Origin of the sequence: Salinibacterium sp. G-O1 (genome assembly GCF_030063305.1) — a bacterium.
GTDB lineage: Bacteria > Actinomycetota > Actinomycetes > Actinomycetales > Microbacteriaceae > Rhodoglobus.
In genome coordinates, this window is record NZ_JASISV010000002.1 from 854,201 (window position 1) to 910,587 (window position 56,387).

The 56,387-nt window shown below is 65.2% G+C and carries 59 protein-coding genes (2 of these 59 running past the window's edge); 18 read left to right on the plus strand and 41 right to left on the minus strand.

The annotated features are described in order from the left end of the window. On the minus strand, nt 1-84 hold the start of the coding sequence (locus QMG83_RS10550) for a DUF8094 domain-containing protein (protein WP_283505317.1). The gene continues 1,665 nt to the left of window position 1, outside the view; only the first 84 of its 1,749 coding nucleotides appear in the window; it begins with the start codon at nt 82-84; its stop codon lies off the left edge, out of view. A gap of 301 nt (nt 85-385) precedes the next feature. On the opposite strand from QMG83_RS10550, the gene QMG83_RS10555 reads away from it, so the two are divergent. Both QMG83_RS10555 and QMG83_RS10560 read left to right on the plus strand, forming a co-directional pair. Further along, nucleotides 386-2,302 carry a coiled-coil domain-containing protein gene (locus tag QMG83_RS10555; protein ID WP_283505318.1) on the plus strand — a complete coding sequence of 639 codons (1,917 nt, stop codon included), beginning with the start codon at nt 386-388 and terminating at the stop codon, nt 2,300-2,302. 32 nt (nt 2,303-2,334) lie between these two features. Next, the gene (locus tag QMG83_RS10560) at nt 2,335-3,396 is read left to right on the plus strand and encodes an AI-2E family transporter (protein ID WP_283505319.1); all 1,062 of its coding nucleotides are present in this window, start codon (nt 2,335-2,337) and stop codon (nt 3,394-3,396) included. An 8-nt stretch (nt 3,397-3,404) separates the two neighbouring features. Here QMG83_RS10560 and QMG83_RS10565 read toward each other — a convergent pair whose 3' ends face one another. The 9 genes from QMG83_RS10565 to rpsB all read right to left on the minus strand — a co-directional run bounded on the left by QMG83_RS10565 (nt 3,405) and on the right by rpsB (nt 10,101). Continuing rightward, a complete protein-coding gene (locus QMG83_RS10565) occupies nt 3,405-4,139 on the minus strand; it encodes an alpha/beta hydrolase (protein WP_283505320.1) in 735 nt (244 codons plus the stop codon). Between the two features lie 11 nt (nt 4,140-4,150). After that, nucleotides 4,151-4,450 (minus strand): Rv1322 family protein, encoded by a 300-nt coding sequence (locus QMG83_RS10570; RefSeq protein ID WP_283505321.1) that lies wholly within the window; start codon nt 4,448-4,450, stop codon nt 4,151-4,153. Nucleotides 4,451-4,512: 62 nt separating this feature from the next. Next, nucleotides 4,513-5,190: an aggregation-promoting factor C-terminal-like domain-containing protein gene (locus QMG83_RS10575; RefSeq protein WP_283505322.1), complete on the minus strand. Its 678-nt coding sequence runs from the start codon at nt 5,188-5,190 to the stop codon at nt 4,513-4,515. A 46-nt stretch (nt 5,191-5,236) separates the two neighbouring features. After that, nucleotides 5,237-5,788 carry a DivIVA domain-containing protein gene (locus tag QMG83_RS10580; RefSeq protein ID WP_283505323.1) on the minus strand — a complete coding sequence of 184 codons (552 nt, stop codon included), beginning with the start codon at nt 5,786-5,788 and terminating at the stop codon, nt 5,237-5,239. A gap of 45 nt (nt 5,789-5,833) precedes the next feature. Beyond that, nucleotides 5,834-6,709, minus strand: coding sequence for a phosphatidate cytidylyltransferase (locus QMG83_RS10585; protein ID WP_283505324.1), 876 nt, complete (start codon nt 6,707-6,709; stop codon nt 5,834-5,836). Beyond that, nucleotides 6,709-7,260: a ribosome recycling factor gene (gene frr, locus QMG83_RS10590; RefSeq protein ID WP_283505325.1), complete on the minus strand. Its 552-nt coding sequence runs from the start codon at nt 7,258-7,260 to the stop codon at nt 6,709-6,711. The genes QMG83_RS10585 and frr overlap by 1 nt, the downstream gene beginning before the upstream one ends. A 72-nt stretch (nt 7,261-7,332) precedes the next feature. Next, nucleotides 7,333-8,046: a UMP kinase gene (gene pyrH / locus QMG83_RS10595; protein WP_283505326.1), complete on the minus strand. Its 714-nt coding sequence runs from the start codon at nt 8,044-8,046 to the stop codon at nt 7,333-7,335. 149 nt (nt 8,047-8,195) lie between these two features. Further along, the gene (gene tsf / locus QMG83_RS10600; protein WP_283505327.1) at nt 8,196-9,023 is read right to left on the minus strand and encodes a translation elongation factor Ts; all 828 of its coding nucleotides are present in this window, start codon (nt 9,021-9,023) and stop codon (nt 8,196-8,198) included. Nucleotides 9,024-9,075: 52 nt separating this feature from the next. Beyond that, nucleotides 9,076-10,101: a 30S ribosomal protein S2 gene (rpsB, locus tag QMG83_RS10605; RefSeq protein WP_283505328.1), complete on the minus strand. Its 1,026-nt coding sequence runs from the start codon at nt 10,099-10,101 to the stop codon at nt 9,076-9,078. Between the two features lie 310 nt (nt 10,102-10,411). On the opposite strand from rpsB, the gene QMG83_RS10610 reads away from it, so the two are divergent. After that, nucleotides 10,412-10,888, plus strand: a complete 477-nt coding sequence (locus QMG83_RS10610) for a M23 family metallopeptidase (protein ID WP_283505329.1) — start codon at nt 10,412-10,414, stop codon at nt 10,886-10,888. Here QMG83_RS10610 and QMG83_RS10615 read toward each other — a convergent pair. Further along, nucleotides 10,840-12,987 carry an MMPL family transporter gene (locus QMG83_RS10615; RefSeq protein WP_283505330.1) on the minus strand — a complete coding sequence of 716 codons (2,148 nt, stop codon included), beginning with the start codon at nt 12,985-12,987 and terminating at the stop codon, nt 10,840-10,842. The two genes, QMG83_RS10610 and QMG83_RS10615, sit on opposite strands and share 49 nt — an antisense overlap. Before the next feature lie 60 nt (nt 12,988-13,047). Here QMG83_RS10615 and QMG83_RS10620 point away from each other — a divergent pair, with 60 nt between their 5' ends. Continuing rightward, nucleotides 13,048-13,509 carry a MarR family winged helix-turn-helix transcriptional regulator gene (locus tag QMG83_RS10620; RefSeq protein ID WP_283505331.1) on the plus strand — a complete coding sequence of 154 codons (462 nt, stop codon included), beginning with the start codon at nt 13,048-13,050 and terminating at the stop codon, nt 13,507-13,509. On the opposite strand, the gene QMG83_RS10625 is transcribed toward QMG83_RS10620, so the two are convergent. From QMG83_RS10625 to rplS, 9 genes are all read right to left on the minus strand, one after another. Further along, entirely contained in the window at nt 13,506-14,414 is a 909-nt protein-coding gene (locus QMG83_RS10625) for a tyrosine recombinase XerC (RefSeq protein ID WP_283505332.1), read from the minus strand. The two genes, QMG83_RS10620 and QMG83_RS10625, sit on opposite strands and share 4 nt — an antisense overlap. After that, entirely contained in the window at nt 14,411-15,346 is a 936-nt protein-coding gene (locus tag QMG83_RS10630) for a phosphodiesterase (RefSeq protein WP_283505333.1), read from the minus strand. Before QMG83_RS10630 ends, QMG83_RS10625 begins: the two co-directional genes overlap by 4 nt. 9 nt (nt 15,347-15,355) lie before the next feature. Then, complete coding sequence (gene dprA / locus QMG83_RS10635) at nt 15,356-16,615, minus strand: DNA-processing protein DprA (RefSeq protein ID WP_283505334.1); 1,260 nt, start codon at nt 16,613-16,615, stop codon at nt 15,356-15,358. 2 nt (nt 16,616-16,617) lie between these two features. Beyond that, nucleotides 16,618-18,153 carry a YifB family Mg chelatase-like AAA ATPase gene (locus QMG83_RS10640; RefSeq protein ID WP_283505563.1) on the minus strand — a complete coding sequence of 512 codons (1,536 nt, stop codon included), beginning with the start codon at nt 18,151-18,153 and terminating at the stop codon, nt 16,618-16,620. A gap of 16 nt (nt 18,154-18,169) precedes the next feature. Further along, nucleotides 18,170-18,526, minus strand: a complete 357-nt coding sequence (locus QMG83_RS10645) for a YraN family protein (protein ID WP_283505335.1) — start codon at nt 18,524-18,526, stop codon at nt 18,170-18,172. 89 nt (nt 18,527-18,615) lie between these two features. Continuing rightward, nucleotides 18,616-18,939 carry a DUF2469 family protein gene (locus tag QMG83_RS10650; protein ID WP_283505336.1) on the minus strand — a complete coding sequence of 108 codons (324 nt, stop codon included), beginning with the start codon at nt 18,937-18,939 and terminating at the stop codon, nt 18,616-18,618. A gap of 12 nt (nt 18,940-18,951) precedes the next feature. Next, nucleotides 18,952-19,620: a ribonuclease HII gene (rnhB, locus tag QMG83_RS10655; protein WP_283505337.1), complete on the minus strand. Its 669-nt coding sequence runs from the start codon at nt 19,618-19,620 to the stop codon at nt 18,952-18,954. Further along, a complete protein-coding gene (gene lepB, locus QMG83_RS10660; RefSeq protein ID WP_283505338.1) occupies nt 19,620-20,378 on the minus strand; it encodes a signal peptidase I in 759 nt (252 codons plus the stop codon). Before lepB ends, rnhB begins: the two co-directional genes overlap by 1 nt. A gap of 94 nt (nt 20,379-20,472) precedes the next feature. Beyond that, nucleotides 20,473-20,820: a 50S ribosomal protein L19 gene (rplS, locus tag QMG83_RS10665; protein ID WP_097061393.1), complete on the minus strand. Its 348-nt coding sequence runs from the start codon at nt 20,818-20,820 to the stop codon at nt 20,473-20,475. A 198-nt stretch (nt 20,821-21,018) separates the two neighbouring features. On the opposite strand from rplS, the gene map reads away from it, so the two are divergent. Continuing rightward, entirely contained in the window at nt 21,019-21,786 is a 768-nt protein-coding gene (gene map, locus QMG83_RS10670) for a type I methionyl aminopeptidase (protein WP_283505339.1), read from the plus strand. A 14-nt stretch (nt 21,787-21,800) separates the two neighbouring features. On the opposite strand, the gene trmD is transcribed toward map, so the two are convergent. From trmD to ffh, 7 genes are all read right to left on the minus strand, one after another. After that, on the minus strand, nt 21,801-22,478 hold the full coding sequence (gene trmD, locus QMG83_RS10675; RefSeq protein ID WP_283505340.1) for a tRNA (guanosine(37)-N1)-methyltransferase TrmD: 678 nt from the start codon (nt 22,476-22,478) through the stop codon (nt 21,801-21,803). A 5-nt stretch (nt 22,479-22,483) separates the two neighbouring features. Further along, nucleotides 22,484-23,098 carry a ribosome maturation factor RimM gene (rimM, locus tag QMG83_RS10680; RefSeq protein WP_283505564.1) on the minus strand — a complete coding sequence of 205 codons (615 nt, stop codon included), beginning with the start codon at nt 23,096-23,098 and terminating at the stop codon, nt 22,484-22,486. A 63-nt stretch (nt 23,099-23,161) separates the two neighbouring features. Beyond that, nucleotides 23,162-23,398 (minus strand): RNA-binding protein, encoded by a 237-nt coding sequence (locus QMG83_RS10685; RefSeq protein WP_199279322.1) that lies wholly within the window; start codon nt 23,396-23,398, stop codon nt 23,162-23,164. 2 nt (nt 23,399-23,400) lie between these two features. Further along, entirely contained in the window at nt 23,401-23,883 is a 483-nt protein-coding gene (rpsP, locus tag QMG83_RS10690) for a 30S ribosomal protein S16 (protein ID WP_283505341.1), read from the minus strand. Between the two features lie 129 nt (nt 23,884-24,012). After that, nucleotides 24,013-24,969 carry a DMT family transporter gene (locus QMG83_RS10695; RefSeq protein WP_283505342.1) on the minus strand — a complete coding sequence of 319 codons (957 nt, stop codon included), beginning with the start codon at nt 24,967-24,969 and terminating at the stop codon, nt 24,013-24,015. An 86-nt stretch (nt 24,970-25,055) separates the two neighbouring features. After that, the gene (locus QMG83_RS10700; RefSeq protein ID WP_283505343.1) at nt 25,056-25,850 is read right to left on the minus strand and encodes an LLM class F420-dependent oxidoreductase; all 795 of its coding nucleotides are present in this window, start codon (nt 25,848-25,850) and stop codon (nt 25,056-25,058) included. Between the two features lie 19 nt (nt 25,851-25,869). Next, complete coding sequence (gene ffh, locus QMG83_RS10705; protein WP_283505344.1) at nt 25,870-27,414, minus strand: signal recognition particle protein; 1,545 nt, start codon at nt 27,412-27,414, stop codon at nt 25,870-25,872. Nucleotides 27,415-27,458: 44 nt separating this feature from the next. Here ffh and QMG83_RS10710 point away from each other — a divergent pair, with 44 nt between their 5' ends. Then, the gene (locus QMG83_RS10710; protein WP_283505345.1) at nt 27,459-28,346 is read left to right on the plus strand and encodes an LLM class flavin-dependent oxidoreductase; all 888 of its coding nucleotides are present in this window, start codon (nt 27,459-27,461) and stop codon (nt 28,344-28,346) included. A 4-nt stretch (nt 28,347-28,350) separates the two neighbouring features. Then, entirely contained in the window at nt 28,351-28,869 is a 519-nt protein-coding gene (locus QMG83_RS10715; RefSeq protein ID WP_283505346.1) for a gamma carbonic anhydrase family protein, read from the plus strand. 44 nt (nt 28,870-28,913) lie between these two features. Here the strand turns inward: QMG83_RS10715 and ftsY are convergent, their stop codons facing one another. After that, entirely contained in the window at nt 28,914-29,783 is an 870-nt protein-coding gene (gene ftsY / locus QMG83_RS10720) for a signal recognition particle-docking protein FtsY (protein WP_283505347.1), read from the minus strand. An 84-nt stretch (nt 29,784-29,867) separates the two neighbouring features. Between ftsY and QMG83_RS10725 the strand changes: the two genes are divergently transcribed. Both QMG83_RS10725 and QMG83_RS10730 read left to right on the plus strand, forming a co-directional pair. Next, nucleotides 29,868-30,683, plus strand: a complete 816-nt coding sequence (locus QMG83_RS10725; RefSeq protein ID WP_283505348.1) for an META domain-containing protein — start codon at nt 29,868-29,870, stop codon at nt 30,681-30,683. A gap of 60 nt (nt 30,684-30,743) precedes the next feature. Beyond that, nucleotides 30,744-31,313: a histidine phosphatase family protein gene (locus tag QMG83_RS10730; RefSeq protein ID WP_283505349.1), complete on the plus strand. Its 570-nt coding sequence runs from the start codon at nt 30,744-30,746 to the stop codon at nt 31,311-31,313. Here the strand turns inward: QMG83_RS10730 and smc are convergent. Continuing rightward, complete coding sequence (gene smc, locus QMG83_RS10735) at nt 31,310-34,918, minus strand: chromosome segregation protein SMC (protein WP_283505350.1); 3,609 nt, start codon at nt 34,916-34,918, stop codon at nt 31,310-31,312. The genes QMG83_RS10730 and smc overlap by 4 nt on opposite strands. Nucleotides 34,919-35,368: 450 nt before the next feature. Here smc and QMG83_RS10740 point away from each other — a divergent pair, with 450 nt between their 5' ends. The 6 genes from QMG83_RS10740 (at nt 35,369) to QMG83_RS10765 (ending at nt 42,731) form a co-directional block, all read left to right on the plus strand. Then, nucleotides 35,369-37,339, plus strand: a complete 1,971-nt coding sequence (locus tag QMG83_RS10740; protein WP_283505565.1) for a beta-galactosidase — start codon at nt 35,369-35,371, stop codon at nt 37,337-37,339. A 123-nt stretch (nt 37,340-37,462) separates the two neighbouring features. Beyond that, entirely contained in the window at nt 37,463-39,940 is a 2,478-nt protein-coding gene (locus tag QMG83_RS10745; RefSeq protein WP_283505351.1) for an OmpL47-type beta-barrel domain-containing protein, read from the plus strand. 192 nt (nt 39,941-40,132) lie between these two features. Then, nucleotides 40,133-41,203: a GNAT family N-acetyltransferase gene (locus tag QMG83_RS10750; protein ID WP_283505352.1), complete on the plus strand. Its 1,071-nt coding sequence runs from the start codon at nt 40,133-40,135 to the stop codon at nt 41,201-41,203. A gap of 35 nt (nt 41,204-41,238) precedes the next feature. Beyond that, nucleotides 41,239-41,706, plus strand: a complete 468-nt coding sequence (locus QMG83_RS10755; RefSeq protein ID WP_283505353.1) for a DUF4279 domain-containing protein — start codon at nt 41,239-41,241, stop codon at nt 41,704-41,706. 215 nt (nt 41,707-41,921) lie between these two features. Then, nucleotides 41,922-42,044: a hypothetical protein gene (locus tag QMG83_RS10760; RefSeq protein WP_283505354.1), complete on the plus strand. Its 123-nt coding sequence runs from the start codon at nt 41,922-41,924 to the stop codon at nt 42,042-42,044. Nucleotides 42,045-42,290: 246 nt separating this feature from the next. Next, nucleotides 42,291-42,731 carry a hypothetical protein gene (locus QMG83_RS10765; protein ID WP_283505355.1) on the plus strand — a complete coding sequence of 147 codons (441 nt, stop codon included), beginning with the start codon at nt 42,291-42,293 and terminating at the stop codon, nt 42,729-42,731. Here the strand turns inward: QMG83_RS10765 and mutM are convergent. From mutM to QMG83_RS10825, 12 genes are all read right to left on the minus strand, one after another. After that, nucleotides 42,728-43,750, minus strand: a complete 1,023-nt coding sequence (gene mutM, locus QMG83_RS10770) for a bifunctional DNA-formamidopyrimidine glycosylase/DNA-(apurinic or apyrimidinic site) lyase (protein ID WP_283505356.1) — start codon at nt 43,748-43,750, stop codon at nt 42,728-42,730. The genes QMG83_RS10765 and mutM overlap by 4 nt on opposite strands. Before the next feature lie 2 nt (nt 43,751-43,752). Next, the gene (rnc, locus tag QMG83_RS10775) at nt 43,753-44,442 is read right to left on the minus strand and encodes a ribonuclease III (protein ID WP_283505357.1); all 690 of its coding nucleotides are present in this window, start codon (nt 44,440-44,442) and stop codon (nt 43,753-43,755) included. A gap of 33 nt (nt 44,443-44,475) precedes the next feature. Then, nucleotides 44,476-44,679, minus strand: coding sequence for a 50S ribosomal protein L32 (gene rpmF / locus QMG83_RS10780; RefSeq protein WP_283505358.1), 204 nt, complete (start codon nt 44,677-44,679; stop codon nt 44,476-44,478). Nucleotides 44,680-44,681: 2 nt separating this feature from the next. Beyond that, complete coding sequence (locus QMG83_RS10785) at nt 44,682-45,233, minus strand: YceD family protein (protein WP_283505359.1); 552 nt, start codon at nt 45,231-45,233, stop codon at nt 44,682-44,684. 68 nt (nt 45,234-45,301) lie between these two features. Further along, nucleotides 45,302-46,615, minus strand: a complete 1,314-nt coding sequence (locus QMG83_RS10790) for an aspartate aminotransferase family protein (RefSeq protein WP_283505566.1) — start codon at nt 46,613-46,615, stop codon at nt 45,302-45,304. Nucleotides 46,616-46,678: 63 nt separating this feature from the next. Next, nucleotides 46,679-47,845, minus strand: a complete 1,167-nt coding sequence (locus QMG83_RS10795; protein ID WP_283505360.1) for an ABC transporter substrate-binding protein — start codon at nt 47,843-47,845, stop codon at nt 46,679-46,681. 47 nt (nt 47,846-47,892) lie between these two features. Then, the gene (locus QMG83_RS10800) at nt 47,893-48,678 is read right to left on the minus strand and encodes an ABC transporter permease (protein ID WP_283505361.1); all 786 of its coding nucleotides are present in this window, start codon (nt 48,676-48,678) and stop codon (nt 47,893-47,895) included. Next, entirely contained in the window at nt 48,675-49,466 is a 792-nt protein-coding gene (locus QMG83_RS10805) for an ABC transporter ATP-binding protein (RefSeq protein WP_283505362.1), read from the minus strand. Before QMG83_RS10805 ends, QMG83_RS10800 begins: the two co-directional genes overlap by 4 nt. Continuing rightward, complete coding sequence (locus tag QMG83_RS10810) at nt 49,463-50,356, minus strand: ABC transporter permease (RefSeq protein WP_283505363.1); 894 nt, start codon at nt 50,354-50,356, stop codon at nt 49,463-49,465. Before QMG83_RS10810 ends, QMG83_RS10805 begins: the two co-directional genes overlap by 4 nt. Next, complete coding sequence (locus QMG83_RS10815) at nt 50,353-51,384, minus strand: TIGR03842 family LLM class F420-dependent oxidoreductase (protein WP_283505364.1); 1,032 nt, start codon at nt 51,382-51,384, stop codon at nt 50,353-50,355. Before QMG83_RS10815 ends, QMG83_RS10810 begins: the two co-directional genes overlap by 4 nt. Nucleotides 51,385-51,397: 13 nt before the next feature. Next, a complete protein-coding gene (hydA, locus tag QMG83_RS10820; RefSeq protein ID WP_283505365.1) occupies nt 51,398-52,816 on the minus strand; it encodes a dihydropyrimidinase in 1,419 nt (472 codons plus the stop codon). Nucleotides 52,817-52,833: 17 nt separating this feature from the next. Next, nucleotides 52,834-53,682 carry a nitrilase-related carbon-nitrogen hydrolase gene (locus QMG83_RS10825; protein WP_283505366.1) on the minus strand — a complete coding sequence of 283 codons (849 nt, stop codon included), beginning with the start codon at nt 53,680-53,682 and terminating at the stop codon, nt 52,834-52,836. Between the two features lie 210 nt (nt 53,683-53,892). Here QMG83_RS10825 and QMG83_RS10830 point away from each other — a divergent pair, with 210 nt between their 5' ends. The 3 genes in view from QMG83_RS10830 to QMG83_RS10840 are tightly spaced (each overlapping or abutting the next) and all read left to right on the plus strand, a layout consistent with a single transcriptional unit that may run on beyond the window. Continuing rightward, a complete protein-coding gene (locus QMG83_RS10830) occupies nt 53,893-54,864 on the plus strand; it encodes a putative F420-0 ABC transporter substrate-binding protein (protein ID WP_283505367.1) in 972 nt (323 codons plus the stop codon). Further along, nucleotides 54,857-55,870 carry a putative F420-0 ABC transporter permease subunit gene (locus QMG83_RS10835; protein ID WP_283505368.1) on the plus strand — a complete coding sequence of 338 codons (1,014 nt, stop codon included), beginning with the start codon at nt 54,857-54,859 and terminating at the stop codon, nt 55,868-55,870. Before QMG83_RS10830 ends, QMG83_RS10835 begins: the two co-directional genes overlap by 8 nt. After that, nucleotides 55,867-56,387: the 5' portion of an ABC transporter ATP-binding protein gene (locus QMG83_RS10840; RefSeq protein WP_283505369.1), read on the plus strand. Its footprint extends 274 nt past the window's final position; the window shows 521 of its 795 coding nt (coding positions 1-521); the start codon lies at nt 55,867-55,869; its stop codon lies off the right edge, out of view. The genes QMG83_RS10835 and QMG83_RS10840 overlap by 4 nt, the downstream gene beginning before the upstream one ends.

Genomic DNA, 56,387 nt, shown 5'->3' on the forward strand with positions numbered 1-56,387 from the left:
GGCAAAGACTGTGCGCTGCGCGATTCCAGCGCCGATCATGACGGCGGCGAGCACAAAACTGATGATGGCGAGAACAAATCGCACGAACTTACTCCTTTCGCACTACCCAGCCAGACATCAGTCCGGACACCCTCCGCCACGGGAAGCGGATGCTCGCACTCGGGGCGAGAGGAGGGGCTCCCCGATGCGGGGAGTAGTAGCAACAAAGACGTTCAAGAATAGCGGATGCGGCCGGGTGCGTCTAACGGTTCGTCTGGGAATCTCCCGCACGTTTCCCGAGTAATTTTGTGATGAATCATCATGTTCTTGCGCGTTCCCCCGCGATTCCGGGCGTAGCGCAACACGCTAAACTCTCACCGTTACCCACACGTTCCAAGGAGATGTCATGGCCGCAGACGACACCACTTTCGGCACAGAACTGCGCGGCTATAAGAAGGAAGAGGTCGACAGGGCTGTTCAGCAGCTGCGTGCCGAGCTCATCAAAGCGAACTCAGGTCGCAGTGACTCAGCCAAAGAGGTCAAGCGCCTCCTTGCAGTCAACGAAGATCTTCAGGCCGAGCTCGACGAGAGCGGAAGCCCGACCTATGCCGGGTTGGGTACCAAGCTCGAGAACACCCTCCGTGTCGCAGAAGAGCAGTCGACCAAGCTGATCAGCCAGGCCGATATCGACGCCGAGAAGCTGCGAACCACCACGGCCTCTGAGGTCGCGAAACTTAAAGCAGACGCACAACTGGAGGTCGCCCGGGCATCAGACGCCGCAGCGGAGGCCGCGAATCTTCTGCTGAGTGAGGCACGGACAGAGGCTGACGCAATGGTCTCCGCTGCGCGAGCAGACGCAGATGCAATGACTCAGGATGCGATGCGCGAGGCCGGCGCCATTCGAGGAGCGGTAGCCACTGAAGCTGCAGAACTTCGCACCACATCAAAGCGTGAGGCGGCGGCGGTGCGCGCGCAGGCCGACCACGAAGCTGCAGAGCTCACCGCGACCGCAAGCCGGGAAGCCGCAGAGGCTCGAGAGCTCGCCGCCCAGCTCTCCCGGGACTCCGAACTGGGGCGCGCAACGTTCGAGAACGAGAACGCCACCCTGCGCGCCGACCTTGCCCGCGACATCGAGCAGGGTCGCACCGACCTGGAGCGAGAGCTTGCGACAGGCAGAGCCGAGCTCGCGGCGGAGATCGCCACGGCGCGCGAGTCGTTCGACCACGAGATTGCCGCCCAGCGCGAGAAGCTCGCCAACGACACCGCTCGCGACCAGGATCAACTGCGGATCGACACCGATTCCGCACAGGCAACTCTTGAGGCCGAGACCCAGGCGGCCCACGCGGCACTGGCGGCCGAGACAGAAGCTGCCCGTGCATCGCTTGATTCCCAGACGGAGGCTGCTCGCGCCGCGCTGGAGTCTGCCACAGCCAACACCAGGGCCACGCTCGAGGCCGAAGCAGCGACAACTCGCGCGGCGTTTGAGACCGAGTCCTCCGCGGCGTGGGCAGCGCTCGAGGCCGAGACGACCACCGCTCGCGCAGCGCTGGAGAGCGACACGACTACGGCGCGAATCGCGCTCGAGGCCGACACGAAGACCGCGCACAACAAACTCGCCAAGAACATGGCGGCGGCGCAGGCTGCACTCGACGCGGACACCGCAGAGAAGCTGGCCAGCCTGCACGCGGAGATCACCGAACAGCGTGCAGCACTCGATGCCGAAATTTCTGAGGCTCGCGCGGCACTCACGCACGACATCGACAAGCAGACGGCCGATCTCGCGCGCGAGATCGAACGTCAGCGTGCCGAGCTTGCGGCCGAGACGGAGACCACCCGTGCCGCACTCGCTCACGAGACCGAGGAAGCACGATCGACTCTGGCCACTCGCACCGAGCAGGACCGCATCGACCACGAACTCGACATGACGGAGCGTCGCGACCGCGCCGAGAAGGAGTTCCTGGCGAAGCACCAGGAGGCGAGCACCCAGACACAGAAGTATCTGGAGGAGGCACAGGCGCAACTCGCCGAGATCATCCGCCAGACCGACACCAAACGCCAACAGGCGAGCACGCTTGACTCGACGTCCAAGTCTGCCGCCAAGAAGACCCGGGATTCTGCGGCCGCGAACGCCAAAGAGGTGCTCGACAACGCCGAGACTCGCGCTGCGGCGATGATCGCCGACGCAGAGAAGCGCAGTTCTGAGCTCGTGTCTGAAGCGGAAGAGCGCCTCGCGAAGATTATGCTCGAACGAGACACGGTGGCCGGTTACCTCGAGAACCTCCGCGGTGTCCTGCAGCAGGCAGAGAAGATGTCTGCTGGCTAGTTCGACCTTTCGCCGACGACTGAAGGACAGCCGTGAAGATCCATAGCCCGTTCCTCTTCGGCCTGCTCGGCGGACTCGGAGTGCTCGTTGCCCTCGGTATTGGCGCAACGATCGGCTCCCTTGCCACGATCCTGACCTACATCGGCGCCGCGTTGTTCCTCGCGCTCGGTCTGGATCCATTGGTCACCTGGCTCGAGAAGCAGAAGTTCCCGAGGCCGTTGGCTATCGCAACAGTCCTCGTGGCCGTGCTCGGGGTGTTCACTGGGCTCGTATTCGCCATCATCCCCGTCATCACGGAGCAGGTTCAGACCGCCGTCGAGGCGACCCCTGACCTGATCACCTCCTTCAACGACGGAACTCTCAGGGCCAACATCGAGCAGGTCGTTCCCTGGTTCGACGTGCAAGGGGCGCTGGATGGCCTTCAGGGCTGGCTGAATACCCTCGACTTCACGAGCATCGGCGGTGGCGTGCTCAGCGTTGGCCTCGGCATTGCCACGGGAGTCACCGGCGCCATCATCGTGCTGATCCTGACCATCTACTTCGTCTCGTCACTCACCGGCCTCAAGCGGGGCCTGTACCAGCTCGTGCCAGCATCAAAGCGGCCCAGCTTCATCGATCTCGCCGAGCAGGTGGCTGCTGCGGTTGGACGCTACGTCATCGGGCAGGGATCACTCGCTCTCGTGAACGGCGTGCTGTCATTCCTTGTGCTCACGCTGATCCTCCCGCTGTTCGGATTCCCGGTGAAGTACTCGGCTCTGCTCGCGTTCATTGCCTTCCTCGGGTCGCTGATTCCGCTCGTCGGAACGGTGTCCGGTTCGATAATCATCACCCTGCTCGTTCTGCTGTTCAACGGCCCGCCGAGCGTGATCGCCGTGGGGATCTACTACCTCGTCTACATGCAGGTCGAGGCGTACATCCTGAATCCCCGGATCATGGCGAGAGCCGTCAAAATTCCCGGCGCGATCGTCGTGATTGCGGCTCTCGCCGGCGGAACCCTGATGGGAATCCTCGGCGCGCTCATCGCCATCCCGGTGGCAGCGGCGATCATGCTGATCATCAACCAGGTGTTCGTGCCGCGGCAAAACGAGCTCTAGGCGCGAACTCAGCCGTTCCAGAGGGTCGGCAGTGGCAGAACCCCGGGGTTGAGGCGTGCGACGACCTCAGACAGCACCCGGTACGTCTGCTCCTCCCCCACCCAGAGGTGCTTGCCGCCGTCGACGGCCACGAGTTCCAGGTGCGGGATTCCCGCGAACGCGACAGCCGCCTCAGTGGGTTTCAGGTAGTCATCGAACTCGGGGATCAGTGCGACCATCGTGGTACCCGAGCCTGCCCACGCCGCCAGGTCGGCCTGGGTGGTCGTGCGCAACGGCGGCGAAAGCAGGATGATGCCATCGACGGGATAGTCGCGGCCGTGGGTAAGCACGACGTCGGTTCCGAATGACCAACCCAGCAGCCACGGATTCGGCAGGCCGCGCTGAATGACGAACGACATCGCCGCGTCAAGATCGTGTCGTTCGTCGATGCCGTGCCCAAACTCGCCCTCCGAGGTGCCTCGAGGCGACGTGACTCCCCTGAAGTTGAACCTGAGCACGGCGATATCGGCCAGGGCCGGCAACCGCGCCGCAGCCTTGCGGAGGATGTGCGAATCCATGAACCCGCCGGCGGTGGGCAATGGATGAAGCGTCAGGAGGGTCGCGACAGGCTCGGCATTGAGCGGCAGCGCAAGCTCGCCCACGAGGGTCAACCCGTCGTCGGTGTGCAGCACGATCTCCTCGCGGCGCGCGGGAAGTTCCACCCCGCCGCGGATCTCGATCGACGCCGCGCCGTTGTCATTCATGGGGTCATCTTTCATGATTTCGTCTTCCAGCAGTGCAGGTGCCAGTGTCTGCGGGCCGCGAGGTCGTTCGCTTCGCCCATGATCCCGTCGGCGCGCCACGTCACGGTGTGCGCGACCCCTGGAGCGATCTCGAGCCCGCATCCCGGGCATAGGTAGGACTTGGTCGCGCCGACCGCCGACAGCGGCTGTACGTTCCAGATCCCGTCGCGCTTGTCTTCGGTGCGCCGCATTCCCGCCAGCGCACGTGACAGGTCTGGCTCGTCGTCTTCTCTGCCCGAACGGCGACCGCGTGGGCGATTGGAACGGGGCATCCCTCCACTGTAGGCGAGGGTAACCTCGTGCGGAATCTGAACCCCACCCGACGCTACCTGCGTCAGTACCAGCCGTTGTTCTCCGAGTGCTCCCACGCGCCACAGGGCGTGCTGTACCGGCTCGTGATGTAGCTGAGGCCCCAGGAGATCTGGGTGGCTGGGTTTGTCGCCCAGTCGGCGCCAGCCGAGGCCATCTTGTCGCCTGGCAGCGACTGCGGGATGCCGTACGCGCCGCTCGACGCGTTGTAGGCGTAGATGTTCCAGCCGGACTCTCTGTTCCAGAGCGCAACGAGACAGCTGTATTGGTCGTCGCCCATGCCCATTGACTGGAGCATGGACTGGGCGATGGCCTGCGCGCTGCCGGGGTCTGGCACGCCCGCCGCGGGAGCGCCCGAGGACGCCGGTGAGGATGCTTCGACCACGACAGGTTCTACGACCACAGGAACCGGATCAGTGATGGAGAAGACATCGCGGCTGGCGACCGTGGTCGGTTCACCGGCGACGATGACCGACTGCAGCTCGACAGTTTGGACAGCGGCGGGAGCCACGATTGTTCCGAAGTTGGAGGCCGATGTCGATGACGCCGAGGGCGGCGCAAGAGTGACGGCGATGAAGGCGAAAATGGCCAGGGACGCGAAGATTGGCAGCGACCACGAGGTGCGAGTGTGGCGTCCTGAAACGTCTCCGCCAGCGCTCTTCAGCTGCGCACGAAGTTCGTCTATCCGAGAATGTCTACCCACGATTATGAAATTTTAGACCAGAAAGCTGGGAAAGTCGCGTGCGTGCCTATTTAACCGCAAGCATGACGTCGATTACCGAGTCAAGCAGCAGGTCAACCTGTTGTTCGTTATAGCCCCGTTTGACCGTGCGAAAGACGACTGTTCGCACCTGATCCACCGTCAGCGGGCGGCCGTGCTGGAAGTAGCCGATCATGCGCTCAGCGAAGGCATCCACATCTTTCGGCTGGTAGCCCGTGGTCAACGGACCGACCCTGGAAAACTTGTGCCCCTCATCCCGTGCCAGCCTGTCGAGAACCGTCTGGGCGGAGCTTCTCGCCTTCGCATACCATGCGGCGCCGCCCTCCTGAGCGATCACCCGCTCCCGCTCCCTCAACGCAAAGGCGTCTTCGAGCCGCTCGAGCGCCGCGTCGACGTGAGTCGTCGAGTATCCGCCCTTCTGCATGGCGAACGCCATGGTGCGAATGGTCTCGGCGTCCAGCACATTAGGCCGGTCGGCAGCGGCCGTGTACGCACGACGAGCCTCTTCGAGGAAGTCTTCGACCTGGTCGACGTTATAGCCGAGCCTTGACTTGCGGCTCCGAGGGAAAGTTGTGCTCACCCCTCCATTGTGCCCGAGGTGCCGCGGTGATTCCTGACGACAGGCCTAGGTGAAGATCAGGAACAGAGCGTATGCAGCCGCGCCGGACAGCAATGACGAGTCAACGCGGTCGAGAAAGCCGCCGTGACCGGGCAGCCAGGTGCTGATGTCTTTGATCCCGAGATCGCGTTTGATGAGCGATTCGGCCAGATCTCCCGCGGTCGCGGTCAGCACGAGCACCGCGCCGAGGATGACGCCCACCCACCACGGCTGTCCCAGCATGAAAATGGCGGTCAGGATGCCAGCGATCGTCGCCGCGGCGACGGAACCAGCGAAGCCCTCCCAGGTCTTCTTGGGACTGATGGTGGGCGCCATCGGATGCTTTCCGAAGGTCAGGCCCGTCGCGTACGCGCCGATGTCAACAGACACCACCACGATCAGGAACGAGAGCGTCCACCACTGTCCGCCATCCTGAGCGGTCAGCAGCACCGTGAAGCCCGCCATGAAGGCGATGTAGATCATCACGAGGGCGCCAGCGCCGAGGTCGAGCAGAACTTCGCGGGCCGACGACCGAGCCGAGGGCCTGGCCAGCTCTACGAGCCGCCAGACCGCGATCAGTGCGATGCCGGCGATGGTCACGAGCCAGTGGCCTGTCGCCAGCCAGTAGAACGCCGCGGGCACGACGGCCAGGGCTGCGATGAGCGCAGGGACCCGAGGAACCCGCCGGCCGGCGAATCGCAGAGCACTCGCCAGCTCCCAGGCCGTGAAGCCAACGAGCGCTCCAGCGAAGATCATGTAGAGCTCTTTGACGATCACGAGGCTCGCCACGAGGGCGAGTCCGAGCGCTAACCCAACGACTATCGCGCGAACAAGGGGCCGACCCGTTCGCGCGTTAATCTTGTCGTTGGTGGCGCGAACCTGCGCCTCAAAATCGCTTGCCATCAGACCTCGAGCAACTCAGCTTCCTTGCGCTTCAGGGCGTCATCAATCGCGTCGACGTGCTGCTTGGTTGCCGCTTCGAGATCCTTCTCGGCACGAGCAATCTCGTCTTCGCCGACCTCTTTCAGGCCGTCGAGGTCGTCTTTCGCCTTGCGGCGGATGTTGCGGAGGCTCACGCGAGCCTGCTCGGCCTTGTCGCGCACAATCTTGACGAACTCGCGACGACGCTCTTCGTTGAGCTCGGGCAGAGTTGCGCGAATGACGTTGCCATCGTTGCCGACGCTGGCACCGAGGTTGGATGCACCCACGATGGCCTTCTCGATGTCTTTGAGCGCGCTCTTGTCGTACGGCGTGATGAGAAGCGTGCGTGCCTCCTGGTTCACCATCGAGGCGAGCTGCGCGAGCGGGGTCGGGGTTCCGTAGTAGTCGACCAGAACGCGCTGGAACAGAGCGGGGTTCGCTCGTCCCGTTCGCACGGTTCCGAAGTCTTCTTTAGCGGCTTCGAGGGCCTTTTGCATCTTCTCTTTGGCTTCTGCCAAAACATCGCTGATCACGGCAACTCCTTTGCGTCGTGCTCAAGTTTAGAGGGAGAGCAGCCAGAGACATGCCAGCCCCACTGCTGAAAACTAGTTGGAAACCAGAGTTCCGATCCGGTCGCCCCGGATGGCCTTGGTCAGATTGCCCGCAGGCTCCATACCGAACACGACCATGGGCATGGAGTTATCCATGCACAGGCTGAACGCGGTGGAGTCAACAACTTTGAGCCCCTTGACGAGAGCCTCCTGATAGGTGATCTCGTCGATCATCGTCGCGTCAGGGTTGGTGCGTGGGTCCGCGTCGTAGACGCCATCCACCCCGTTCTTCGCCACGAGCACGACCTGTGCATCGATCTCGAGTGCGCGCTGCGCCGCCACCGTGTCTGTGGAGAAGTAGGGCAGCCCTGCGCCAGCGCCGAAGATCACGACGCGGCCCTTCTCAAGGTGTCGCTCCGCACGACGCGGGATGTACGGCTCAGCGACCTGGGTCATCGAAATGGCCGACTGCACCCGGGTTGCGGCTCCCGCCTGCTCTAGGAAGTCCTGCAGCGCAAGGGCGTTCATTACGGTACCGAGCATGCCCATGTAGTCCGCGCGGCCGCGATCCATTCCACGCTGGCTGAGTTCGGCGCCGCGGAAGAAGTTTCCCCCACCGACCACGATCGCGATTTCGACCTCAGCGGATGCCGCGGCGATCTCTTTCGCGAGTGCTGAGACCACGTCGGGATTCACCCCGAGGGATCCCCCACCGAATGCTTCACCTGACAGTTTGAGCAAAACGCGGCGTGTGCGCTCCTCGGACATGATTCTCCTTTTGGGGGGGTCAGTGGGCCATGCTCAGGCGGACGGCTCCATACAGGCTATCCTCACGCGCATGCGCCCGGACACAACTCGAGCCTGCCCCGACGATCACCTATGCGGTGATGCGGGACAGGCTCGGAGGTTGATATTGCTTAGGCGCCGACCTTGAAGCGGGCGAACCCGGTCACGTCGATCTTCGCGTCTGCAAGAACCTTGCTGATCGTGAGCTTGTTGTCGCGTGCGTAGTCCTGCTCGAGCAGGGCAACCTGCTTGAGGTAGGCGTTCACACGACCCTCGACGATCTTCGGGAGCGCAGCTTCTGGCTTGCCTTCGCCGCGGCTGATCTCCTCGACGATGCGACGTTCGTTCTCAACGTCAGCGGCCGGGATGTCTTCGCGGGTCAGGTACTGCGGGTCTGCGAACGAGATGTGCTGCGCAATGCTGCGAGCAGTCTCCGCGTCGTCGCCGGTGTACGACAGCACAACGCCGACCTGCGGTGGCAGGTCTTTGTTGGTGCGGTGAAGGTAGACCGAGAACTTGTCGCCGGCGATGCGGATAACGCGACGCAGCTCAACCTTCTCGCCGAGGATTGCCGCCTCGTCGTCGATAACCGCTGCGATGGTCTTGCCATCGGAGTTCACGGCGAGCGCTGCTTCGAGGGTCTCCGCGCCTGAGTCGGCGAGAGCCTTGAGTACAACATTGCCCAGGGCGACGAACTTGTCGCTCTTGGCCACGAAGTCGGTCTCGCACGCGAGTTCGATCATCGTGGTGGCGGTTGCGCTCTCGACGGCGGCGATGAGGCCTTCGCTCGTGGAGCGGTCGGCACGCTTCGCGTTACCCTTCGCACCTTTGAGTCGCAGGATCTCGACGGCCTTCTCGAGGTCGCCCTCGGCTTCGACGAGGGCGTTCTTGGTGTCGACCATGCCGGTGCCGAGGCGCTCGCGCAGGGCCTTGATGTCAGCGAGACTAATGTCTGCCATTGTTCTTCCTCACTCTTGGGAAGGCACTCTCGATCAACGAGAGCGCCAAAGATTACTTTGCGGCTGCTGGCTTCTTGGGGGCTGCCTTTGCAGCGGTCTTCTCAGCAACGGGAGCCTTCTCGGCGTCGGTTGCTTCGGCCTCGATCTTCGCCTCAGTGGCTTCGTCGGACTCGACCTTGTGCTCAGGAACGACGGTCGCGTCAGCGGCGTCCTCCTTCTCGGCGACAACAGCGTCAGCGTCGTTTTCCTCGACGGGAGCGGCGGCAGGCTCTTTGGCCTCGGCGCCAGCCTCGGTCGACGCGGTCTCGGAAGACTCGGTCTCGGACGATGCGAGAAGCTCAGCTTCCCACGCGGCCAGCGGCTCGACCTCGGCACCATCTTCGGGCTTCTGGTGACGCTGGATGAGGCCCTCGGCTGCTGCGTCGGCGATGATGCGGGTCAGCAGGCCAACCGAGCGGATGGCGTCGTCGTTGCCCGGGATCGGGTACTGGACGTCGTCCGGGTCGCAGTTGGTGTCGAGGATCGCGATGACGGGGATGTTGAGCTTGTGCGCCTCGTCGATGGCGAGGTGCTCCTTTTTGGTGTCAACGATCCACACAGCAGAAGGGGTCTTCGTCAGGTTACGGATACCACCGAGGCTCTTCTGGAGCTTGATGAGCTCGCGCTTCTGGATGAGCAGCTCCTTCTTCGTGAAACCACGCGTGGTGTCGTCGAAGTCGACCTCTTCGAGCTCCTTCATGCGTGCAAGACGCTTGGAGACGGTCTGGAAGTTGGTGAGGAGCCCACCGAGCCAACGCTGGTTGACGTACGGCTGGCCGACGCGCATGGCCTGCTCGGCGATGGAGCCCTGGGCCTGCTTCTTGGTACCGACGAACAGGATGGTTCCGCCGTGAGCGACGGTCTCCTTGACGTAGTCGTAGGTCGCGTCGATGTGCTTGAGCGACTGCTGCAGGTCGATGATGTGGCTGCCCGAACGCTCGGTCAGGATGAAGCGCTTCATCTTCGGGTTCCAACGGCGGGTCTGGTGCCCAAAGTGGACGCCGCTGTCAAGCAGCTGGCGAATGGTTACAACGGCCATGACCGTGCTCCTTCTCGGCACACTGCTTTTTCGCAGTCTCGTGCCATTTCTCAGTTATTCCCGCTACCGGTCGGTGCGGAACCTGGTGCCCGGGCACACAACCGCCTGTTGCCAGGACTGAATGGATGTGGTGGCCGCAAGGTGTTCTGTCCGGAATTCCGGACGAACACGGGCACGCGTAGTCACTCGAATTGCTTCGAGTGCTTCGGAAATGATAGCACCGCTCCCCCACCCGGCGCAGTCACGGGCTTTTGTCCACCGATCGCGGCGGCGAAAGGGCCGGCCCGGCTGGCTCCGCGAACATGAGTGGATGATCCGATCCATCGCCATTCTCGCACTGACGTTACTCGCGCCGGGTTTGATCACCGCGCTCCCACCGCAGCCGGCCTGGCAGTGGCCCGTAGATACGCCGAGGGTGGTGGTGCGACCGTTCATCGCGCCGGCCGGTCCGTACGCGAGCGGTCACCGCGGCATCGACGTGGTCGCCGAGGGCGGCAGGGTTTTCGCCCCTGCGGAGGGAACCGTGCACTTTGCCGGAACCGTCGTCGATCGCCCTGTGCTGTCGATCCGGCACGCCGGGGGCCTGATATCGAGCTTCGAACCCGTGGAGACAACTCTCCGCCAGGGAGACGCCGTGGCGCGGGGTGACCCGATCGGAACGGCTCTGCCCGGTCACTGTTCAGGAACCTGCCTGCATTTCGGGGTTCGCCTGGATGGTGAGTACGTGTCGCCGTTGCTCTACCTGGGCGGAGTCTCCCCGTCCGTGCTGCTGCCGACCAGGAGGTGAGCGTGACGGTCACCCTTACGGTGAGCATGGTGGTGAGCCGGGCGGGCCGGCCACCAGAACTTCTCGCCAGCGATGAACGCCAGTGACGGCACGATGACGGTGCGCACCAGGAGAGTGTCGAGCAGCACACCGATGCAAACGATGATCCCGATCTGGGTGAGGGTGATGAGCGGCAGCACTCCCAGCACCGCGAAGACCGCGGCCAGCAGGATTCCCGCGCTGGTGATGACGCCACCCGTTGACGACAGCGCCCTGATCATTCCCACTCTGGTGCCGTGCTCGACGGCCTCCTCCTTCGCGCGGGTCACCAGGAAGATGTTGTAGTCGACCCCCAGCGCCACCAGGAAGAGGAAGGAGAAGAGCACAACGTTCGTGTCGATGGCCGGGAATCCGAACACGGACTCGAACAGCAACCAGCTCGCACCAAGACTTGCGAAGAAGGAGGCGACCACGGTCGCCAGCAGCAGCAGCGGCGCCACGAACGAGCGAAGCAGCAGCACCAGCACGAGGAAGACCAGCGCCAGGATGAGCGGGATCACGAGATCCTGGTCGGCCGTCTGCGCCGCGTTCACGTCAAGGGTCTGCGCGTCGAGGCCACCGACGATGGCATCGGCCCCATCGATCGAGTGCACGGTGTCGCGGAGAGCCGTGACGGCAGCGAACGATTCGGGGGTTTCTGCCGCGGCATCCAGCACGACGTCGATCTGGGTGATCGTGCCGTCGGTCGCGCCGGGCGTGGCCGAGACGACTCCGTCGACGGAGGCCGCGGCATCCGCCACTTTCTGCGCTGAGTCGTCGTTGGCGATGATCACCACGGGTGATCCGCTGCCGGCAGAGAAGGCGTCGGCCAGCACGTTCTGGCCCACGACCGCCTCAGGAACGGCCGTGAACTTCTCGGTCTGGGCAAGTCCGATGCGAATCTGGGGTACGCCGAGCGCGAGGCCGCCCAGGACGAGCGCGCCGATGATGGCCACCACCACCGGCTTTTTCGAGACCATGGTGCCGAGGCGGTGCCACACGCCGCGCTCGGTGCTGCCCTCAGACCCGAACTTCGGGATGTACGGCCAGAACAGGCCGCGGCCGAACAGCACCAGGGCTGCGGGCAGTACGAACAGGGCGAAGATCATCGCGATGACAACGCCAATCGCGCAGGCGATGCCGAGCGCGCGGTTGCCGTCGAGTTGCGCGAACGCGAGAGTGAGCAGCGCCAGAACGACGGTGCTGCCGCTGGCGATGATCGCCGGTCCGGCGCCGCGGAGCGCCTTCGCCATCGCGGCCCGACGGTCTTCGACGGCGCGCAGTTCATCCCGGTAGCGGGCGATCAGGAGTAGCGCGTAGTTGGTGCCGGCACCAAACACGAGCACGGACAGGATGCCTGTGACCGAGGCGTCGAGGGCAATCCCCAGCAAGGATGCGACCCTGGTCGCCACGATTCCGGCGAGTCCGTCGGCGAGCCCGACCACGATGAGCGGCACGAGCCAGAGCCACGGGCTGCGGTACGTGATCAGGAGCAGGACCGCGACAACGATCACGGTGGTGAGCAGGAGGGTGAAGTCTGCACCCTCGAAGACGGCTGCCACATCGACCGCGAACCCCTCAGGCCCGGTGAGCAAAGCGGTGATGCCGCTGGGCAAGTCGGCGTTAGCGATGGTGCGGATCTCCGCTGCGCGATCGGCCTGCTCCGACACTTCGTCGATCGCTTCGAGAGGAACGACCACCAGGGCGACCGTGCCGTCATCGGAGATGCTGGGCGGCGGAACAAACCCGTCGATGGAAAGATCGGCAAGCTCTGACGTCTTCTCGGTGATCGCTGCGATGTCTGAGTCGCTCAGGATGTCGCGGCTGGAGTCGTCCGCACCCGCGTCGCCAGCGCTCCGGCTGAACACAAGCAGCGCCGCGCTCGCGTCAGACCCCGGGAGGCTCTGTTGCGCATCCGCGACGAGCGACGACTCCGCGCTTTCCGGAAGCCCCACGCCCGGAGAGGATTCGCCTGCTGCGCCCGACCCGATCGAGAAGAGGGTTCCAGCAGCCAGAACGGCTCCCACCAGAAACATCCACGAGGTTCTGTGAGCGGTGATGGCGTGCACTAGGCGATTCATGATCTCTTTCGATTGTCGAAATACTTACTTCTCGAACAAGATAGCGCTAAAGTTGCTGACATGACAACCGCGGAAGAGGGAGTCGCCGGGCGAACCAAGGTTCACCGGGCGACCGAACTGTTGCGCGAACTGATCACGGCCAATGAGGCCTTCACCGAGCACATGGGCCGCCAGCTCTCGGTGAACCCCACCGACCTGAGCGCCATGACCCACCTCATCTCGGGCGGACCCTTGGGTCCTACGGAACTTTCGAGGCGGCTTCAGTTGAGTACAGCCGCGGTCACGACTGTCGTCGACAGGCTCGAGTCGGCAGGCCACGTGCATCGTGCGCAGCATCCCACAGACCGACGATCGGTCGTCATCGTGCCGAGCCCTGCATCCGTGCAGCAGGCCATGGGTGTTCTCATCCCCATGATCACCGGCATCGACAACGTCATCAGTGAGTTTCCTGAGGACCAGCGTGATGTCATCAACGCCTACCTCGAACGCGTGGTCGACGTCTACCAGTCGCAGGTTCCCTAGGCCCGCGGGTGGGCGATGCGGTAGCTCTCCTTCAGCCGCTCCGTCGAGACGTGCGTGTACAGCTGCGTCGTGCCGAGGCTGGCGTGTCCGAGCATCTCCTGCACGGCCCGCAGGTCCGCTCCCCCATCGAGCAGGTGGGTGGCGGCGGTATGGCGAAGCGTGTGCGGTCCGGCGGGTCCCGATCCGGGAAGGTCGGCCAGCAACCCTGAGACGAGGGCGTAGACGGTGCGGTTCGAGAGTCGAGCCCCGCGAGCGCCCACGAAGAGCGCGGCCGAGGTGGTGGCATCCTGGGCAAGTTCGGGCCTGCCCCGACGCAGGTACGCGTCGAGAGCGTCGCGCGCCGGCACCCCGAACGGCACGACCCGTTCCTTGGCACCCTTGCCGAGCACTCGCACGGTCAGCCTGCCCTGATCGACGTCGCCGATCGCCAGCCCCGTCAGTTCGCTGACACGCAGAGCCGAGGCATAGAGCAACTCGACGATGGCGAGGTCGCGCAGCGCCACTGGGTCGTCTGAGCTGGCACGGCCAGCGACCGTCGCGAGAATCGCATCCATCTGGTCGCGGTTCAGCACCCTCGGCAGGTGATGGTCTGATTTCGGCGCCTTGAGCCTGGCTGCGGCATCCGTCGCCGTGGCGTCAGTTCGGGCTAGCCAGGCGGTGAGACTTCGCGTGGACGCTGCCCGTCGAGCGAGAGTGGCCCGGGAAAGACCTTCCTGCGACGAGCTCCACAGCCAGTCGCGCAGCAGTTCGAGGTCGAGGTCCGCGGCCTCGGTCGCGCCCCGCTCGGTGGCGAACGCCGTCAGCCGACCGAGATCAGACCGGTATGACCGCACGGTGTGCTCGCTGAAACCCCGCTCGGTCGCGAGGTGAGCGACGAAGCTTTCGACGGTGAGCTGGAGGGTCATGCCGACCCCGAGCTCTCCTCTTCGGCCATGTTGAAGGTCGAGGTCTTCGACGAGAAGGCTTCTAGGCGCTCTTCGGGCGTCATCGCCTCGAGCTGGGGCAACGCCGACGCCGGGAAGCCGGACACCTCGGTTGTGTCGCCCACGGGGATGATGGAATGAACGAGCTGCTCCTCGTAGACATGCACCACGTTTACCGACTGTCCGAAGTCGACGCCGGAGAGCAGGCGGTCTTCTGCGCTGAGGTCGAGGGTGTAGCAGGTGGCCGACGCCACAGACACGGGTATTCCGGCGAAGGTGCTGTGGGTGGAGTAGTGTAGATGCCCGGCAAGGATGGCCCGTACATCCGTTCCCTTGAGCACTTCCGCCAGTCGTGGCTGGTCGTGAAGCTCAAGCATTCCCATCGCCTCGAGCATCGGAGTGGGAATGGGCGGATGATGGATCGCGAGGATGGTGCCGTGCTTGGCCGGGCTCGCCAGCACGTCGGCCAGCCAGTCGAGCTGGTCGTCGGTGACCTCCCCGTGGTGGTATCCGGGGACGGTGGTGTCGAACGAGATGATGCGCAGTCCGTCGATGTCGTACACCCGGTCCTGCGGCGCATCAGACTCTTCGTCGAAGAGCAGTCGCGAGTATTCGAAACGCTCGTCGTGGTTGCCCATCACCCAGATCACTTGGGCGTTCATGCGGGCGGCGGCCGGCTCGACGATCTCTCTGAGTCTCTCGTAGGCGTCGGGTTCACCCAGGTCGGCCAAGTCGCCGGTGAACACGATCGCCTGCGGCTTCGCGCTCGAGCGTTCGAGCTGCGCCATCGCCAGCCCAAGGTGCTCGATGGTGTTGACCTGCCCGTAGAGTGGGCGGCCCCCACTGAGCAGGTGGGTGTCGCTGATGTGCGCGATGACATGGGATGCCGCTGGATACTGCCCGAGTTGGATCACACGCCCAGACTATTCCGCCGATCCGACAGGCTGGGGTTTCTCGGTGGCTGTGGCGCGTTTTATCCACCCCCGCTCGTTCTCACGTGCGGCTCCATCGAGTTGCATCCGACCAAGTTCGGCCCGCACCTCGGCGATGGCGAGACCGGATCTGGCCGCGATGTCGCTCACAACACGAGGTGATCGCACACTCATGGCGTCTGTGACCCGCGTGCTGGTGGGATTGCTGCTCGCTGATGGGGATTCTGGGGACGCAATCTGGTCAGCATGCTGGGCCCGATCGTCGAGTGGTGCGAGCTCTGCCATCTCGTCGGCGTTCGTCACGCACATTACGTTGCCCTCACGAATCAGCTTGTGGCACCCCGCAGACGCCGCACTCGTTACCGGACCCGGTACCGCGCCGACGGGTCTCGACATGGTCAGCGCGTGATTCGCCGTGTTGAGCGAGCCGGACCGCCAGCCCGCTTCGATCACGATGGTCGCGAGACTGGCCGCAGCAATCAGCCTGTTGCGCTGGAGAAATCGCCAGCGGGTGGGCTGAGAGCCGCACGGTAGCTCAGAGATGGCCATGCCGTGCTCCACGATCCTGCCGAGCAGGGCGTCATGGCCGCTGGGGTAGAAGCGATCCACTCCCCCGGCTAGGAAGGCGATGGTCTGCCCGTGGCTGGCCAGCGCCGCGCGATGCGCCATTCCGTCGATTCCGTACGCCGCTCCCGAAACGATGGCGTAGCCCCGATCCACGAGTCCGGCAGACGCCTCCATCGTGACGTGCTCGCCGTACCCCGTGGCGGCTCTCGCCCCCACGAGCGCGATTGATCGCCCCAGCGACGCGAAGGCTTCCTCGGTGCCCCTCGTCCACAGTGCGAGCGGGCCGGATGGCCCAAGATCCGCGAGCCCGGCGGGCCACAATTCATCGCCAGGAACCCGCAGTCGCACCCCGAACCGTGCGGCCTGGCGGAGAGCAATGATGGTGGGTCCGGACACCAGCCTGGGAGTCCAGCGGGCGAGCGCCGTGGCGATGTCTTCATCGCTGATATTCGTTGATGCGAGACGACCATGGATCGTCTCCACGGGCCAGTGATCGATGATCGCGGTGAGCGCAGCGGGCGCACCGAGCACGGCGATCATCTCGCCCGCGATGCTGTCGCCTGGCTCCGTGATGCCACTCCACGCGGCACGGGCGAATCGCTCCCTGATCTCAGGCAGATCGAGGTCGGCCCCGGCCACCGATCGCACCAACTCGGCGACCTCCGCTTCTTTCAGTCCAAACATGCTCAACTCGAGATCGCCCTCCTGAGGTAGAGCGCCTGGCCGACGTGCGCTTCGGTGGGTGCCGTCGCCCCGTCCAGGTCGCAGATCGTCCACGCAAGACGCAAGACGCGGTCGTAGCCGCGCATGGTTATCCCTCCGCGTTCGAGCGCGCGGTCGATGGATGCGGTGGTCGAGACACCCAGTCGCGTTGCCGGGCCGCGCAGCCACGTGCCCGGCACCTCTGAGTTCACCGACCACGGGGTGCGCGCGAGTCGCTCTGCCGCGACAGCCCGGGCGTCCACCACCCTGCGCCGCGCCTCGGCACTGGAGGTGTGTGAACCCTCGGCCGACAACCGAAGCTGGGCGGCCGTGATGCGCTGCACCCTGAACTGGATGTCAATGCGATCCAACAACGGACCCGACAGTCTGCCGACGTACTTTCTGCGCGAGTTCGGCGGGCAGGTGCACTCCGAGTCGCGAGCGCCGTACTGGCCGCACGGGCAGGGGTTCGCCGCCATCACGAGCTGGAAGCGCCCAGGAAAATGCGCGACGGCGTTCGCGCGATGGATGCTGATCACCCCCGACTCGAGTGGCTGGCGCAGGGCATCCAGAACCGTGCGGGAGAACTCGGGAGCCTCATCGAGAAACAAGACGCCGTGGGATGCCCGTGCCGCAGCCCCCGGTCGAATCTGCCCGCTGCCGCCGCCGACCAGCGCGGCTGCGGTTGCGGTGTGGTGGGGGCTCTCGAGCGGCGGTCGCAGCGTGAGGGAGCCGCCGACCGGCAGCCCGCAGAGCGAGCGGATCGAGCTGACCTCAAGGGCGGCCTCGGCATCGAGGTCCGGCAGCAGCCCGGGCAACCTCGACGCGAGCATGGTCTTGCCGGCGCCGGGCGGCCCGAGCAGGAACACGTGGTGTCCTCCCGCGGCAGCGACGACCATCGCCTCGACGGCGTCGACGTTACCGGCGACGTCGGCGAGATCTCCTGAGTCGGCCGTCAGCTCCTGCGGAGCCGGTCGCAGGATCGCGTCGACCGGTTCCGGCGCGAACTCACCACCGTGCCAGATCGCGGCATCGCGCAGGGAGGCCACCGGGACGATCCTGACGCCGGGCACGAGAGACGCTTCGTCGGCGTTGCCGGTCGCAACCATCACCGTGCTGAACCCGGCCCGGAATGCCGCAAGCACGCACGGGAGGATGCCGTCGATCGGCCGCAACCGACCGTCAAGCCCGAGCTCGCCGATGTGGAGCACCGTGTCGATCGATTCGGACCGGATGGATCCTGCTGCCGCAAGGGCCGCGAGAGCGATCGCGAGATCGAATCCCGAACCGTGCTTCGGAAGGGCGGCAGGTGACAGGTTCACGGTGATTTTACGGTTGGGCAGCGCGCATCCAGAGTTAATGGCCGCTGAGCGCACACGGTCTTTCGCCTCGCCGAGCGCCGCGTCGGGGAGCCCGATCAGCACGAAAGCGGGGAGGTTGCTCGAAATATCTGCTTCGATCTCGACCACGGCTCCCCGCAGGCCGAGCAGCGACACCGACCAGGTGCGGCCGATCGCCATCAGTGCCGCCGCGCCATCAGAACACCCGCTCGAGATGGTCGACTTCCACGTCACCCACGGCGGGCACAATGATGCCCACCGCGTCGATCCGGATGCGGTCGTGGTTGCCGGGGTGCGCCTCGCACCACGCGGCAGCGAGCCGCCGCAAACGAGCAAGCTTGCTCGCCGTGATCGCCTCGAGTGGATGCCCGAACGCCACGCTCGACCGGGTCTTCACCTCGACGAACACGAGTTCGGTGCCGTCTTGCGCCACGAGATCGATCTCGCCCTGCGGGCACCGCCAGTTGCGGTCGACTATCGACAACCCCGCAAGCTCGAGGTACCTCGCTGCCATCGCTTCACCGCGGGTGCCGAGGTCATCTTTCGCTGCCATGCCACGAGAGTGGCGGGTTCGGCGGAGCCGTGACCGACGCGAGACGGATCGGGGCACAACGCCCGCGGCAATCGCCTGTGGAGGAGTCGCTACTCGTCGAGCGCGAGTTCCTTCGGCAGCTCGAGCTCTTTCGCGGATAATTCTTCGACGTTCACGTCTTTGAAGGTGAGCACACGCACGCTCTTCACGAAGCGGTCTGAGCGGTAGACGTCCCACACCCAGACGTCGTTCATGGTCAGCTCGAAGTAGAAGTCGTGCTCGGTATCCTGGCGCACAAGCTCGACCTCGTTGGCGAGGTAGAACCGGCGCTCGGTCTCGACGACGTAGCGGAACTGGCCAACCACATCGCGGTACTCCTTGTACAGCGCAAGCTCGACCTCACGGTCGTAGTCTTCGAACTCGTCTTCATCCATGCTGCGTCGAGTCTAATCGCTCGAAGCGGCGGGGCTGGAGCTTCTGTCATGGAGCCACGTGTGCCGGTGAAGATCGGTCGCGCCGAGGCTCGCAATGGCCGCGAAATGCTCCGCGGATCCGTAGCCCTTGTTGCCCTTCCAGCCGTACCCCGGCGTGGTCTCGTCTGCGGCAATCATCAGAGCGTCGCGGTGCACCTTCGAGATCACGGATGCCGCGGCCACCGACGCGCAGTCGCGGTCGGCCTTGACCTGGGTCCGTACCCGCAGCGGCGTCGAGAGTGCCGGCGTCAGCCAGTCGAACGACCCGTCGAGCAGCACCACGCAATCGAGAATGGATGCCCCGCTCTCATGCAGCGCGGCCAGCGCTCGTTTGCCCGCCAGCCCGAGGGCCGCCATGATGCCAAAGGCGTCGACCTCCGAGGCTGTTGCGAGGCCAACGGCGGAGTGCAGCGACCAGTCAGCGGCGAGCGGAGCCAGGCTCTCTCGCCGCTTCTCGCTGAGCATCTTCGAGTCTCTGAGGCCGACCGGCTGCGCGCCGACGCCGGGGCCGACCACTGACATCCCGACCGCGACGGGGCCGGCGATGGCACCGCGCCCGACCTCATCACAGCCGATCACGAACCTGGCACCGCTGCCATGCAGCTCGCGCTCGAGATCGAGCGTCGGGTCAGCGACGACCATTACGGTGCAGCGATGCCGCTGCCGACATCGCGGAACGTCACGGGGTAGTTGTCGAGCCATGTCCAGCGATCGACGGGCCAGCTGATGAGAAGGGCACGACCGACGAGGTTGCTGATCGGCACGAAGCCGCCGGTCGGATCGTCGCGGTGGTACGCGGAGTCTGCCGAGTTGTAACGGTTGTCCCCCATCACCCAGAGTTTTCCCTCGGGCACCGTGACCTCGAAGTCGTCGCGCGTGGCCTTGCTGATTCCGTTCGGCAGCAGAATGTACGGCTCTTCGAGCGGCACGCCGTTGACGGTGATCTGGCCGAAATCGTTGCAGCACTTCACGACATCGCCGGGCAGGCCGATGACCCGCTTGATGAGGTGATCGTTGCTGTCTGGTGCGCTCAGCCCGACGAAGCCGAGCACGGCATCCACCGCGCCCACGAAACCGTTGACGGGAATTTCGGAGCTGGGGGGCAGCCAGTTGCCGGGATCGCGGAACACCACGACATCTCCGCGCTCGATGGGGATGAGCACCGGTTCGAGCTGGTTGACGATGATGCGGTCCTGCTGGATGAGCGTGCTGTTCATCGAGTCTGACGGGATGTAGAACGACCGGATCAGGAAAGTCTTGATCAGGAACGAGATCAGAAGCGCCGCAATGAAGATGACCAGGATGTCGCGGACGAAGATCTTCCATCCACGGCCACGGCCGCGGCGCGGCCGCATTTGGTCGGAACCGTCGGCGACGGCCCCCTGCACTTCACTTGTCATTAAACCCCTGAGCTCCCAGCAAGCATATGTTGCCGGGAGCTCAGGAAATGCTCACATCGCACTCGACAGCAGCGCTGTCGGGCGATGTTCAGTTTTAGAAGTCGCGCTTCTCTTTGATCTTCGCCTTCTTGCCGCGAAGAGCGCGGAGGTAGTACAGCTTGGCGCGGCGAACGTCACCGCGGGTGACGATCTCAATGTGGTCGATCACCGGGGAATGAACCGGGAACGTACGCTCGACACCGATCTGGAAGCTGACCTTGCGAACGCAGAACGTTTCGCGAACGCCCTCGCCGGAGCGGCCGATAACGACACCCTGGAAGACCTGGATACGAGCGCGCGTGCCTTCGATGATGTTGACGTGCACCTTGACGTTGTCACCGGCGCGGAAGTCCGGGATGTTGTCTTTCAGTGACGGTGCATCGACTGCGTCGAGAATATGCATGGAGTTTTCGCTCTCTGCGCCCGCCACAGGTCGAACGCGTGTTCAGGTGTTAAGAATGGAGTGTGTGCCCGTTGAATCTCAGACGAGAACCAACCGAAACCCCTGTGGCAGAGCCGGATGTGGGCACGAACGATCATTCTCGCACAGTTGACGACCATGCTGCTACTCCACAGGGTCGCACGCCGTATCATCGAGCGGGTGATTGAATTACGCACCCCCGCCGAAATTGACCAGATGCGCGCCGCCGGCAGGTTTGTCGCGAGCGTACTCGAAGCCACAGCCGCGGCATCCACCGTCGGCACGAACCTGCTCACGATCGACAAGCTCGCGCACGACATGATCCGCAAGGTTGGCGCCGAGAGCTGCTACATCGACTACCACCCGTCGTTTGGGGCCTCCCCCTTCGGCAAGGTCATCTGCACCTCGGTCAACGACGGAGCCCTGCATGGCCTCCCCCACGACTACAAGCTTCGCGACGGCGACCTGCTGTCGCTTGACTTCGCCGCATCCGTCGACGGTTGGGTGGCAGACTCGGCGATCAGCTTCGTGGTGGGTACGGCCAGGGCCGAAGACACCGCCATCATCGACACCACCTCGCGAGCGCTGGATGCCGGCATCGCTGCGGCCGTTGTCGGCAACAGGATCGGCGACATCTCGGCGGCCATCGGTGCCGTTGCGCAGGCGGACGGCTACAGCGTCAACACCGATTTCGGTGGCCACGGCGTCGGTCGCACCATGCATGGCGACCCGCACATTCCCAACAACGGTCGCGCCGGTCGCGGGTTGCCCCTGCGCGCGGGGCTGGTGTTTGCCATTGAGCCATGGCTCATGATCGGCACCGACCGCATCTACACGGACGCCGACGGGTGGACGTTGCGCAGCGAAGATGGCTCCAGGGCGGCACACGCCGAGCACACCGTCGCAATCACCGAGAACGGCCCCATCGTTCTCACCGCGCGCCGGTAACGGCGCACAGCGTCCTACGGGAGAAGGTCGGGGCGGACTCTGCGGGTGCGTTCTACCTGCTGTTCGTGGCGCCACGCGGCGATCGCGCCGTGGTTACCACTGAGCAACACGGGCGGAACCTCGAGCTCGCGCCAGGTCGCCGGCTTGGTGTAGCTGGGATATTCGAGCAGCCCGCCCTCGTGGCTCTCCTCGTCGAGGCTGGCGGCGTTGCCGATCACACCGGGCACCAGGCGACCGATCGCCTCGATCATCGCCATGACGGCAACCTCGCCGCCGTTCAGCACGTAGTCGCCGAGGCTGATCTCGCGAACTCGCGCCTTCGATCTCGTGTGGTCGATGACTCGCTGGTCGATGCCCTCGTAGCGACCACAGCCGAACACCAGTCGAGGTTCGAGGGCCAGTTCGCGCGCCGTCGCCTGGGTGAAGACCTCGCCCGCGGGTGAGGGAAAAATGACGACGGATGTCTCGTCGACGACCGAATCGAGAGCCTCACCCCACGGCTCCGGCCGCATCACCATGCCGGCTCCCCCGCCGTACGGGGTGTCATCCACCGTCCGATGCCTGTCGTGGGTGAAGTCGCGCAGGTTGTGAACGTCGACGTCGATCAGCCCGGACTGGCGCGCCTTGCCGAGCAGGGAGACATCGAGCACCCCGAAAAATTCAGGAAAGATCGTGACAATGTCGATCTTCACGGGTGTTACTCCGCGCCGGAGGATGTCTCGCCGGGCGCGTCGCCCGTCTCGTCGGCGATCTCTTCGAAGAGGCCGAGCGGGGGCGTGACGGTCATGGTGCCAGCATCGATGTCGACCGACGCGACGATCGCCTTGACGAACGGCACGAGAACATCGCCGGTGGGCGTATCGACGGTGATGAGGTCCTGAGCCGGGAAGTGGTCGATCTTCGAGATCGTTCCGACCTTCGCGCCGTCCCTGATCACCGTGAGCCCGACGAGCTGGTGGTCGAACCACGCATCCTCTTCGTCAGACTTCTCGGCGGGGTCGTGTTCGATCCACAGGATCGCCTTGATCAGGGTTTCGGCCGTCGAACGGTCGAGAATGCCCTTGAAGAAAGCGACGGGCTGGGCGTTGTAGAACTTGAGCTCGATGAGCTCGAGAGTCTTGCCGTGCCAGTCGGAACTGCTGGGCACCTGCAGGGAGAACACGGCGCCCGGAACGAAACGTCGTTCCGGGGCATCCGTGTACAACTCAACCTTGATGGCACCCTTGAGGCCATGCGCCTTCGTCAGGCGACCGACTCTCAATTGCGATTTACTCGGTCGCGCGCTGTTCTGCTCAGCGCCGGAATTCGGCACCTCGCTGTCGAGCGACTTCGTCTTTTTCGCTGGGGTTACTTTGTGCTCTGACACCGTGACTGACTAAGCGTCGGTGTCGACCACGTCGACGCGCACGCGCTGGCCGTCGGCGAGAGCCGAAACCAGGGTGCGGAGCGCCTTCGCGGTGCGGCCTGCGCGCCCGATCACACGGCCGAGGTCTTCGGGGTGCACGCGCACTTCGAGGACATCACCGCGCTGCGAGCTTTTTGCGACGACCTGAACCTGGTCAGGGTGATCGACGATCCCCTTGACCAGGTGTTCGAGAGCAGGAGCGAGCATTGTTAGGACTTGTCGGCGTCGGCCGCGGCGGCGGGCGCCTCGGTGGCCTCGGCAGCAGGAGCGTCAGCGGTCGACTCGTCGGCTGCTGGGGTCTCGTCGGCAGCGACGGGAGCCTCAACCTTTTCGACGGGCTTCTCGGCCTTGGGCTTGAGAACCGGCTTCTTCTTCTCGTCAGCCTGGAACACAGCCTTGGCTTCCTTGGTCTTCACGGTGCTGACAGCGTTCTTGTCGCCCTTGAAGATTCCCCAGTCGCCGGTGAGCTTGAGGATGGCCTCGACCTGCGGGCTCGGCTGTGCGCCAACACCCAACCAGTACTGCGCACGCTCGGAGTCGACCTCGATGAACGAAGGCTCTTCGGTGGGGTGGTACTTGCCGATTTCCTCGATCGAGCGGCCATCGCGCTTGTTGCGCGAGTCAGCCACAACGATGCGGTAGTACGGTGCACGGATCTTGCCCATGCGCTTGAGACGAATCTTTACAGCCACAATTCTCCTGAATTAAATGTTATTGGTGGCGAACCGCTAGCCGTGAGCGTGGGGGCACACTCGGCACAAAAGCTCTGATGGATTCCACTCGCGCCGATTAGAGGGTCGGGCTGCGAAGGACTCGACTCGCTATTCTGCCATGGTTTTGTCCGGATCGGTAACGGGTACCGCCGCCGGGGCCTTCCTGGGGCGTCGACGCGACAACGCGACACCCACGAGACAGACCGTACCGCCCACAATTGCCAGCGGTGGCGGCACCTCACCGAAGACGATGAGCCCGAAGGTGATCACCAGGGGCGGCACCAGATACGTGGTGATTCCGAGCTGGCCCGCGGGCATCCTGGACAGCGCGTACCCCCAGGTGCTGAAGGCGACGGCCGTGGGCACGGCCCCGAGATAGAGCACGCCGAGAATGGCGCTGGTTGGGGCATCCTGCACCTCTCGCAGCAGGTCGCCGGTGAACGGCAGGCACGCGACCATGCCGATGACGCACCCAAGCCAGGTGACCTGAGCGTTCGGAATGCGCCTCAGCGTGGGCTTCTGCAGCAGCACACCGATGGCGTAGGCGAGGGCAGCGGCCAGGCACCAGAGCACCCCGGTGCCGTCGCCGAAGCGCACACCCCCGTCGTTCGACGCCGCTGAACCGATGCCAATCAGGATGACGCCGACGAGCGCGACCCCGGCCCCGATGGCGAGCCACTTCGGAATGCCCTCACGCAGGAAGACGCCAGCGCCGAGGGCAACGAGGATCGGCCCGATGTTGACCAGCATCGAGGTGGTGCCAGCGTCGAGGGTGTGTTCGGCGATGTTGAGGGCGACGTTGTATGCCCCGAACCACAGCACCCCGAAGCCCGTGATCTGCAGCCACTCGCGGGCGGACGGCCTCACCCACCTGCCGCGGAGCAGCACGACCACTCCCAGCAGCACGGCCCCGACCACCAGTCGGCCGAGCGCAAGCGCACCCCCGGAGATGAACTCGCCGGTGCCACGGATCACGATGAAGGCGCTGGCCCACGCGAGCACGGTCACCACAATGGCGACGATCACGCCGCGGCCCGGCCCTGCCGAGGTGTTGTCGATACTCACCTCGTCAGGCTAGCCTCAACCGCCGACCGCTCAGCGCGCCGAGGAACACGATGGCCGAAAGCCGCCGAGCGCTGGCAGTAACGCGCTCAGCGGTTCTGGGCGTCGCGCCAGGCCAGCCAGCGTTTCACGGCAGCCAGGTCGTAGTCGGGGCCCGAGATGTTCAGGGTGAACAGGGTAACGCCGTGTGCCCTCATGGCGTCGGCAGCTGCCTCGTCGGCGCCCCTCAATTCGTTGGAAATCTCGATCTCACTGACGTCGCGACCGACCGCGGCACCGTGCTCGGCAAGAATCCCGAGCTTGCGCTCGAGGTCGTGCGGGGCCGTGAAGCTGTGCCAAATATCGGCGTGCTGTGCCACGATCCGCAGGGTCTTCTTCTCGCCGCCACCGCCGATCAGCACGGGAATCTTGCGCGTGGGGGCGGGGTTGAGGGCGGCCCAGCGCTGCTCGATTCTTGGCATGGCCTCGGCGAGGGCATCCAACCGCTGAACCGCCGTGCCGAACTCGTAGCCGTACTCGTCGTAGTCGCGCTCGAACCAGCCGGAGCCTGTGCCGAAAATGAATCGCCCCGTGCCGGTGTCGCCCGCACTGATGTGGTCGATCGTTCGAGCCATGTCGGCCTGCAGGTCGGCGTTTCGGTAGCTGTTGCAGTTCACGAGCGTTCCGAGCTGCACCCGGCTGGTGAGCTCGGCCCAGGAGGCGAGCTCGGTCCACGCCTCGAAATGCAGCCCGTCCGGGTCGCCGCTGAGCGGAAAGAAATGATCCCAGTTGAACAGGATGTCGACGCCAAGCTGCTCGAGTTCCTGCACTACGGCGCGGATCTTCGGGTATTCGGCGTGCTGGGGTGCAACCTGCACACCCAGGCGAACAGGTCGAGTCGTCATACCTTCAGACTATGGCCGATCAGCGGCCGAGAAATTTCTGGAGGCTGGCGAGTTCTTCTTCGCTCGGGCCACCGGGCGTGGAACCCAGACCAAAACCGGAGCCCGCTGCCGCCGCCGGCTTTGGCGCAGCCAATGCAGCGTTCTCGGCAGCGCGCTTTGCCGGGTTACCCGACTTCGAGCCCTTTTTCTTCTGCTGTTGCTTCGCCCCACCGAACTTCTGGCCGGGAATCGGGCCCATGCCCGGAATCTGCGGCGTGCCACCGCGGGCAACGGTCTTCATCATCTTCGCCGCCTGCTCGAAGCGGTTGACGAGAGCGTTGACCTCGGTGACGGTCGTGCCGGAACCACGCGCGATACGAACACGGCGTGAACCATTGAGAAGCTTCGGAACCCGGCGCTCCTGCAGGGTCATCGACTGGATGATCGCCTCGGTGCGGGTGATCTCGGACTCGTCGAAGTTCTCGAGCTGGTCGCGCATACCCTTCGCGCCAGGCAGCATCCCGAGCATGCTCTTAATCGAGCCCATGTTCTTGAGTTGCTGCATCTGGGCGAGGAAATCCTCGAGGGTGAAAGTGTCTGTCGCGAACTTCTCCGCGACCTTGCGCGACTCCTCCTCGTCGAAATTCTTCTGCGCCTGCTCGATGAGGGTGAGGATGTCACCGAGATCCAGGATGCGGCTTGCCATGCGATCGGGGTGGAACGGCTCGAAGTCGTCCAGCGACTCCCCCGTGCTGGCGAAGAGGATCGGGCGACCCGTGACGCTCGCGACGGATAGCGCGGCACCGCCCCTGGCGTCACCGTCGAGCTTGGAGAGCACGACACCCGTGAAGTCGACACCGTCCTGGAAGGCGCGAGCGGTGGTGACGGCATCCTGACCGATCATGGCGTCGATGACGAAGAGAACCTCGTCGGGATCGACCGCCTTACGGATGTTGGCGGCCTGCTTCATCAGCTCGGCGTCGACACCGAGACGGCCGGCCGTATCGACGATGACCACGTCGTACTGCTTACGGTTGGCCTCCTTGAGGGCGTCCTTGGCGACCCGAACCGGATCACCCTTGCCATTGCCAGGCTCGGGAGCGTAGACGGCGACCCCAGCCTGCTCGCCCACCACCTGCAGCTGCGTGACGGCGTTTGGGCGCTGGAGGTCGGCCGCGACCAGCATCGGGGTGTGACCCTCGGACTTGAGCCACTTCGCGAGCTTGCCGGCGAGCGTGGTCTTACCAGCACCCTGAAGGCCGGCGAGCATGATGACCGTGGGGCCAGACTTGGCGAACTGGATGCGACGGGTCTCGCCACCGAGGATCGTCACCAGCTCGTCGTTGACGATCTGCACCACCTGCTGGGCGGGGTTCAGCGACTTCGAAACCTCATCGCCCAGAGCGCGGTCGCGCACGCGGCCCGTGAATTCTTTGACGACTTCGAGCGCAACGTCGGCGTCGAGCAGCGCGCGGCGGATCTCGCGGACCGTTCCGTCGATATCTGCGGGGCTGAGCTTGCCCTTGCCGCGCAGGTTCTTGAACGTATCGGCGAGACGATCAGTGAGGTTTCCGAAAAGTGCCATGGTGCAGCCAGTTTAACTGCTGCCGAGCACCCTAGGCTCGCCACATGCGCTTCGGTATCGTCATCCTTCCCCAGGAACCATGGGCCAGTGCCCGCCGCACCTGGGCTGACGCGGAATCCCTGGGCTTCGACCACGCCTGGACCTATGACCACTTGTCGTGGCGCAGCCTCGCCGACGAGCCATGGGGCGCGACGATTCCGACACTCGTCGCGGCCGCCACTGTCACGTCGACCATCCGCATCGGCACGTTCGTCTCCTCGCCTAACTTTCGACATCCCGTGACCTTCGCCAAGGATGTCGCAACGCTCGACGACATCGCCGGCGGCCGTGTGTTGCTGGGAATCGGGTCGGGCGGAACCGGCTTCGACGCCTTTGTACTCGGCCAACCCGAGCTCACCCCGGGCCAACGGCACGCACGCTTCGTTGAGTTCGTCGACGGGCTCGACGAACTGCTGCGCTTCGAGGTGCCGGGGTCGGGCGGAATCACCCGCCACGGCGAGTGGTTCGAGGCCGTGAACGCGCGGATGGTCGGGATGCCCGCGCAGAAGCCGCGGGTGCCCTTCGTGATCGCCGCCAACGGGCCGAAAGGCCTCGGGGTGGTCGCGAAGCACGCCCAGGGTTGGGCGACCACCGGGCCGGACGGCCTCGTCGGTCAGCAGTGGTGGTCGGGCGTCGCCGCCCTCGCACGCCGGCTGGATGCTACGGCCGATGCTGCTGGCCGGGACCCGGCCACGATCGACCGGTACCTGTCTCTCGATTCGGGCGGCCAGTTCGCGCTGGAAAGCGTGGGCGCCTTCGAAGAACTGGTCGGCCGCGCCACCGAGCTCGGCTTCACCGACGTCATTACTCACTGGCCGCGCGCCGCTGGCATATACGCCGGCACAGAGAGCGTGCTGCACGAGGTCGCATCACGGCTCCCCTCGCTACGCTGAAGCCATGCCTCTTATCGTTCCGTTCAACGGCAACACACCCGCGATCGACACGTCAGCCTGGGTCGCCCCTAACGCCACGCTCATCGGCGCTGTGACGCTCGCCGCCGGTGCGAGCGCGTTCTTCGGCACCGTGCTGCGAGCCGACAGCAACACCATCACGATCGGCGAGCGAACCAACCTCCAGGACAACGTGGTGGTACACGTCGACGGTGACGCTCCCCTCCGCATCGGCTCGGGAGTGAGCGTCGGCCACAGCGCGGTCGTGCACGGCTGCACGATCGAGGACGACTGTCTCATCGGCATGAACTCGACCGTACTGAGCCACGCCGTCATTGGCGCTGGCTCGCTCGTGGCTGCTGGCGCGGTCGTGCTCGAAGGCACAGTCGTGCCGCCAGGCTCACTCGTGGCAGGCGTACCCGCGAAGGTGCGGCGTGAGCTCACGGACGACGAGCGCGCAGGTATTAGGGCCAACGGCGACCACTACGCGGCTCTCTCACAGCGCTACGCGGTCGACGGGGTCTAACCCGTGCACCACAGCGAGCGCACTGTCGGCGTCGCGCTTCCGGGCTAGCCGACCAGCCCCTGCACGAACACGTGCGGGGTGAAGCCCGTCAGGTCGCCGATGCCCTCACCCTGGCCGACCAGTTTGATCGGGATGCCCGTCTTCTCCTGCACCGCAAGCACGAAGCCGCCCTTGGCCGAGCCGTCGAGTTTGGTCAGCACGAGCCCGGTAACACCGGCGTGCTCGATGAAGGCCTGCGCCTGTGATAGACCGTTCTGTCCAGTGGTCGCGTCGAGGACGAGCAGCACCTCGGCGATCTCGGTCTGCTTTTCGACGACGCGGCGGATCTTGCCGAGCTCGTCCATCAGCCCGCTCTTGGTCTGAAGCCGGCCCGCCGTGTCGATCAGCACGATCTCGATGCCCTCGCGCTGGGCGCGCTCCACGGTTTGGAAGGCGACGGATGCCGGATCCTGCCCCTGCTGCTGCGGGCGCACGATCTCGGCTCCCCCGCGTTCGGCCCACGTCGCCAGTTGTTCGACGGCGGCCGCCCTGAAGGTGTCTGCAGCACCGACGACGACCGTGCGGCCGTAGTTGGTGAGGAACTTCGCGAACTTCCCGATGGTCGTCGTCTTGCCCACGCCATTGACCCCGACGACCAGCACGACGGCCGGGCGGTTGCTCAGGTGCAGGGTCGGGTCGAGCTTCGCGAGGCGTTCCTCGAGGGTCTCGCGCAGCATCCTTTTGAGGTCTGCCGGATCTGTCGTGCGGAACTTCGCGACGCTCGCGCGCAGCTCATCGACGACCGACTCGGTGATGTCCGGCCCGAAATCGGCGGAGATGAGCGCATCCTCGAGGTCATCCCACGTGGTGTCGTCGATGGTGGGGCGAGCGAACATGCCCTTGAGTGCGCTGGAGAGGGACCACGGTGATGCCATCCTGCAAGGGTATAGCGGGGTGGACGTGAGCGTTGCACAGAACGATGGGTAGCGCATCCGGTGGCGCGTTGTCATGCTTGGGTCATGTTCGGGAGACTGCTCGCCACCGTTGCCGCTGTCGCGCTCATCTCCGGCTGCACGAGCTCAACCCCGCCCCCAGAGGTGGAAAGCGAAGGGTCGCCGGCGGTCGGGCTCGTGGGCCTGTGGCGAGTGGCAGGCGCCGAGGGTGAAACGGCAAACACCTGGCTGCGTCTCACCGCGGGCGAATTCCAGCTCTCGCGAGACTGCGGCATCATTTCGGGATCCTGGCGCGGAGCAGGCGGCCTCATGCTCGCATCGGTCTACGGCGCCAGTGGGCTGTGCGCCAGCGCCTCGCTGCCCGAGGTGCCCTGGTTGGAGTCAGCGGAGGGCTACGCACCCACCGAGGGCGGGTGGGAGTTGACGGATGCCGCGGGCTCACCCGTCGCAGAACTCATCATCGACGGCGCACCTGACCTCCTCCCTGACGGGGCCGAGTTTTTCGCCCAGCCCCCGGAGGTCACGGACGAAACCCGCGCGTATTTCGCCGACGCCGTGCCGTTGCCGGCAGACCTCGCCGTGGGCTCGATCGCAGGGCGGTGGTTGCCGGAGGGTGTCAGCGTATCCACGGGAGCCAAGGTCGACTTTGCAGTCGACGGGACGTGGACGGGGTCAGACGGGTGCAACGTCAGCGGAGGTCGCTGGGCTGCCGGATCCGGTGGCGGATTTCTCGCGTCATCCGGACTCTCCACCCTGATGGCGTGTGACGGTGCCCCGGTGCCGGGCTGGGTGTCGCAGGCGCAGCTCGCGGGTCTCGACGGCGAGGTTTTGGTGCTGCTCGACCGCGGCGGGGTTGAGCTCGGGCGGCTCGTGAAGGCCTAGCCTTGCTGCGTCGCAGTTGTGCCGATCTGGGAGACTGGGTGTTCACCCCGGGGAGAAACAGTGACATACGCCTTCATCCGTCATGGCCAGACCGACTGGAACCGCGACGGGCTCTTTCAGGGCTCGAGCGACATCCCGCTCAATGATGTCGGCCGCCAGCAGGCCCTGGATGCCGCGGCCACCCTGCGCGATTCCCCCTGGACGGCGATCGTGTCGTCGGGGCTGCAGCGCGCGCGCGAAACCGCCGAGATCATCGCCGGGGAGCTGGGCATCGAGCTCGGCCCCGCCTACCCGAAGCTCGCCGAGCGCGACTACGGAGAGCTTGAGGGCACCTCAGCCGACGCAGCCATCGCACGCTGGCCGTCCCGTGAATACCCTGGCGCCGAAAACATCGCGTCGGTGGTCGAACGTGGCCGCGCCGGAGTGGCGCGCATCGCCGCCGACTACCCCGGACAGGACGTCGTCATCGTGTGCCACGGCACGATCATCCGGTACACGCTCTCTGATTTCGCCGGGCGCAAGGTCGATGGGATCCTCAACGGTTCGATCTCGACGTTCAGGCTCGACGGAGATCACTGGAACGTGCTGAGCGTCAACGGGCAGGCGCTCGCCGTCGCCGATCGAATCTAGCTCGCCGCAGCAGCCACCCGCTGGCCGACGACAGCACTGATGCCGTCGGCGCGCATGCTCACGCCGTACAGGGCGTCCGCGATCTCCATGGTGCGCTTCTGGTGCGTGATGACGATGAGCTGGGATGTCTCGCGCAGGTCCTGGAAGATGGTGAGCAGCCGCCCGAGGTTGGCGTCGTCGAGCGCAGCCTCGACCTCATCCATGATGTAGAACGGGCTGGGGCGCGCCTTGAAGATCGCGATCAGCAGCGCCACAGCGGCCAGGGATCGCTCGCCACCGCTGAGCAGCGACAGTCGCTCGATCTTCTTGCCCGCCGGCTTCACGCTGACCTCGATGCCGGTCGTGAGCAGGTTGTCTGGATCGGTCAGCTGGATGCTGCCGGTGCCACCGGGGAACAGGATCGGGAAGACCTCGTTGAAGGCGACGCGGGTGTCTTCGAACGCTGAGCCGAAGATGTCCTGCATCTTCTCGTCGATCTCGTCGATGATCGTGAGCAGGTCTTTGCGGGTGTTCGTGAGGTCGGTGAGCTGCTCGGTGAGGAACTTGTGGCGCTGCTCCAGCGCCTCGAACTCCTCGAGCGCGAGCGGGTTCACGCGGCCGAGCTGAGCGAGCTTGCGTTCGGCCGCAGCCAGGCGCGCCTGCTGCTCGATGCGCACGAACGGCTTCCCGGGCGCCGCTTCCTCCTCCGCCACCACCTTCCGAAATGACGGAGTTGAGGGTGAATCCGAGTCGGCATCGCCCGGATTCCCGGGCGCGGCATCCGCAGGTTCCGTCATTTCGGAAGGTGCGGAGGGCGCGTTGTCGTCCGGGATGGGCACCTGCGGGCCGTACTCGGCGACGAGCACGTCCTCGACGAGCCCGAGCTCCTCGCCGGAGCGTTCGAGCAGTGTCGACAGGTGCAGCTTCTTCTCGTAGATCTGCATCTCGAGTCCGTGCACGTTCTCGCTGATCGCGAACAACCGCTCGCGAAGCGAACCCTCCTCGCGACGCAGCTTCGCCAGTTCCTCGTTCTGGGCCGATCGTTCTGACTCGCGCGCGGCGAGCTGAACTCGCGCCTCCGATACCGAACGGTCTGCGGCGTCGAGCACGGTGGGAAGCGCCGCGATGACCTCAGTGGCCGCCGCGACCTGCCGTTGCCGGATGACCGTAAGTCGCGCCTGCTCCTCGGCGGCGGCGCGCTCGGCGATGAGCTGCGCGGCGAGAGCCTCTGCCCTGGCCCGCTCGGCCCTGACCCGCTCCCGGATAGTCTCCAGCTGGATGCGCAGCTCAAGCTCTGCGGCACGCGCCGCCTCCACCTCGCCGAGCACGCCCTCGCGGGCCGAAACGTCGAGCATGGGCCGCGGGGTGGATGCGTAGTCGTCGTGGGCGGCGCTCGCGCGCTCCACGGCGGATTCGGCATCCTGAACCTTCTCGGCTGTCACCTCGAGGCCGTAAGAGAGTCGATCCCACTCGGCCTGGGCAGCATCGAGCTGGATGCGGAACCGGGCCAGCTGCTCGGACTGCGCGGCGAGGGCGGCGTCGTGCTCTCGCAGGGTGGTGAGTGCCGTGGATGCCTCGTTTTTGGCGGTCTCGAGCGCGCCCCGCCGCTCGGCCAGGGCGAATCTCGTGCGCTCGATCTGGGTGGTGACAACCTCAAGTTTCGCGGCTGCAGCATCACGCTCGGCGACAAGCTCGAGCCTCGAACGCTTCGCTCCGGAACCGCCCCGCAGCACGTATTGCGTGAGGACGTCACCCGCGCGCGTGACGACCGTGGCATCTGTGATGTCGGCGAAGGCGGCGCGCGCCACCTCCAGGTCGTCGGCGACGTAGACGCCGGCCAGCAGCCCGAGCACACCGTTCGGTGCCGTCACAACCTCGACGGCGGCACGCACCCCCGGCAGCTTTCGTGGCGGCGCTGCGTCCGCGGTCGCCGCGAGCACCACCTCGACACGACCGAAGTCTTTGGCTGCGGAATGCTCGAGAGCCGAGAATGCGCTCTCCGCATCATCCGCCAGCACGGCGTCGGCGAGGGAGCCGAGAGCCGCGGCGATGGCCGCCTCGAACCCGGGCTCGATCTTGACATGTTCGGCGACGAGGCCGCGGATGCCGGCCAACTTCGCGCCAACCAGCGCACTGGAGCCGTCTTTCTGATCGACGGCGAGCGACAGCGCCGAGTTGCGTGCGGCGAGCGCATCGCGTTCCCGCTCGGCCGCGTGCAGCTCGTCGCGGAGGGTCTCGATCTCGCCCTGGGTCTGTGCCACCAGCGATTCGGCTGCCTCATACGCGGCGTCGAGCGAGCCGTCACCCTCCTCGGCCGTCGTTGCCGTCGATTCGAGGGCGTCGAACTGGGTGCGCGAGGCATCCCGACGCTGCTCGGCCTGTTCGAGGGCGTTCTGCTGACGCAGCAGCTCACCGCGGGCGGCGGCCAGGGTGGAGCGTGCGACATCCACACGGGACGCGAGCCCGGCGAGCTCGAGTTCGTGGCGCGAAACGAGTGCGCTTTGGGCCGAGATCTCTTCATCCAGCGAATCCAGGGACGCCTTTGCCGTGGCTGACGCTGCCGCGGCGATGCCCACCGCTACCTCAGCATCCGCGACACCGGCAGCAAGCCGCTTCGCCTCATCCTGAGCCTCGACCACCGAAGCCTGGCTGACGGAGTTGCCCAGCGACGGCCCATCGCCCTGCTGGCCAAGCAGCGCCAGCCGCTGGTTCGCGAGCGTGTACAGGTTTCGCAGACGCTCCTGCGCAGACTCGAGGCCGAAAGCGGTGCGGCGGGCGAGGTCCACGGCGTCGCCGACCTGCGCGTGCTCCAGCCGGCTCTCGCGCAGCTTCGCCTGGTCGAGCTGCTCCTGCAGCACGATGCGCTCGGTCTTGCGCTCAGACTCACTGCGGCTGAAGTCGGTGATCGCGGCGCGAAGCTCGACCACCTCGTCCGCCAGAAGCCTGGCTCGGGCATCCCGAACGATCGAAGCAATGGATGCCGCCTGCTTCGCGATCTCCGCCTGATGCCCCAGTGGCTTCAGCTGGCGCCTGATCTCGCCGGCGAGGTCAGAAAGGCGCAGGAGGTTGGCCTGCATGGCGTCGAGCTTGCGAATGGTCTTCTCTTTGCGGCGGCGATGCTTCAGGATGCCGGCGGCCTCCTCGATGAAACCGCGCCGTTCCTCGGGGCTGGCCCGCAGCACAGCGTCGAGCTGGCCCTGGCCGACGATGACGTGCATCTCGCGGCCGAGGCCGCTGTCGCTCAGCAGCTCCTGCACGTCGAGCAGGCGGCACTGGTCGCCGTTGATCGCGTACTCGCTTCCGCCATTACGGAACAGCGTGCGGCTGATCGTGACCTCGGTGTACTCGATCGGCAGTGCGCCGTCGGAGTTGTCGATGGTGAGGATGACCTCGGCCCGACCGAGCGGGCCTTTCGTCGCCGTCCCCGCGAAGATGACGTCCTCCATCTTGCCGCCGCGGAGGGTCTTGGCGCCCTGCTCCCCCATGACCCAAGCGAGGGCATCCACCACATTGGACTTGCCGGAGCCGTTCGGGCCCACCACACACGTCACGCCCTGTTCGAACGCGAAAGTGGTCGGCTGCGCGAAAGACTTGAACCCCTTCAGGGTCAGGCTCTTCAGGTACAAGACGCCGCCCTTTCTGTGGTCTCGGATGCTGGGTATACGGTACCGGAACGCCGGCCGCTCCCCGTGCAGGCGGGGCCGACGCCGCCAGCAGATGCTCCACGCCGTCCAACCTTCGGAAATTCAGGAAATGCGGTGCGGCAGACGAGATCGCCGCGGTGCTTCCGGCAGTCACTGCGCGGTGCGCGGCGGACTTCCTGAATTTCCGAAGGCGGTCAAACGCGGCTGACATCGTGCGGTGTAAACGGTTGCCTGCGGGGAGCACGGGACAACGATATTCCCGGCTTGCTTGACAGGGTTGAGAAGCGCTCGATAATCTGTGCACGTTCCCAGACATTGGCGTCGAACCCCCTTTTTCGCCAATTCTGTGCACGTTCACAGAATTGCAAAGGAGCCTTCGTGAACATCCCCCGCACCGGACCCGTCACGTCGGTCAGTTCCCTCACCAACGGGATGGTATTTGGCTGCGACTACAACCCGGAGCAGTGGGGTTCCGACGTCTGGCGGGATGACGTCCGGTTGATGCGCGACGCGGGAATCGGCCTGGTCGCGCTTAACATCTTCGGTTGGTCGAACATTCAGCCCCGAGAGGGCGAGTTCGATTTCGCGGACCTCGACGAGATCATCGATCTTCTCCACGCGAATAATATCCGCGTGAACCTCGGAACCGGCACCGCGTCGGCCCCGCCGTGGCTGAGCACGGCGCATCCCGAGATCCTTCCCATGGCGGAAGACGGCACGACGCGGTATCCGGGCGGACGGCAGGCATGGTGCCCGAGTTCGCCAGTCTTCCGGGAGTACGCCCTCCACCTCGTCGAGGCCGTGGCATCCCGCTATGGCGCGCATCCCGCCGTTGCGCTGTGGCACGTCTCGAACGAGCTCGGGTGCCACAACGCTCTCTGCTACGACGACGACAGTGCTGTCGCGTTTCGCACGTGGCTCCGTCATCGCTATGACACCATCGACGCCCTCAACGAGGCGTGGGGCACCTCCTTCTGGAGCCAGAGGTACGGCGCCTGGGACGAGATTCTCCCGCCCCGCGCAGCCCTTTCGTTGCGCAATCCCGCCCAGCGCCTCGATTTTCAGCGATTCAGTTCAGACGAACTTCTCGACTACTACCGCAGCGAGTGCGCGGTGATCCGCCGCCACAGCGCCGCCCCGGTGACCACCAACTTCATGGTGACCGCCCACATTCGAAACCTCGACTACTGGACGTGGGTCGACGACGTCGATCTCGTTGCGAATGACCACTACCTCGACCATCGACTGCCCAACCCGACCGCCGAGTTGTCGTTCGCCGCCGATCTGACACGCGGGCTGGCCAAAGGCGAGCCCTGGCTGCTCATGGAGAGCAGTGCTGGAGCAGTCAACTGGCAGCCACACAACCTGCCGAAGCAGCCCGGCGAGATGACCCGCAACTCGGTGTCACATATCGCGCGTGGTGCCGACGGCGTGTGTTTCTTCCAATGGCGCGCGTCGCCACAGGGTGCGGAAAAATTCCACTCCGCTCTCATCCCACACGCGGGAACGGATAGCGAGGTCTGGCGGGAAACTGTCGCGCTTGGGCGCCTGATGACTGACCTTGCCGAAGTCGCCGGCACCCGCGTCGAGTCTCACGTCGCGATCCTCTTCAGTTGGGAGGCGTGGTGGGCAGCCGACGGCGAAGCTCGTCCCAGCCAGGCGGTTAACTATCTTCAGCAGGTTCATGCGGTGTACAGCGCACTGCGAGAGCTCGGTGTCACCGTCGACGTCGTGTCGCCCTCAGCTTCACTCGACGGCTACCGACTGGCAGTGGTCCCGAGCCTCCACCTCGTCTCTGACGATGATGCGACGCGACTCACGTCGTGGGTCGAGGCTGGCGGGCACGCTGTCGTCACCTTCAACAGCGGCATCGTCGATGACTGCGACCGCGTCCGCCTTGGCGGCTATCCGGGCGCGTTCCGGGACATGCTCGGTGTGAGGGTTGAGGAATTCGTGCCGGTCCTCCCAGGCGACGTCGTCCATCTCGACAGCGGAGCGACCGCTGGGCTCTGGACCGAGCGCCTCACACTGACCACGGCCGACGCGATCTCGCGGTACACCGACGGCCCCGTGCCCGGGCTGCCAGCCGTGACTCGCAACATGTTTGGTGCCGGCGAGGCACGCTACATCGCCACAGCCCTCGACGAGACCGCGCTGCGTGAGCAGTTTCGCGTGGCGCTCGTGGAGGCGAATGTCGCGATTCGTGCGCTCGGTGGTTCGGGCGCAGTGGAGGTCGTTCGGCGGGCGTCGGCTGATCGCTCGTACGTGTTTGTGATCAACAACTCGAGCGAGGAGGTCACGATCCCCGTCGTGGGGCATGACCTCGTCACCAAGGTGGACATTTCGCAATTCCTCCGTGTGCCGGCAGGCGCGGCGCGAATCGTCCGGGAGACAGCGGCATGAACGCGCCCACCACCCTCCTCATCAGGATTCCCCTGATCACCCCCGCGGTCACCGTGACCGCGGTAGCACATCGGTCTGCGTCGTCCGTTATCGATGCACTACATGGAAGGAAGTACGTGTCGCATGAATGATCATCAGAATATCCGGATACGACGATCCCGAAAGATGCTCGCGCTGGCGCTCAGCGCGCTGGTGGCATCCGCGGGTTTGGTCAGCGTGGCCGCGCCAGCTGCCGCCGACAATCCTGTCAGCATCAACGTCGACCTTGAGGGAACATGGAAGTTCATCAAGGGAGACAACCCCGCGTACGCGACCCCCGCGTTCGACGACAGCGCCTGGCTGGACCTCACCGTCCCGGAGGACGGCGCGCAGTGGGCCTCCTACAACGGCTACGGCTGGTACCGGCTCAAGTTCACCCTTCCGACCGAGGCTGCAGGAACCAACCTGGTCGCATCGCTCGGCTTCATTGACGACGCCGACGAGGCATACCTCAACGGCGTGAAGATCGGCAGCTCTGGTCGATTCTCACCCGCCGACAGCCAGTGGTTCGAGAAGCGCCTGTACACCGTGCCCGGGAACGTTCCGGTCTTTGGCGGCGAAAACGTGATCGCCATCAAGGTTCAGGACCAAAGTGGTGGTGGCGGAATCTACAGGGGCCCGCTCGCCATCTACTCCAAGGACCAGGTGAGGCAGAACGTCTACGAGATCCCAGGGGCGCGCGTGTCAGCCTCGGTCGAGGCACAGGTGCAAGCGGTGCTCGATGTTCAGAAGGCCGCGCTCGCCGCGGGCGACGTGAACGGTTACCTGGCGACCCTCGGCTCGAGCTACGTTCACGACGGCAGGGACGCCGATCGCCGAGCTCGCGAGCTCACCACGTGGATGGCCGCGTCCGGTGGCACACTCACCCTGAGTGACGGGGAGGTCGAGGTGGTCCAGGATGGCAACGGCAACCTCGTCGTCGACACCAACCGATCGATCACCGGCACCAAGAACGGCGCTCCGTTCGAATTCCAGCCGACCGCTCAGACCTTCCTCCAGTTCGACCCCAGCACACTGCTCGAGGTCGGCAACCACTCCAGGTTCTTCCGCGAGAACGTCGAGTCAGTTGTCGAGGGAAACAAGCTGCGCGAGTTCGTCACGTACCTTCCCCCGTCGTACTTTGACGAGCCGAACCGCCAGTACCCGGTGGTGTACATGCTGCACGGCATCAACGGCGGAAGCCGCGAATGGGAGCCGCGCGACATGGACGACAAGCTGGATGCACTGTGGGCCGGTGGCCTCGCCGAGACGATCGTGATCATGCCCGACGGCGAATCGCTGTGGTACGTGGACTCGACGGCCGTGAAGTGGCGGACCATGTTCTACACCGAGATGATGCCCCTGGTGGATGCTGAGTACCGCACACTCGCGGACCCCAGCTTCCGCGGGCTCAGCGGTGTCTCCATGGGAGGCTTCGGCGCCTGGTCGATCGGTCTCGAGAGCCCAGACAAGTTCTCGTCGATCGCGTCCCACATTGGAGCTATCGGCTCCACCCAGGGTGGCAAGCCGCGCCCGTACGACAAGGTCAACACCATGACGACGGAGGAGCTCAGTCACTACGACTTCTTCTTCGACGCATGCGAGTTTGATGAGTACTCATTCGACAACGCCGCACGCACGATGGCCACCCGCCTGACTGCGAAGAACGTTGACTTCACGTGGGCCGTGTATCCGACAGGCACTCACAACGACGCCTGCTGGGTGCCGCACCTGGTCGACTCGTTTGGGGTTCACTCGACGCACTTCCGTGACAGGGGCCTTCAAGAGGACTACGTCGCTCCGGTCATCACGATTGACGATGGTGACGCCGAAGCAACGTCGTTCGGCTGGTACAACGCGCCAGTCGCCCTGACGGTGAACGTCACCGACGAGACGGATGCCGCCCCCACGGTCGAGTACTCGCTCGATGGTGGGTCGTGGACTCCGTACGTCGATGCCGTGACCGTCGGAGAGGGAGAACACACCCTCTCGGTGCGCGCGACAGACGCCGCGGGCAACCAGTCCGAGGCAGCCGTCACGACGAAGGTCGATCTCGGCGCCCCTGTGTCGAGTGCCGTGGTGAGCGGATACAGCCGCACAGTGGTTCTGGACGCCACGGACGCGCTGAGCGGCATCGCCTCCATCGAGTACAAGATCGGTTCCGGAAACTGGACGGTCTACTCCGCCGGCTTCACGCTGGGTAACGGCGCCACGACGGTCACGTTCCGCGCGACCGACAAGGCGGGCAATGTCGGGGTCGCCAACACTGTGGCCGTTCCCGCATTCGCCAGCCTCGAGAAGAGCAAGGTGAAAACCAAGCTCGCGAAAAACAACATCTCGGTTTCCGAGGTGGGTGTCGTCGAGATCACCGTCAAGTCGGATCTGGATGCCGCTGCGGTGGGATCGGTGACCGTCAAGGTCGGCAGCCAGGTGTTGCCAGCCAGCCAGTTGGTGAACGGTGCGACGGTCGTCACACTGCCAAGCCTCCCCGTTGGTACCCACACGATCACGGTGACATACGACGCTTCGTCGTCGCTCACCCTGCTCCCGAGCGAAGACACGATCAAGCTCAAGGTCAAGTAGGCCAACCCTGAGAGCGCGGGTCGCGGCTCTGCTTACGGGCAGAGTCGCGGCCCGCGCATTCGTTTGTGGCCGGTCGGGCAGTCCGAACCGTCGCGGGGCACATTTCGGTCACGGTCTGTCGGAACGCGGTGCCGCGGTAGTAATCTGGTCGGCTGCCTTCCGCCGCATCCAGCCGTGAGGAGAACGACCGCCATGACCGCCTTCACCATCGACGACGTGACGATCCCGGACAACATTTCGGCCACCGACGCGAAGGACTTCATCGACGCCGTCGAGGTCGGCAACACCGTCGAGGCGACCGGCTACGGCACGACGGATCTCAACTACGAGCCAGTTGAAGAACTGCCGCGTTTTCACGACCCTCACCAGCCGTCCCGGATGCTCGTCGCCCGGCTCGGCGGCCGCATCGTCGGCCGTGGGATCTACGAGACGCAGGCCGGGGATCAGGCCGACTCCGCGTGGATCATCGCCGAGGTGCTGCCCGAATTCCGCCGGCAGGGAATCGGCACGGCGCTGTCTGACACGCTCGAGGCGATCGCCGCGTCCGAGGGCAAGAAGAAGGCCCTTGTCTTCACACCGCTCCCGTCGTTGTCCCCGCACCAGCTGCCGTCGCCGACGGGGTTCGGATCGGTCGACGCCGACCACGCCGATACCAAATTTCTGCTGTCGCGCGGCTATCGGCTGGAACAGATCGAGCGCGCGAGCAGGCTCACCCTTCCCGTAGATGGGCTTGCCGCTCTCGTGGCCGATGCCGAACGCAGGAGCGGCGCGGAGTATCTGACGCACTGCTGGGTGGGCCGCACCCCCGAGCGCTGGCTGGAAGGCATCGCTCACCTGTCCACCCGGATGAGCACGGATGCCCCCACGGCCGGCCTTGAGGAACCAGAAGACGTCTGGACCGTTGAGCGTGTCGTCGAGGCCGACGACCGCCACGAGCGGCTGAATCCGCGAACCTATGTCGTGGCCGCCGTCGAGCACCTCCCGAGCGCCCGCCTGGTCGGATTCACGGTGCTGTCCGTTCCGCCGCAGGTCGGCAGGGCCGCCGACCAGTATGCGACCCTCGTGGTTCGGGAGCATCGCGGGCACAGGCTCGGCATGCTGCTGAAGGTCGCGAATCTCGCCCACCTCGAACGAGTTGCGCCGGGGCATCCATCGGTCATCACCTTCAACGCCGAGGAGAACCGCCACATGCTCGACGTCAACGAGGCAGTCGGGTTCGTGCCGATCGCGAGCGAAAGCGCCTGGCGCAAAGATCTCGGATGACCGTCACCGCGCGCGCGGTTAGCTAGGGTTGTCGCGTGGTCATCGACGGAAAAGCGAGTCTCTCGATCAAGAGCCTCACGCACACGGCAGCGGCCGTGACAAAGATCCTCGGCCTCGAGCCGACCGCCACGGCGGAACTGGGCGATCCTGTCGGCCGCGTTCGGCCGGGCTCCGACGGAAAGCCGTCAATGCGCGAGCGCACCCATTCGATCTGGGTGCTCGACTCCCCCGAGACCCTGTCGTCTGAGGAGTCCGACTTCTCCAGCGTGCACGGGCTCATCGACACCCTTCAGACCAAGCGCAAGGCCCTCGAAAAGCTGCGCGAGCACTACTTCGTCGAGATCGCCTGGAACGGCTACTCCGACCGGATGCAGGCCGGATTCCTCATCCCCTCAGACCTGCTCGCGGCGATGGGTGCTCTCGGCATCGACTTCCACGGCCAGGTGTTCTTCAAGCAGACGGGCACGGGCGAGGCCCCGTCCGAGGCCCTGTCAGACGACTAGCGCACCCTCTGGCAGTGGGCGCAGAAGTGCGACCCACGGTTCATGAATGCGGAGTCTCGATCGAGACGGCCGACGGGGTCGCCGTCGGTGACGACATCGACGCTCTCTCAGCGCGAAATCCCGCCAAAACGGGCAGCTACGTCAACACCGCGACTGGTGTATTGCAGTCCCGTAACGAGCCGCGCTACGGTCGCAGGCAGCGATACAGTCAGGCCATGACAAGAATGCGACACTCCCTCGTTTTCGCCGGTTCGCGACGCGGCGAGGCAGCTCTGCCAACGGTGAGCCGCTGGGTCACTGTTACCCCAGCGCCCAACGCCGACCGACGGGACGCGTAGATGTCGCGTTTTCGACTGCCCCTCGCGCTCTCGGCGATCTTGTGTGCGCTCGTACTGGTGGCGTGTTCGGCCTCTCTGGATCCCACATCAACGGCGAGCCCGAACAGTCAGGTCACTCCATCACCCTCGGCGGAGCAAGAGCCCGCAACGGCTGCAAAACTGACGCTGTCGTCGACCTCATTCACGATCGTCAATTCCGATGGAAGCAGAGGAGCCACATTCAGCTTCTTCGATTCTGTAGATCCCGTGGTTGCCGCTCTCACCACGGCCTTCGGATTCGAGCCTGTTCTCACGGATGTACCTGATGTCTCTGAGGGATATCCGTACAGATTCTTCGACTGGGGAAAATTCCGTCTTCACGATGATTCTGCTCAGGCCGAGGCCATAGGGCCGTTGATGTTCAGGTTTTCGGTTGCGACGACAGAGCCTCAGACCGGCGGCGTGATTGTTGAGACGACGGACGGCGTGGTTGTGGGAGACGAAATTGCCAAGGTTTCACAGTTGTATCCGGATGTGACGCCTGAACTTCTTTCGGACGGACAGGAGTACTACAGCTTCGAGACCGATGTCGTTTTCGCCTCCGATGCCGACGGAACCCAAGTCCCATACCGGGTTTTGGTGCGAGCAATTGCCGGCCAGGAGGTTGATTTGATCTTTGCTCCCGATGGAGGACCTGGTCGTTTCTAGCGCACCCTCTGGCAGTGGGCGCAGAAGTGCGACCCACGGTTCATGAATGATTCGCGGATGATCGGCCGACCACATCGCGGGCATGACTCCCCCTGCCGACCGTACGCGTTCAGCGAGTGGGCGAAGTAGCCGGACTGCCCGTTCACATTCAGGTACTGCGCGTCGAAGCTCGTTCCTCCCTCGGCGAGTGCTTTGCGCAGCACGAGGCGCACCTCGGCGAGCAGCAGTTTCGCGCGGGCTCGGCTCAGTGTCCCGGTCGGCTGGTCGTAGTGCACCCGCGCGGCCCACAGCGCCTCATCCGCATAGATGTTGCCGATGCCGCTGATCAGGGTCTGGTCGAGCATCGCCCGCTTGACCGTGGTGTTCTTGCGGGCGAGCCGCGTCAGAAACAGGGCGTCGTTGAACCGCTCATCCAGAGGATCTCGCGCGATGTGCACCACCTTCGATGGCACAGAGTCCCCGCCATCCACGGAGGGCACGAGACCGTCAATGGCCATGGAGCCGAAGATGCGCTGGTCGACAAAGTTGAGCCGTAGCGGCCCGTGCTCGGGATGGCGCAGGTCGACGCGGATTCTCGTGCGCGCGTCATCCGTCGCCGTGTCCCGCAGCAGCACCTGGCCGCTCATGCCGAGGTGAGTCACGAGCGCCTCCGTTGGAAATTCAGGAGATCCGCTCACGCCCGGCGACGGCGGTGCCGCGAACGCGCGGCCCTGCCCGGGTGCAACGGGAGCCGCGTCCGGGATTTCCTGAATTTCCGAAGGGGGTGGGGACGACCGCGGTGGGGGCGGGAGTGCCAGGGGCGACTGCGGCGGGGGCGACAGCGGGATCCACATGAACTTGCCGCGACGCAGGGGCGCGAGCATGGTGCGTCCGGTGAGGCGGTCGATGAAGTCCTCGGCGGGGCCATCGTGGCGGCGCAGGGAGCGCTCATCGAAGACGGTGACGGATTCCACGCGCGCGCCGGTGACGGCGGGCTCGAGTCCCGCGCGCACCACCTCGACTTCGGGCAGCTCGGGCACGGTCAGGTGGCGGGTGTCTGCAGCAGGGTCCAGGCCTGGAGGGCCGCGGCCATCTCCGCGTGCTTCTTGCTGGAGCCATCCCCGGCGGCGATCGGGTCTGTGCCCAGCAGCACCGTCGCGTGAAAACGCTTCGAATGATCGGGGCCGCTGTCAGAGACCTGGTAGCTCGGAAGACCTCGTCCGAGTCTGGCCGCCAGCTCCTGCAGGCTGGTCTTCGGATCCATGGATGCGCCGAACCGGTCAGGGTTCTCCAGCAGCGGGCGGATCAGACGCAGCACGAGAGCGGTTGCGGCCTCTCCCCCGAGGTCGAGGTAGGTGGCCCCGATGAGAGCCTCGAGAGTGTCGGCGAGGATCGACGACTTGTCGCGACCTCCGGTGAGCTCCTCTCCGCGACCGAGACGGATGTACGCCCCGAGGCCGATCGAGCGCGCGACTTCGGCGAGGGCGACGCTGGACACCAGGCTCGCGCGGCGCTTGGCAAGCTCACCCTCGTCCAGCTGCGGATTCTCCGTGTAGAGCATGACCGTGACGGCCTGGCCCAGGATCGAGTCGCCGAGGAACTCGAGGCGCTCGTTGTGGGCGAGCCCGCCGTTCTCGTACGCGAAAGACCTGTGGGTCAGCGCTAGTTCAAAGAGTCCGGGCGCGACAATGACGCCGAGTACGGACGATAGTTCGTCAGTGTTCGGCGTCATGATCGGCTACGCGTAGTGAAGCAGACCGATTCGTTATACGTCGGCGACCTTGCGGCCCTTGTACTCCATGTACAGGGCGGTGCCGGTCGAGTCTTCAACGACCTTCGCGCGGTGCGGGAGGCTGTAAACGGTCTTGCCGTTCTCGATGGTCTTGACAAGCGTGGGGGCGGTGGCCTTCCACTGGGCGCGGCGCATGCGGGTCGATGCCCGCGACATTTTGCGCTTCGGTACAGCCATGGCTAACTCTTCTCTTCGTCTGTGGTGATGGTGTCGTTCAGGTTGTCGAGCCCGGCAAGCGCCGCCCATCGTGGATCGACGGGAGCCTCATGCTCATGACCCGGGTTGTCCAGAAGCCGCACCCCACACTCTGGGCACAGGCCGAGGCAATCTTCCTGACAGACCGGTTGGAACGGCAGTGACAGCACTACCGCATCCCTGACCACTGGTTCCAGGTCGACGTGGTCGTCGTGAACCATATAGTCAAAAGCTTCGTCAAAAGAATACGCGAAAAGCTCCTGGAATTCGACCCGAACCGGAAGCTGCACGTCTGTGAGGCACCGAACGCACTCTCCTTCGGCCGTAGAACGCAGTTTTCCGGAGATAAGAATGCCGTCGTGCAGCGACTCAAAGCGGGCGTCGATGTGCATCTTCGCGCCGGTTTTCACACCGATGACGGCATTTCCGAAGCCTTCTGGCACGTCGAAGTCGAGGTCTTTCTCGCGCATCTCGCCCGGGCGGTGCATGAGGTCGTAGACCGCAACGGTGTATGGGGTCTGAATGAGATGTGACACGAGAGACGATTCTACGCTTTCGGGCAGGATGGCGCTCCCAGGCGCCGGGGACGGGTCGAGCGGGCCCGCTACAGGCCCTTCTCGACCTCCGTGAAGGCTTCGTCGTAGATCGACAGCGCGTGCGCAACCTGGTCGGCTGTGACGATGCACGGCGGCACCACGTGAATGCGGTTGTCGGCGGCGAAGGGCAACAGCCCGCGGGCCATCAGCGCCTTCTTCAGCTGCAGGATGACCCCACCGGAAACCGCCTGACGCGACTCGCGGTCGTCCACAAGGTCGAGGGCCCAGAAGACCCCAAGACCGCGCACGTCGCCGATGAGCTCGTGCTTCTGCGCGAGCTCGGCCAGCCCCGGTGCGAGGTGATCGGTTCCGATGGTGCGGGCATTCTCGATCACGCCGTCGGCATCCATCGCGTCGATCGAGCCGACGATCGACGCCATGGCCAGCGGGTGGCCGGAGTAGGTGAGCCCGCCGGGAAAGACCTGAGTCTCGAACTCGTTGGCGATCGAATCGGACATCAGCACGCCGCCCACGGGCACGTACCCCGAGTTGACGCCCTTCGCGAACGAGACGAGGTCTGGCACCACGTCGAAGCCCTGCCAGGCGAACCACTCGCCCGTGCGTCCGAACCCGCACATGACCTCGTCCAGGATGAGCAGGATGCCGTACTTGTCGCACAGCGCGCGCACGCCGGGAAGGTAGCCAGCGGGCGGCACGATCACCCCTGCGGTGCCTGGCACAGTCTCGAGCAGGATGGCGGCGATGGTGGATGACCCCTCGGAAACGATCACGCGCTCGAGGTGCTGCAGCGCACGCTCGCACTCCTGCTCCTCGGATGTCGACCAGAACTCGGAGCGGTACTCGAACGGGCCGAAGAAGTGCACGTGGCCCCGGGCGAACTCGTTGGGCATGCGGCGCCAGTCGCCGGTGGCCACGATCGCGGCTCCCGTGTTGCCGTGGTACGAGCGGTAGGTGGAGAGGACCTTGTCACGGCCGGTGGTGAGGCGCGCCATCCGGATGGCGTTCTCGTTAGCATCCGCACCACCATTGGTGAAGAAGACTTTGCTGAAGTGCGAGTCGGCTTTGGCGACGATGCGCTGCGCTGCCTCGCCTCGCGCGAGGTTGGCAGCGGCGGGGGCCACGGTGGTCAGGATGTCGGCCTGCGCCTTAATCGCGTCGACGATGGCCGGATGCTGGTGACCCATGTTCGTGTTCACGAGCTGGCTGGAGAAGTCGAGGAAGGTGTTGCCGTCGAAGTCCCACACCTCACAACCCTTGCCGCCGGCGATCACCATCGGTGTGAGCGCACCCTGGGCGGACCAGGAGTGGAAGACGTGCGCCCGGTCGAGATCGTAGGCGCGTGTACCGTCAGCAGAAGTCATCATTGATCCTTATAGAAAGCGGTGGAGGGCCGGCCGAAGCCGACCCTCCACACTGTATTACGGTTACTGGCCGCCCTCGGTGAGCACGACGTCGATCGGAGCGTATTCGCCATCGACGACGACGCCCTCATCTGCGAGCTCGGCGAGCGCGGTCTCGATGTACTTGTTCGAGTACGCGGAGGTGGCGGGCTCGCCGGTGATGAGGTTGATGCCGTCCTGGTTGACGGCCGCCAACGCACCCTTGATCGTCTTGCTCCATGCTGAGGCGTCGATGACACCGAAGTCACCGCCGGCCCAGATGAGCTTGTTGACCTCGTTCATCTGCCACGTCTGGTGGACGGGACCGACCGGGAAGGCTGCTTCGGCGTTGATCGCGGCGTTGTACGTGATCGACGCGGCCTCTTCTGGGTTGTCGCGAGCGAAGATCCAGCCCTTCGTGACGGCCTTGAGGAAGCGGACGGCGGCATCGGCATATGCCGGGTCGTCGAGCCTGGCCGTGTCGGCCCAGATCGCATCCTGAAGCATGGCGCCATCGGTGTCTTCGTACGAGACGACGTCGAAGTCTTCGGGCTGGTAGAGCTTGCCTGTGGTCGGGTTGACGACCTCAAGAATCTGCGCCCACTCGTTGTAGGTCATCGCCTGGGCGGCGTCGACGTCACCATCAAGCAGGGCGTTCATCGAGAAGTCCTGCGTTGTGATGGAGACCGACGAGGCGTCGAGCCCGTCGGCGGCCATCGCTGCGAAGATCTCCCACTCGTTGCCGAAGCCCCACGATCCGATGCGCTTGCCCTCGAAGTCCGCGACGTCCGTAAGCCCGTCGCCCTTGAACGACACCTGGAGCGTGCCCGACTTCTGGTAGACCTGCGCGATGTCCGTGAGCTCTGCACCCGTTGCCTCGAGTGTGCCGAGAACCTTGGGAACCCACGCCACGGCGAAGTCGACGTCGCCTGCCACGAGGGCATCCTGCGGAACGATATCGCCGCCGGAGGGGATGATGTCGACGTTGTCGAAACCTTCCTCCTCGAAGTAGCCCTGGTCGAGAGCCACGTAGTATCCCGCGAACTGCGCCTGCGGCAGCCACTGCAGCTGGAGGCTTATATCGGTGATCGGCTCAAAGTCGCCCGAATCCGTGCTGGTGTCGGTTGCCGGTGCCGTGCACGCGCTGAGCGCGATCGCGGCGATGGCTGCGACTGATGTGACGGTCAGGCCACGCCTGGTGCTGTGTCTCATGCTGTTACCTTTCGTGATGGATGGTGCTGGGTGCTGCTGGATGCCGGTCACACCGGCTTTCGCCTCGACACGAGCCACTCGAGCAGCGACGTGACGAGGAAGAATACGAGGCCGATGGCGATGCCGCCGGCCACATAGGCGAACGCGAGTGACGCACGCCCCGACTTGGCGTAGGTGGCGATCGCGGTGCCGATGCCATCGGCTGGCCCGCCGAAGTATTCGGCGACGAGGGCCGCGATCACGGCGATCGAGCTCGCGATGCGCAGCCCGGTCATCAGGTAGGGCAACGCTGTGGGCAGCGTCAGCACGCGGAACGTCTGCAACCCGGTTGCGCCAGACGACCTCAGCACATCGCGGTGCACCGGTCGGGTCTGCCGCAACCCCCGCAGCACGTTCACGAACACGGGAACGAACGCGGCTATCGCCGCCACAGACTGACGGCCGAACTGGCTGGATGCCCCGAACATCGTGTTGAGGATGGGAGTGAGCGCCACGATCGGCACCACCGCGATCGCGGCAACAAGCGGGGCGAGCATGCCGTCGATGGGCTTGGATGTCGCGGCGAGCGCCGCGAGCACGATGGCCGCGATCGCCCCCGCCGCCAGGCCCACGAGTGAGTTGGATGCCGTGATGCCCATGTCTTCGATGATGATCCCGGAGCGAAGCACGAACTCATTGATGATCGCGATGGGGCTCGGCAGCGCGCGCGGTGCCACCTTCAGGACATCGACCGCGACAACCCAGATGACGAGGATCACGACGCCAACGGTGATCGGAGCGACCACCCGCACCCAACCGGGTGCGGGGCGCAGCTCTGCGCCTGATGTCGTCATCGTTCGTTCGCCCGCTCGACGGGGGTGCCGTGCAACGCCTCGCGCACCGCGGTGACCCGCTCGAAGTATGCCGGCGACTCCCTCAGCGCCTCGTCGCGGGTGTCGCCGAGTCCCGTGGTGAGAATGTCGGTGATGCGCCCCGGGCGGGGGCTCATCACCACGACACGATCGGAGAGGAACACCGCCTCCGGGATCGAGTGCGTCACGAAGACGACCGCAGCGCCGGTGTCAGCGGCGATACGGGTGAGTTCGCCCTGCAGGTACTCGCGGGTCATCTCGTCGAGCGCACCGAACGGCTCATCCATGAGCAGCAGCCGTGGTTGTTCGGCGAGAGCCCGCGCGATGGCCACGCGCTGCTGCATCCCGCCGGAGAGCTGATCCGGGTACCGGTCGACGAATTCGGTGAGTCCCACCAGCTCGGCAAGCTCAGCGACCCGGGCGGCCCTGGCGGGCTTGGCCATGCCGTGCAGTTCGAGCGGGAGCGCGATGTTGCCGGCGACCGTGCGCCACGGCAGCAGGCCGGCCTGCTGGAACGCGATTCCGTAGTCCTGATCGACGCGAGCCTTGCTGGCGGGCTTACCGAAGATCTCAAGCGTGCCCGAGGAGGCAGGGTCGAGGTCTGCGATCAGACGAAGGAGGGTCGACTTGCCACAGCCGGACGGGCCGATGAGTGAGACGAATTCGCCAGCATCGACCGTCAGCTCTACCTCGGTCAGGGCAACGACATCCCCGTCTTTGGTCGGAAATACCTTGCCAACACCCTCGGCGCGTACAGCGAACTCGGTCATGCGGTTGCCTCTCCCCTGCGATAGTTCTTGAGGCCGAAACCGATCAGTGCGACCGATCCGGCCGCGACGAGCCCGAGGGCGATCGAACCGAACGTCGGCCCCCAGGGTGCTGCCGGGTCACTCGAGCCCTGGCCAGCGAGTTGGATGAGCATCCGCCCGATCCCGCCCCGCATGCCGATCGACACCTCGGCGACAACGGCACCGACCACGGCACTGGCGGCGGCGAGCCTCAGAGCCGGCAGCAGGTGCGGCACGGCGGCCGGCAGTCGCAGCCGAAGCAGGGTGGGCCAATACCCCGCGGCGTAAGTACGCATCAGGTCGAGGTGGATGCGGTCTGGCGCCTCGAGGCCCCGCAGCACCCCGACGGCCACCGGGAAGAACGCGAGATACGACGCGATCAGGGCGACGGAGAGCCACTGCGGCCAGGGAGTTCCGCCGCGATCGATCTGGGTGCCGATGCTGTTGACGATGGGCGCGAAAGCGATGAGCGGAACCGTCTGGCTCACCACGATCCACGGCAGCAGGCCCCACTCCGCGAGCCTCCAGCGCTGCATGACCAGGCCGAGAAGTGCGCCGACGGAGACGCCGATGAGCCAGCCGACCGCCGCGATGCCGAGGGTCAGCAGACCAGCGGTGACCACGGGCACGATGAGGGGCGGGGTGTCGCCACCGCTCGTCGACTGGAACAGCCTCGCCACCATCTCCCAGATGTGCGGCATGGCGCGGTCGTTGGTGCGCGGAAGCAACATGACGCCGGAGCCGGTCTGGCCCGTGATGGCGCCCACGACGAAGCCCTCGGCCGGCCCCAGAAACTTGTACACCTCCCAGATGACCATGATGGCCACCACACCCAGCACGCCCCATGCGATTGCGGCACGCTGTCGGGTCATGCCTTAGCCACGATGTGCTCACGCAGGGCAGGCATGACGATCTCGCCGTACTGCCGAAGGGTCTCTTCCTTGTTGTCATGCTGCAGGTAGCCGGCGAACTGGTCGACCCCGAGCTCCTTGAGCGCCTTCAGCTTCTCGATGTGCTGCTCGGCAGTGCCCAGCACGCAGAACCGGTCGACGATCTCATCCGGCACGAAGTCGGCGTGCGTGTTGCCCGCCAGGCCGTGCTGGTTGTAGTCGTAGCCTTCGCGCGCCTTGATGTAGTCGGTGAGAGCCGCGGGAACGTTCGAGCCCTCCCCGTACTTCGCCACGATGTCGGCGACGTGGTTTCCCACCATCCCGCCGAACCACCTCGTCTGGTCGCGCATGTGCTTCATCGCGGTCTCGTCGGAGGAGTCACCGATGTACATCGGCGCCGCGACGCAGAACTTGATCGCCATCGGGTCACGGCCGGCCTTCTCCGCGGCATCCCGAACCGTCTTGATCATCCACTCTGCGATATCGAGATCGGCCAGCTGCAGGATGAACCCATCCCCGACCTCGCCGGTGAGCTTGAGCGCCAGCGGCCCATACGCGGCCACCCACACCTCGACCTCAGAGCCGCGCGACCACGGGAAGCGCAGCTCGGCCCCGTTGTATTCGACGGAGCGGCTGTTGGCCAGCTCGCGGATCACGTGGATCGACTCACGCAGGATTTTCAGCGTAGTCGGGGCTCCGTTGGTGACGCGCACCGCTGAATCACCCCGGCCGATGCCGATCACGGTGCGGTTGCCATACATCTCGTTGAGCGTCGCGAAGACGGATGCGGTGACGGTCCAGTCGCGGGTCGCCGGATTCGTGACCATGGGTCCCACGATCACGCGTTTGGTCTCGGCCAGGATCGCACTGTAGATCACATACGGTTCCTGCCACAGCAGATGTGAGTCGAACGTCCACACGTACTCGAAGCCATACTGCTCCGCGAGTTTCGCGAGGTGAACTGTGCGTGATGCCGGTGGGTTGGTCTGGAGAACTGCTCCGAATTCCATGGTGCCGCTTTCCCTAGATGAGGTACTGCGAGAGGCTGCGTTTGACGAACTGGCCGTCGCCCTTGGCGCCCAGGTACTGGTTGTCGTCGACGATGACCTTGCCGCGCGAGAGCACGGTGTCGACGTGACCGTCGATCTCGAAACCCTCCCAGGCCGAGTGATCCATGTTCATGTGGTGGGTCTTTTCGAACCCGATCGAGGTGTGGCCGTTCGGGTCGTAGATGACGATGTCGGCGTCGGCACCGGGCTGGATGACGCCCTTCTTGCCGTACAGCCCGAACATCCGGGCCGGGGTGGTCGCGGTGATTTCCACCCACCGCTCGAGCGAGATCTGGCCATCGACCACACCCTGATAGAGGAGGTCCATGCGATGTTCCACCGAGCCGATGCCGTTGGGAATCTTGCGGAAATCGCCGAGCCCCAGGTCTTTCTGACCCTTCATGCAGAACGGGCAGTGGTCGGTGGAAACCATCTGGATGTCGTTGGTGCGAAGTGACTGCCACATCGCGTGCTGGTGGCCCTCCTCCTTCGACCGCAGTGGCGTCGAGCACACCCACTTGGCGCCGTCGAATCCGGGTGCGCCAAGCTGTTCCTCCAGCGAGAGGTACAGGTATTGCGGGCAGGTCTCACCGAACACGTTCTGACCCTTGTCGCGGGCGGCAGCAAGCTGCTCGACGGCCTGCTTCGCAGAGACGTGCACCACGTAGAGCGGCGCGCCCGTGAGGTGCGAGATCATGATCGCGCGGTGCGTCGCCTCCTCCTCCATCTGCCAGGCGCGGGCGATGCCGTGGTAGTACGGCGCGGTGTTGCCCTTGTCGATGAGTTGCTGGGCGAGCACGTCGATGACGGGCCCGTTCTCGGCATGCATCATCGTCATCATGCCGGTGTCGGCAGACACCTGCATCGCCTTCAGGATCTGGGCGTCATCTGACATGAAGACACCCGGATAGGCCATGAACAGCTTGAAGCTCGAGATTCCTTCGTCAGGAAGCGAGCGCATCGCGGCGAGGGAATCGTCGTTCACGTCACCGATGATCTGGTGGAACGCGTAGTCGATCGCACAGTTGCCTGACGCCTTCTGGTGCCACGTCGACAGCCCGTCCATCACCCGCTGGCCGAAGGTCTGCACAGCGAAGTCGATGATCGTGGTGGTGCCGCCCCAGGCGGCAGCCCTGGTGCCCGTCTCGAAGGTGTCTGACGCCGCGGTGCCGCCGAACGGCAGCTCCATGTGGGTGTGCGCGTCGACACCACCGGGAATCACGTACTTGCCCGCGGCGTCGATGACCGCATCCACGTTGCCGGCGACGTCAAACCCGAGCAGGCTCGAGCCGGGTGCCAGCACCGCCGCGATGGTCTCGCCGTCGACGAGCACGTCGGCAAGCGACCGTCCCGTCGAGGTGACCACAGTTCCGTTTTTGATGAGCGTCTTCATTGATTGCTCCAGTTCGGTTACGGCTTGGGGATGCTCGTGTACGAGTCGGGGCGACGGTCGCGGTAGAACTGCCAGTCGTCGCGCATCTGCTGCACCATGTCCATGTCGAGGTCACGGATGAGGATCTCCTCCTCGGAACCTGACCCGCGTTCGCCCACGAAGTTGCCCCGCGGGTCGATGACCTGGCTGGTGCCATAGAAATCGACAGCCATCTCGCCGTACTCGTTGTCTTCCCGACCGACGCGGTTCGGCTGAAGCACGAAATATCCGTTGGCGACGGCCGCGCATGGGCCCTCGACCTCCCACAGCCGGTTGGAGAGACCCGGCTTGGTGGCGTTCGGGTTGAAGACCATGTGAGCTCCGTTGAGCCCGAGCTCGCGCCATCCCTCGGGAAAGTGGCGGTCGTAGCAGATGTACAGGCCGATCTTTCCGACCGAGGTGTCGAAGACGGGATAACCCATGTTGCCGGGGCGGAAGTAGAACTTCTCCCAGAAACGGTCGAGATGCGGGATGTGGTGCTTGCGGTACTTGCCGAGGATCGTGCCGTCGGACTCCACCACCACAGCCGTGTTGTAGTACACGCCCGTGATGTCTTCCTCGTAGATGGGCAGGATCATGACGATGCCCAGCTCTTTGGCGAGAACCGCGAATCGCTGCACGATCGGCCCATCCGCCTGCTCGGCGTACCGGTAGTACTTCTTGTCTTCGGTGATTCCAAAGTACGGCCCGTAAAACAGCTCCTGGAAGCAGATGACCTGGGCGCCATCGGCCGCCGCATCGCGGGCGAACTGCTCGTGCTTGGCGATCATCGACTCTTTGTCGCCAGTCCAGGTGGTTTGTGTGATGGCAGCGCGTACAACGGTCATGGATGAAACCTCCGGGTCTGCCCCTCATCATCGAGGGCGCACGTTTCCCCATTGTTTCTGTTTGTGACCGGCACGTAAATAGACTGGGCAATACAGACCCGTTCGACCGGGATGGCGTGGAGTGCTGCCCTCGGATGCGGGCTGCCGGTCGTTTCGCGTGAATTACACCGCAATCAACCAAACCGCGCCCGCGCAACCAGGAGGCTTCCCTTGCCCACAATTCGCGGCTCGCTCGCACTTTTCGCAGTCACAACGCTGGCTCTCGCCGGCTGTGCGGCCACGTCCGTGGAACCGGCCGCCGAGCCCACGGCCGCCGATTCGCCGGTGTCTGTCACGAACTGCGGCACCTCGGTCGTGTTCGATTCGGCGCCGCAACGGGTGGTCACGATCAAGTCGTCCACCACCGAGACCCTGCTCGCGCTCGGTCTCGGCGACCGCATCGTCGGCACCGCCTTCCAGGACGGCCCCGTGCCGGACGAGTGGGCTGCCGACGCGAAATCCCTCACCTCGATCTCCGACAAGGTGCCGAGCGAAGAGGTGGTGCTCGAGATGCAGCCAGACCTGGTCTACGCGGGCTGGGAGTCGAACTTCTCGGCCGAGGGCGCCGGCGAGCGCTCAGAGCTCGCGACGCTCGGGGTGGCCACCTACGTCGCCCCGGCCGCCTGCCAGAGCTCGGGCCAGCCGCCGAGGCTCAGCTTCGACGACATCTTCGGCGAGATCACCGAGGTCGCATCCATCTTCCGGGTGGATGCCACCTCCCTCCTGGAATCGCAGCAGGAGTCGCTTGATGCCATCGAGGCCGTGGGCGACGGCCGCAGCGCGTTCTGGTACTCCTCGGGCGCTGACACCCCGTACGCCGGCGCCGGGATCGGTGCGCCGCAGCTGGTGCTCGATACGGTCGGGCTGACGAACATCGCCGCCGACGTGAAGTCCACCTGGGCGCCCTACAGCTGGGAGTCGGTCGTCGACGCCGACCCCTATTTCATCGTGCTGGTGGATGCCACGTGGAACACCGTCGCGTCGAAGATCACCAACCTCGAAACCAATCCAGCAACGGCCAACCTCGACGCCGTGAAGAACAAGCGGTACCTGCTGGTGCCCTTCGCGGCGAGCGAGGCCGGTGTGCGCACGGTCGAGACCGTGGCATCCATTGCAAAGCAGATCACGGAGCTCGATGGCTAGGCGCCTTCCGCTCGCCGTCGCGGCGCCCGTGCTGGGCGCTGCCCTGGTGGCCTCGATCGTTGTCGCGGTCACGATCGGTCCAGCGGACATCCGCTTCGACGAGGTGTGGGCGTCGATCGCCAGCCACCTCGGATTCGGCGTCAGCCCGCTGCCGCTGCTGCGGGACGGCATCGTGTGGGAGCTTCGGTTGCCGCGCGTGCTCACCGCTGCTGCGGTCGGCGCTGGGCTTGCCATCGCGGGAGCCGTGATGCAGGCGATCACCCGGAATCCGCTCGCCGATCCCTACCTGCTGGGGCTGTCATCCGGGGCATCACTCGGAGCGGTCGCCGTGCTGCTGCTCGGCGCCGCAGTGCTGCTGCCGCTCGCCGCCTTCCTGGGCGCCATGGTGGCCCTGGGGCTCACGCTCCTGCTGGCCAGCTCCCTCGGCGCAATCACCCCGAGTCGCACAGTGCTGGCGGGGCTGGCCGTCTCGGCGCTGGCCTCGGCAATCACCAGCCTCGTGATCTTCTGGACCGTGACCGGCGACTCATATCGCGAAATCCTCGGCTGGCTGCTCGGATCTCTCGCCGGGGCTCGCTGGCCCGCCGTCACCATCGTCGTGATCGCCATCGTCATTGCGGGAATTCCGATCATGCTCACCGGACGGTTGCTCGACGCGTTCGCGTTCGGCGATGTGTCGGCAGCCTCCCTCGGGGTGAACGTCAGCGCGACCCGCTGGGCACTGCTGGCGGCCTCGGCGCTGCTCACGGGAGCGATGGTGTCGGTGAGCGGCTCCATCGGCTTCGTGGGGCTGATCCTGCCGCACGCTGTTCGGCTCATCGCGGGGCCCGCTCACCGCGCGCTGCTTCCGCTGGCCGCGCTCGTGGGGGCCATCTTCCTCGTCTGGGCAGACACCGTCGCCCGCACCGCGTTCGAGCCGCGCGAGCTGCCGGTCGGCATCGTGACCGCGATCATCGGAGCGCCGATCTTCGCGCTGCTGCTGTCGCGGAGACGGAGGCTGACATGACGGGGAATTCCGCAGCGGACGGGCTCGAGGCATCCAGAATCAGCATTCGTGCTGGCAACACCGTGCTCATCGACGGAGTCGACTGCACGATCCCGTCCGGCACCGTCAGCGCCCTGATCGGACCGAATGGTGCCGGCAAGTCGACACTGCTGCGCACCCTCGCCGCCGTGCAGCAACCGGCGACAGGAACCGTGGCGTTTGATGGCACCGACCTGTTCGCGATGCCCCGCCGCGAGCGCGCCAGGCTCGTGGCCTTCGTCGAGCAGGATGCCACGACCGACACGGCAATGACGGTCACCTCGGTCGTCGGGCTCGGGCGTCTCCCCCACCAGTCGCTGTTTCGTGATGACACCGGCGACTCCGCCACGATCGTCGCCGCGGCACTGCACACCGTGGAGATGTCAGGGTTCGCCGACCGCGAGTTCGCGAGCCTCTCGGGCGGCGAGCGCCAGCGGGTGATGCTCGCGAGGGCTCTCGCGCAGCAGCCGACCCTGCTGCTGCTTGACGAGCCCACCAA

Bases quoted from the DNA above. Each gene is read 5' to 3' on its own strand.
- QMG83_RS10555 (WP_283505318.1), top strand. From the start codon at position 386: ATGGCCGCAGACGACACCACTTTCGGCACAGAACTGCGCGGCTATAAG.
- QMG83_RS10565 (WP_283505320.1), bottom strand. From the start codon at position 4,139: ATGAATGACAACGGCGCGGCGTCGATCGAGATCCGCGGCGGGGTGGAA.
- QMG83_RS10570 (WP_283505321.1), bottom strand. From the start codon at position 4,450: ATGCCCCGTTCCAATCGCCCACGCGGTCGCCGTTCGGGCAGAGAAGAC.
- QMG83_RS10585 (WP_283505324.1), bottom strand. From the start codon at position 6,709: ATGGCAAGCGATTTTGAGGCGCAGGTTCGCGCCACCAACGACAAGATT.
- pyrH (WP_283505326.1), bottom strand. From the start codon at position 8,046: ATGTCCGAGGAGCGCACACGCCGCGTTTTGCTCAAACTGTCAGGTGAA.
- tsf (WP_283505327.1), bottom strand. From the start codon at position 9,023: ATGGCAGACATTAGTCTCGCTGACATCAAGGCCCTGCGCGAGCGCCTC.
- rpsB (WP_283505328.1), bottom strand. From the start codon at position 10,101: ATGGCCGTTGTAACCATTCGCCAGCTGCTTGACAGCGGCGTCCACTTT.
- QMG83_RS10610 (WP_283505329.1), top strand. From the start codon at position 10,412: ATGATCCGATCCATCGCCATTCTCGCACTGACGTTACTCGCGCCGGGT.
- QMG83_RS10615 (WP_283505330.1), bottom strand. From the start codon at position 12,987: ATGAATCGCCTAGTGCACGCCATCACCGCTCACAGAACCTCGTGGATG.
- QMG83_RS10620 (WP_283505331.1), top strand. From the start codon at position 13,048: ATGACAACCGCGGAAGAGGGAGTCGCCGGGCGAACCAAGGTTCACCGG.
- QMG83_RS10625 (WP_283505332.1), bottom strand. From the start codon at position 14,414: ATGACCCTCCAGCTCACCGTCGAAAGCTTCGTCGCTCACCTCGCGACC.
- dprA (WP_283505334.1), bottom strand. From the start codon at position 16,615: ATGTTTGGACTGAAAGAAGCGGAGGTCGCCGAGTTGGTGCGATCGGTG.
- QMG83_RS10640 (WP_283505563.1), bottom strand. From the start codon at position 18,153: ATGGCGATCGGCCGCACCTGGTCGGTGTCGCTGCTCGGCCTGCGGGGA.
- QMG83_RS10645 (WP_283505335.1), bottom strand. From the start codon at position 18,526: ATGGCAGCGAAAGATGACCTCGGCACCCGCGGTGAAGCGATGGCAGCG.
- QMG83_RS10650 (WP_283505336.1), bottom strand. From the start codon at position 18,939: ATGGATGAAGACGAGTTCGAAGACTACGACCGTGAGGTCGAGCTTGCG.
- rnhB (WP_283505337.1), bottom strand. From the start codon at position 19,620: ATGGTCGTCGCTGACCCGACGCTCGATCTCGAGCGCGAGCTGCATGGC.
- lepB (WP_283505338.1), bottom strand. From the start codon at position 20,378: ATGACAAGTGAAGTGCAGGGGGCCGTCGCCGACGGTTCCGACCAAATG.
- rplS (WP_097061393.1), bottom strand. From the start codon at position 20,820: ATGCATATTCTCGACGCAGTCGATGCACCGTCACTGAAAGACAACATC.
- QMG83_RS10685 (WP_199279322.1), bottom strand. From the start codon at position 23,398: ATGCTCGCTCCTGCTCTCGAACACCTGGTCAAGGGGATCGTCGATCAC.
- QMG83_RS10700 (WP_283505343.1), bottom strand. From the start codon at position 25,850: ATGACGACTCGACCTGTTCGCCTGGGTGTGCAGGTTGCACCCCAGCAC.
- ffh (WP_283505344.1), bottom strand. From the start codon at position 27,414: ATGGCACTTTTCGGAAACCTCACTGATCGTCTCGCCGATACGTTCAAG.
- QMG83_RS10710 (WP_283505345.1), top strand. From the start codon at position 27,459: ATGCGCTTCGGTATCGTCATCCTTCCCCAGGAACCATGGGCCAGTGCC.
- QMG83_RS10715 (WP_283505346.1), top strand. From the start codon at position 28,351: ATGCCTCTTATCGTTCCGTTCAACGGCAACACACCCGCGATCGACACG.
- ftsY (WP_283505347.1), bottom strand. From the start codon at position 29,783: ATGGCATCACCGTGGTCCCTCTCCAGCGCACTCAAGGGCATGTTCGCT.
- QMG83_RS10725 (WP_283505348.1), top strand. From the start codon at position 29,868: ATGTTCGGGAGACTGCTCGCCACCGTTGCCGCTGTCGCGCTCATCTCC.
- QMG83_RS10740 (WP_283505565.1), top strand. From the start codon at position 35,369: ATGGTATTTGGCTGCGACTACAACCCGGAGCAGTGGGGTTCCGACGTC.
- QMG83_RS10745 (WP_283505351.1), top strand. From the start codon at position 37,463: ATGAATGATCATCAGAATATCCGGATACGACGATCCCGAAAGATGCTC.
- QMG83_RS10750 (WP_283505352.1), top strand. From the start codon at position 40,133: ATGACCGCCTTCACCATCGACGACGTGACGATCCCGGACAACATTTCG.
- QMG83_RS10760 (WP_283505354.1), top strand. From the start codon at position 41,922: ATGACAAGAATGCGACACTCCCTCGTTTTCGCCGGTTCGCGACGCGGC.
- rnc (WP_283505357.1), bottom strand. From the start codon at position 44,442: ATGACGCCGAACACTGACGAACTATCGTCCGTACTCGGCGTCATTGTC.
- rpmF (WP_283505358.1), bottom strand. From the start codon at position 44,679: ATGGCTGTACCGAAGCGCAAAATGTCGCGGGCATCGACCCGCATGCGC.
- QMG83_RS10790 (WP_283505566.1), bottom strand. From the start codon at position 46,615: ATGACTTCTGCTGACGGTACACGCGCCTACGATCTCGACCGGGCGCAC.
- QMG83_RS10795 (WP_283505360.1), bottom strand. From the start codon at position 47,845: ATGAGACACAGCACCAGGCGTGGCCTGACCGTCACATCAGTCGCAGCC.
- QMG83_RS10800 (WP_283505361.1), bottom strand. From the start codon at position 48,678: ATGACGACATCAGGCGCAGAGCTGCGCCCCGCACCCGGTTGGGTGCGG.
- QMG83_RS10805 (WP_283505362.1), bottom strand. From the start codon at position 49,466: ATGACCGAGTTCGCTGTACGCGCCGAGGGTGTTGGCAAGGTATTTCCG.
- QMG83_RS10810 (WP_283505363.1), bottom strand. From the start codon at position 50,356: ATGACCCGACAGCGTGCCGCAATCGCATGGGGCGTGCTGGGTGTGGTG.
- QMG83_RS10815 (WP_283505364.1), bottom strand. From the start codon at position 51,384: ATGGAATTCGGAGCAGTTCTCCAGACCAACCCACCGGCATCACGCACA.
- hydA (WP_283505365.1), bottom strand. From the start codon at position 52,816: ATGAAGACGCTCATCAAAAACGGAACTGTGGTCACCTCGACGGGACGG.
- QMG83_RS10825 (WP_283505366.1), bottom strand. From the start codon at position 53,682: ATGACCGTTGTACGCGCTGCCATCACACAAACCACCTGGACTGGCGAC.
- QMG83_RS10835 (WP_283505368.1), top strand. From the start codon at position 54,857: ATGGCTAGGCGCCTTCCGCTCGCCGTCGCGGCGCCCGTGCTGGGCGCT.